We start from the raw sequence: 46,251 nt of genomic DNA on the forward strand, positions 1-46,251 counted from the left end.
CGGCCTTCCGGGAACGTCTCAGCGATGTTGAGGCCTTCAACACAGGCAGTTTCAGCAAGGCTGGTGAATAAATGAACGACGAGCCGCACGGCCCCCAGGTCGGGTAAGCGAAGCGCCACCGACAAAACGACGGCTTCTCCGCTGACCTCACTTCATCCGGTGTTCCCCGTTGAGCAGCGCTTCGCGATCGAAAAAGCGCTGGATCACACCCTCCGCCATAAACGCCGCCCGATCGGACATATGGGCGATGACATCGGCATCGTGGCTGACCAGCAGATAGGTCATGCCGTGCTCCTGTTTCAGGCTATTAAGCAAATTGAGGATTTCCGCCTGCACCGACATATCCAGCGCCGAGGTCGGCTCATCCAGCAGCAGGATCTGCGGACGCAGCAGCAGGGCACGGGCAATGGCCACGCGCTGCCGTTGACCGCCGGAGAGCTGGTGCGGATAGCGGCGTGCGGCGTCGGCGGCCAGACCCACCTGCTCAAGGGCGGTGGTCACCCGCGGGGCAACGTCGCGGATGCCGTGGATCTGCAGCGGCTCCGCCAGGGTGCGCCACAGGGTGTGGTTGGGATGCAGCGAAGCATACGGATCCTGAAATACCATCTGCACATTGCGTCGCAGCTCGCCCTGAAAGCGGGCGCCCGGCGCGATGGCCTGGCCCAGCAGCGCCATGCTGCCGCGCCATTCGCGCTGTAATCCGGCGAGCACGCGCAAAATCGTCGATTTGCCGCAGCCCGAGGCGCCGATCAGGCTGAAGGTTTCCCCGGCGTCGACACGGAAACTGGCGGCGGAAACCGCCGTCTTCGCGCCGAATGTTACCTGTAAATCCTGAAGATTAACGATCGCCATGGGGCGTCTCCGTAAAGTCCTGGGTTCTGTCGAGGGTCGGCAGCATCTGGCCGTAAGTGTGCGCATTCGGCCGGCAGGTCCACAGGGTGCGGGTATAAGGGTGCGTCGCGGTCGGCAGCGCCCGCGCCGGCATCTCATCGACCTGTCTCCCCTGGTACATCACCAGCACGCGATCGCAATGCGCGGCCACCAGCGGTAGATCGTGGCTGATCAGTAACATGGCCATCTGCCGCTGCGCGCACTGCTCCACCAGCAGCTCGAGGATCTGGTTGCGCAGGCGGGCGTCAAGGGCCGAGGTCGGCTCGTCGGCTATCAGCACCCTCGGGTTATTGAGCAGCGCGAGGGCGATCATCACCCGCTGCCCCATCCCGCCGGAGAGCTCGCCGGGATAGCGGCTGAGGACCGGGAGATCCAGACCGACGGCGGCGATGGCGTCTTTGACCGCCTCGGCGCGAGCGCGGCGGCTGAGACGCTGATGCAGGGTTAACGCCTCCTCCAGCTGCGTCTGAATGGACTGCACCGGATTCAGCGCATAGCGCGGATCCTGCAGCACCATGGCGATATCGTTGCCGCGCAGTTCGCGCCAGCCGCGGGCGCTGAGGGTCAGCACATCGCGCCCCAGCACCTCCAGCCGTTCGGCGCTCACCACCCCGGGCTTGCGCACCAGGCCCATCAGCGCCCGGGCGGTCATCGATTTGCCGGAGCCGGATTCCCCCACCAGCGCCAGCCGCTCGTTGCCGAGGGTGAAGCTGACGTTGTCCACCACCCGGGCGGTGGGGTAGTCGACGGCGAGTCCCTGGACGGTCAGTCGGATGTCAGTCATGTTGCGGCTCCAGAATATCGCGCAGGCCATCGCCCAGCAGGTTAAACGCCAGGCTGGCGAGCAGGATCGCCGCGCCGGGGATGGCGGCGATCCACCACTGATCGAAAATCACCTGCATCCCGTCGGCAATCATCGCTCCCCACTCCGCCATCGGCGGGCGGGCGCCCAGGCCGAGAAAGCCGAGCCCGGCGGCGGCGAGGATAATGCCCGCCAGATCGAGCGCCAGCCGGACAATCGCCGACGGCAGACACAGCGGCATAATATGGCCGACCAGCAGCCGCCAGCCGCGGATGCCCAGCATCTCCGCCGCGGCGAGGTAATCGCTATGGCGCAGGCGCTGAATTTCGCTGCGCGCCTGCCGGGCGTAGGCCGGCCAGGTAGTCAGGGCTAACGCCAGCGCGCCGTTGACCAGCCCCGGGCCGAGCATCGCCACGAACGCGAAGGCGAGGATCAGCCGCGGCATCGACATCACCACGTCGGTAAAGCGCATCAGTATCCGCTCCAGCCACCCGCCATAGTAGCCGGAGAGAATACCCACCAGCAGACCGACGGGCAGGGTAATGGCGGTCACCAGCGCGACCAGACCCAGCGCTGGACGGGCGCCGTAGAGCAGGCGCGACAGCAGATCGCGGCCGTAGCTGTCGGTGCCGAGCCAGTGCCCCGCGCCCGGGCCCTGCAGACGGGCGGCGGCATCCTGCCAGTTGGGATCGTGCGGCGCCAGCCACGGGGCGAACAGCGCGGTCAGCACCAGCAGGATCACCAGGGTCAGGCCGCAGAAGGCGGCGGGTGAGCGGCGCAGACGGCGTAAGAACAGATAAGTCGGCATCAGCGCACCCTCGGGTCGGTTAACCGCACCAGCAGGTCGGTCAGGTTATTGATCAGCACAAAACTCACGCCGATCAGCAGCGTGCCGCCCATGATCGCCGTGGTATCTCCGGCGAACAGCGCGGTGGTGAGGTAGCGGCCGATCCCCGGCCATGAGAAGACGGTTTCGGTGAGCACCGCCCCTTCGAGCATTGAGGTCCAGGCGAGGGCGGTCACCGTCAGCAGGGTGCCGCGGATATTGGGCAGAACGTGACGCAGCAGAATCGTCATCTCACCGGCCCCTTTGGCCCGCGCCAGCAGAATGTACTCTTTGTTCATTTCACTGAGACAGGCGGAGCGGGTCAGACGGGTGATGCTCGCCAGCGAGTAATAGGCCAGAACCAGCCCCGGCAGCAGCAGATGGCCGATAGCATTTTTGAAAGCCGCTGTATCGCCGGAGAGCCAGGTGTCGATCAGCGCAAAACCGCTGCGCGGCTCGACGGTGTACTGATAAATATCGTCGAGACGACCCGGGCCCGGCGCCCACTGCAGCCGGGCGTAGAACAGGGCCAGCATCAGCAGGCCGAGCCAGAATATCGGCACCGAGTTGCCCAACAGGGTAAAGGTGCGCACCGCCAGATCCCACGGCGAACCGGCGTAACGGGCGCACAGCACCCCGGCGACGATGCCCAGTACCGCGCCGACGATCAGCGCCAGGGTCGCCAGCTCAAGGGTCGCCGGGAAGACCGCCAGCAGATCGTGGAGCACCGGCTGGCCGGTGGCGCTGGCGATACCGAGATCGCCATGGGCCAGGTTGACCAGGTAGTGCCAGAACTGCACCGGCAGCGGCTGGTCGAGACCCAGCTGATGGCGAACCTGATCATAGGTCGACTGGCTGGCATGGTCGCCGACGATCTGCAGTACGCGGTCGACCGGCGACAGCGCGGAGAGCGAGAAGGTGACCAGCAGTAGCCCGAACAGCGTCAGCAGCAGGGTCAACAGCCCCTGCAGCAGGCGGGTAAGATGAGTGGAAAACGATGGCATGGAAAATGGAAATTCTTGGTATATCAACATGGTTCCCGGCGGCGCGACGTCCACCGGGTCCGGGTGGATAAACGGTCATCCGGGCAGGGCGAGACCGCCGTGCCCGGTAACATAACCCGCTTACTTGGTCACGTTATCGTACCAGACCATGTCGGCGTTCAGCCCCTGCTGATAGCCCTTCACGTTATCGCGCACCACGATCTGGTTTTTCCCCTGGTCAATAAAGACGTATGGCGAATGCTGCAGCAGGGTTTCCTGCATCGTTTTGTACAGGTCGAGGCGTTTCGCCGGGTCCGGCTCCGCCACCGCGGCGAGGGTGGCTTTATTCAGCTCAGGGATCTGCCAGCCGTTGAGCCCGGCCACGGTGCTGGATTTACCATCGTTCCACGCGAAGGCGCTGGCGTTGGAATGGGCATCAAAGTAGTCCGGGATCCACAGGCGGATCGCCGCCTGATGCTGCTTCGCGCGCACCCGGGCATAGACCTGGCTGCCGGCGGCCGGCAGGAGATCCACCTTCACCCCGCCCTGGGCGAAGCTGGCCTGCAGCGACTGGGCGATGGTGATAAACGGCGGTTTGTTCTCCACGTCGAGGGTGAAGTGCGCATCCTTAATGCCCGCTTTATCAAGGATAGCCTTAGCTTTTTGCGGGTCGAAGGCGAATGGATTGGTCTCCAGTGCCCCCGGCAGGCCGGCCGGCAGGAAGCTTTGGTGAATAAAGTACTGGCCTTTCAGCAGATTTTTGGTGATGCCCTCATAATCGACCAGCCAGCGCGCCGCCTCCCAGAAGGCCGGATTATTGAGCAGCGGGTTGGCGCTGTTGGCGGTATTAAACACCAGATAGTTCTGCTCGGCGGACGGGATGCTCAGCACCTTCACGCCGGGTTTATCCTGCAGGGCGGCAATCTGGTCAGCGCCGAGATCGCGGGCCACGTCGGCATCCCCTTGCTGGATCAGCAGGCGGCGGGAAGCCGGGTCGGGGACGTTTTTAATAATGATGCTCTTGATCTTCGGCGCGCCGGTGGGGGAGCTGGCGTTGGCTTCCAGCACGATGGCCTGATGCGGCTGGTAGACGCGCATTTTATAGGCGCCGCTGCCCGCCGAGTGCATCTTCAGCCAGTCGTTGCCGAAGTCGTTATTTTTCGCGTTCGGCGCCACCTGTTTTTCATCAACGATAGAGGCGATGGGAGTGGAGAGAATATTCAGCGCCACCGCCGGGCTGACGTCGGCAGTCCAGTGCAGCGTCAGGGTATGGTCGTCAACCTTTTTCAGCTGGCTGGCGATGTTGTCCGGCTGCCAGCCGAGCACGTTGAGAATAAACGCCGGCGATTTATTCAGCGTCACCGCGCGGGTGTAAGAGAAAATCACATCTTCCGGGCGCAGCGGATTACCGGAGGCGAATTTGGCATCCGGCTTCAGTTTAATGGTCAGGGTTTTCGCCGCCGGGTCGGCCTGCCAGCTTTCGGCGAGGATCGGCACGATTTTTTCAGGGTTGTTGCGGTCCGGCTGTACCAGGCGCTGGTAGAGGCTGGGCACCGTCTGAATGCTGGAGAGTTCGTTCGCTTCCGCCGGGTCGAGGCTGACGATATCGTCGAGACCCTGAGCGACCACCAGCGTGTTGGGCGGCGTGGCGGCATGCGCGGCGGCGGAGAGCGCCGTCAGTACCAGTAAAGGCAACAGTTTCTTGGTCATATGCAATCCCTGAAAAATGGTTATTTTAATTTTTTATGCTTCGCTACGTTAGGCCGCTTGCCAAAAGGCGTAAAGTCAAAATAAGGATATCCTTATGCTAAAAACGCATAATCAAGAACGACAGGTTATTGTCAGGCGTGCAGAAGCGCCTTTCTCGGCTGCTGGCTTCTTGCTATAACGCATTGTCTATTGCGAGGAGGTGGGTGTGCCGGAAATCAATGAGTTTGGCCAGCAGGTGAACGATCTTGTCCCTGGCTGGCAGGGGGCGCGAGTCCTGCGGCGAACGGCGTTAAATGGCCGTTTTTGTCGACTGGAGCCGCTGGACGTTGACCGTCATGCGGCGGATCTGTTTGCCGCCTATGCGCTAGGCGACAACAGCGACTGGACGTGGCTGGCGTCTACGCGGCCGGAGAGCGTGGCGGCGACCGCCCACTGGATCGCGGGCAAGGTGAATGATGATGCTCTGGTGCCCTACGCGGTGATTGACCTGCGTAGCGAGCAGGCGGTGGGTATCGTCAGCTATATGGCGATCGAACGGGAAATGGGCACGGTTGAGATCGGCCATGTCACCTGGTCGCGACGGATGAAAAACACCCCGCTGGGTACCGAAGCGGTCTGGCTGTTGCTGAAGAACGGCTTTGATCATGGCTACCGTCGGCTGGAGTGGAAATGCGATTCGATGAATGTCGCCTCGCGCCGGGCCGCCGAGCGGTTGGGCTTTAGCTGGGAAGGGCGCCTGCGGCAGAGGCTGGTGCGCAAAGGGCGGACGCGCGACAGCGATATGCTGTCCATCATCGATGGCGAGTGGCCTGCGCGCGATGCAGCGCTGCGGGCATGGCTGGCGGTGGAGAACTTTACTGCCGACGGGCAGCAGATCAAACGCCTGGAGGCGTTTCGCTAACATCAGAGGCTGTCCCGACCTTCCGGGAACGCCTCTGCGATTTTGACGCCGCCGATACCGGTGGCGTAAGTGGCTACATTAACCGCTGGCCGCCCGGACCGTAGGCCGGGCAAGGCATAGCCGCCGTCCGGCCTAAACGATCAGCGGCGAACCGGCGCGTCGCCAGCGACATAATACGCCGCGGTGCTGCGCGGCAGCGGCTGGCGGCCGCGAATGGCGTCAGCCATCTTCTCGCCGATCATAATGGTGGTGGCGTTCAGGTTGCCGGTGATGATCTGCGGCATAATTGACGCATCGACCACCCGCACTCCTTCCAGACCGTGGACCCGGCCTTCGCCGTCGACCACCGCCATCTCGTCGTAACCCATCTTACAGGTCCCGCACGGGTGGAACGCGGTCTCGGCGTGGTTGCGCACAAACTCATCCAGCTCGGCATCGCTCTGGCAGTCAATACCCGGGCTGATTTCGCGGCCGCGATACTTATCCAGCGCCGGCTGGTTCATGATCTCCCGGGTGATGCGAATGGCGTCGCGGAACTCCTGCCAGTCCTGCTCATGGGACATATAGTTAAACAGGATCGCCGGATGGGCGTGCGGGTCGCGCGACTTCAGACGCACGTGGCCGCGGCTGGGGGAACGCATCGAGCCGACGTGGCACTGGAAGCCGTGCTCTTTCACCGCGTTGGAGCCATTGTAGTTAATCGCCACCGGCAGGAAATGGTACTGAATGTTCGGCCAGGCGAACTCTGCGCGGCTGCGGATAAAACCGCCCGCTTCGAACTGGTTGCTGGCGCCGATCCCGGTGCCGCCGAACAGCCACTCGGCGCCGATCTTCGGCTGGTTCCACCACTGCAGCGCCGGGTAGAGCGACACCGGCTCTTTGCACTCGTACTGCAGGTACATCTCCAGATGGTCCTGCAGATTCTCACCCACGCCGGGGAGATCGTGGACCACCGGGATATCGAACTGCCTGAGCAGCTCGGGGTTGCCGACGCCGGAGCGCTGCAGGATCTGCGGCGAGGCAATCGCCCCGGCGCACAGCAGCACCTCTTTGTTGGCCGTCGCTTTTGACGGGATAGTGCTTTCCCCCTCCAGCCACTCGACGCCCACCGCGCGCTTGCCGGCAAAAATAATGTGATCGGTCAGCGCATGGGTGCGGATGGTCAGGTTGGGGCGACCGCGCGCCTGGTCGAGATAGCCGCGGGCGGTGCTGGCGCGACGGCCCTGCGGCGTCACGGTGCGGTCCATTGGACCAAAGCCTTCCTGTTGGTAGCCGTTGAGATCGTCGGTGCGCGGATACCCCGCCTGCACCCCGGCTTCAACCATCGCCTCGAAGAGCGGATTATTGCCCGGCTTCGGCGTGGTGACGCTCACCGGGCCATCGCCGCCGTGATAGTCGTTGGGCCCAATATCGCGGGTTTCCGCTTTTCGGTAGTAGGGCAGGCAGTCGAGATAGCTCCAGTGTTCCAGTCCCGGGGCGGCGGCCCAGTTATCGAGGTCCAGAGCGTTGCCGCGAATGTAGCACATGCCGTTAATCAGCGAGGAGCCGCCGAGCCCTTTGCCGCGCCCGCACTCCATGCGGCGGTGGTTCATATAGGGCTCCGGTTCGGTCTCGTAGGCCCAGTTGTAGCGTTTGCCCTGCAGCGGGTAAGCCAGCGCGGCGGGCATCTGGGTGCGGAAGTCGAACCGGTAGTCCGGGCCGCCGGCCTCCAGCAGCAGGACGGTGGTGTTTGGATCTTCAGTCAGTCGTGTCGCCAGAACGTTGCCGGCGGAGCCGGCGCCAATAATGATGTAGTCAAATTGCAAAAAAACCTCCCGGTTAAAATATGGACTGGAATTTACCCATCTCAACCTGGATGGACTTCACCTGGGTGTAACTCTGCAGGGTCATCACGCCGTTCTCGCGGCCAATACCGGAGTGCTTATAGCCGCCGACCGGCATCTCCGCCGGGGATTCCCCCCAGCTGTTGATCCAGCAGATGCCGGCTTCCAGCTGATGAATGGCGCCGTGGGCGCGGTTCAGGTCGGCAGTGACGATACCCGCCGCCAGACCGTAGTCGGTATCGTTGGCGCGGCGGATCGCTTCTTCTTCGGACGCGTAGGTGAGGATGGACATCACCGGGCCGAAGATCTCCTCGCGCACGATGGTCATCTCATCGGTGCAGTCGGTAAACACCGTCGGGGCCACCCATGCGCCGTTGTCAAAGCCTTCGCCCTTCAGCACGTCGCCGCCGCACAGCAGGCGCGCGCCTTCTGCTTTGCCTTTGGCGATGTAGCGCAGCACATTGTCACGGTGCGGGAAGCTGACCAGCGGGCCAAAGTTGGTGGTTTCATCGAACAGATCGCCCGCGCGGATGCGGCCCACGCGCTCAACGATTTTCTGCTCAAACGCCGCCTTAACCTTCGCGGGGACGAACACCCGGGTGCCGTTAGTGCACACCTGGCCGGAGCTGAAGAAGTTGGCCATCATGGCGATGTCGGCCGCAAGATCGAGATCCGCATCGTCGAAAATAATCAGCGGCGATTTACCGCCCAGCTCCATGGTGACCTCTTTCAGCGATGAGGCTGCGGAGTTGGCCATCACCTTTTTGCCGCTGGCGACGCCGCCGGTAAAGGAGACTTTAGCGATGCCCGGATGTTCAGTCAGGTACTGGCCGGTCTCCGCACCCACGCCCGGCAGGACGTTAAACACCCCGTCCGGCAGGCCCGCTTCGCTGTAAATTTCCGCCAGCCTGAGGGCGGTGAGCGGGGTGACTTCGCTCGGTTTGAAAATCATTGCATTGCCGGCGGCCAGCGCTGGCGCCGATTTCCACAGGGCGATCTGGATCGGATAGTTCCACGCGCCGATCCCGGCCACCACACCCAGCGGTTCGCGGCGGGTGTAGACGAACGACGTCTCGCGCAGGGGGATCTGACTGCCTTCCAGCGCCGGGATCAGCCCCGCGTAATACTCCAGCACGTCGGCGCCGGTGACGATGTCCACGGTTGAGGTTTCGGAATACGCTTTACCGGTGTCGAGGGTTTCCAGCTTTGCCAGCTCGTCGTTCCGCTCGCGCAGGATATCGACGGCGCGACGCAGGATGCGCGAGCGTTCCATGGCGGTCATCGCCGCCCAGATTTTTTGCCCGCGCCGCGCGCTCTCAACGGCGCGATCGACATCCTCGCGTCCGGCAGCCTGAACGGTCGCCAGCACCTCGCCAGTGGCAGGGTTGATGGTCTCGAAGGTGCGACCGCTGGTGGCCGATGTATAACCACCATTAATATAAAGCTGCTGTTCTGCCATTCGGGACATAACGCCTCCTCGGTTATGGGTTCGGTAAATGCTGACGAATAAAGTGGCTGGTCAGCGACTGCGCCAGCGTCTTATCCAGCGGTTTGCCGCTGAGCGCCGCCCGCAGCCACAGGCCGTCTATCAGCGCAGCCAGCCCGTAGCCGGCCTCCTGGGCCTGCTCGCGCGGCAGCTCGCGGCGGAACTCGTACACCAGGTTTGACAGCAGGCGGCGGCTGCTCACCTGCTGCAGGCGGTAGAGCATCGGCTGGTGCATGCTGCTGGCCCAGAAGGCCAGCCAGGCCTTCATCGCCGCGCTGCTGATCTGCGTCTCATCAAAGTTGCCGCCGACTATCGCCTGCAGACGCTCTCCGGCGCTGCCGTCCGGCAGGGCGTGCAGACGGTTAAGCACCGCGTCGCGCAGCTGGCTGGTGATGTCGCGCATGGTCGCTTCCAGCAGACCATTTTTGTCTTTGAAATAGTGACTGATGATCCCCGTCGATACGCCCGCCCGCCGGGCGATCTGCGCGATGGTCGCGTCGTGCATTCCGACTTCATTTATTGCGTCCAGCGTGGCGTCGATCAGTTGCCTGCGCCGGATTGGCTGCATCCCCAGTTTGGGCATTTTTGCCACTCCATTCATCAGCGTTGGTTAACTATTAAAGCGGTTTTTGATTGGACGTTCAATATAAAATGTGTCTTAATTGTTACGTTATTGAATTTTAATAGTTACAAAAACAGTGGGGATACTGGATGACAGATCTTTCGCAAAACAGAGAAAAGGACAAAATCAATCCGGTGGTTTTTTATACCTCGGCCGGACTGATTTTGTTGTTTTCCCTGATGACGATCTTTTTTCGCGATTTTTCTGCCGAGTGGATTGGGCGCACCCTGGACTGGGTGTCGAAAACCTTCGGCTGGTACTATCTGCTGGCGGCGACGCTGTATATCGTCTTCGTCGTCTGCATTGCCTGTTCGCGCTTCGGCTCGGTGAAGCTCGGGCCGGAGCAGTCTAAGCCCGAGTTCAGCCTGCTGAGCTGGGCGGCGATGCTGTTCGCCGCCGGGATCGGCATCGACCTGATGTTCTTCTCGGTCGCCGAACCGGTGACGCAATATATGCAGCCGCCGGAAGGGGCGGGGCAGACCATCGAAGCGGCGCGCCAGGCGATGGTGTGGACGCTATTCCACTACGGACTCACCGGCTGGTCGATGTATGCCCTGATGGGCATGGCGCTGGGATACTTTAGCTATCGTTATAATTTGCCGCTCACCATCCGCTCGGCGCTCTATCCTATCTTCGGGAAAAAGATTAATGGCCCCATCGGCCACAGCGTCGATATCGCGGCGGTGATCGGCACCATCTTCGGCATCGCCACCACCCTCGGCATTGGCGTGGTGCAGCTCAACTACGGTCTGAGCGTGCTGTTCGATATTCCTGACTCGCTGGCGGCGAAGGCGGCCCTGATAGCGCTGTCGGTGATCATCGCCACCATCTCGGTCACCTCCGGGGTGGACAAGGGCATCCGCGTGCTCTCCGAGCTGAACGTCGCGCTCGCGCTGGGGCTGATCCTGTTCGTGCTGTTCATGGGCGATACCTCCTTCCTGCTCAATGCGTTAGTGCTGAACGTCGGCGACTACGTCAACCGCTTTATGGGCATGACGCTGAACAGCTTCGCCTTCGACCGCCCGGTGGAGTGGATGAACAACTGGACGCTCTTTTTCTGGGCGTGGTGGGTGGCCTGGTCGCCGTTCGTTGGCCTGTTCCTGGCGCGCATTTCGCGCGGGCGCACCATCCGCCAGTTTGTGATGGGCACCCTGATTATTCCGTTCACCTTTACCCTGCTGTGGCTGTCGGTGTTCGGCAACAGCGCGCTGTATGAGATCATCCACGGCGACGCGGCCTTTGCCGGGGAGGCGATGCTCCACCCGGAGCGCGGCTTCTACAGCCTGCTGGCGCAGTATCCGGCGTTTACCTTTAGCGCGTCGGTGGCGACCATTACCGGTCTGCTGTTCTACGTCACCTCTGCCGACTCCGGCGCGCTGGTGCTGGGAAACTTTACCTCGAAGCTGAAGGACATCAACAGCGACTCCCCGAACTGGCTGCGCATCTTCTGGTCGGTGGCTATCGGTCTGTTGACCCTCGGGATGCTGATGACCAACGGCATCTCGGCGCTGCAGAACACCACGGTGATCATGGGGCTGCCGTTCAGCTTTGTGATTTTCTTCGTGATGGCCGGACTGTATAAATCCCTGAAGGTGGAAGATTACCGCCGGGTCAGCGCCAGCCGCGACACTGCCCCGCGCCCGCTCGGCCTGCAGGATCGGCTGAGCTGGAAGAAGCGCCTGTCGCGGCTGATGAATTACCCGGGCACGCGCTATACCAAACAGATGATGGAGACGGTGTGCTTCCCGGCGATGGAGGAGGTTGCCCAGGAGCTGCGGCTGCGCGGCGCCGCGGTGAAACTGAAGAGCCTGCCGCCGGAAGAGGGCGAGAACCTTGGTCACCTCGATCTGCTGGTGCACATGGGCGACGAGCAGAACTTTATCTACAAGATCTGGCCGCAGCAGTACTCGGTGCCGGGCTTTACCTATCGGGCGCGCAGCGGGAAATCCACCTATTACCGGCTGGAGACCTTCCTGCTGGAGGGCAGCCAGGGTAACGACCTGATGGATTACAGCAAAGAGCAGGTGATCACCGATATTCTCGACCAGTACGAGCGGCACCTGAACTTTATCCATCTGCACAGGGAAGCGCCGGGGAACAGCGTGATGTTCCCGGATGGCTAGTCAGGGGAGCCCCCGTCGGGGAAAGACTGACGGGGGCGACGGGCCGTTACTGGTAGTTAAAAGCGTCCGGATGGTTGTCGAGGCTGCCGCTGAGGGCGGCAAACAGCACGGTTTTGCCATCAATGGACAGGGCGTCGCTGACGTTAAGCCAGGTCAGCTTCTCCTGGTCGGTTTTTTCATCGACCACCGAGTAAACGCCTGACATCTGTTTGGTTTTTTCCGACCAGATCACCGCGATACGCTCATGGCCGCAGTCGTGGGGTTTGCAGGCGCTTAACACCTGCCAGGATTCGCTACCCAGCTTCACCGTCTGCGCCGGCGAACCGGTGCCGCCGGTGGTCACCCAGGCGGGCAGCTGATGGCCTTTGACCATCTGGTTAAACGACGCCCGGGTGGCGGTATCGTGGGCCAGACTGTTCAGCGTAACGTCGCCTTGCGCCATGACGCTGGCGGAGGCGGCTAAGGCGATAATAGCGGTAAGCGTTTTAAACATGTTTCCTCCTGGACTTATTCCGTCCTCATAACAAGCCTCTTTATAGTGAGCGTAGATAATGATTAATGCAAACTATGACATAAATCCCGCGAATGATTAGCAGCGGTGCGCGCATGGACGTTACGCTAAGCGATATGCCATGATGCGGATTGATTAAAATTTTCCAATATATGCCCTTGTGATAAAGCAGTTAGCGAAATGGCATAGTTATTCAGGCGATAAAGCATGGCGTATGTGAATCATCTACTGACGTTTATTGAGAGTAATCCGGCGCTGGCGGTGGGATTTAACCTTATTCTGCTGCTGCTCTCTGGCATATTTGCCCACCTTTTATGCAAGTTCTTGCTGATTAAAGTGGTGCGTAAGGTCTTCTTTGGTAGCCATAAACAGGACGTGCCGCTGGAGAAGGATCGACGCATCGCCGAAAAGCTGTCCAATTTCATTCCGGTTATTATCGTCTATTACGTTCTGCAGTTTATGCCGGCGATGCCGGCATCGTTGGTGACGGCGATTAATACCATCTGCGGGATCTTGTTTTTTATTTTTATGTCGGTGTTTTTCAACGAGATGCTGGATATTGTCAACAGCTCTTATCTGCGAAAAACCAAACGTAAAAATCATTCCATTAAGGGCTATATCCAGATAGGCAAAATCTTAGTCCACATCCTGGCGGCGATTATGATCCTCGCCGTGATGTCGAACAAATCGCCGATCATTATTATCTCCAGTCTCGGGGCGGTGGCGGCGGTGCTGATGATCGTATTCCAGCATACCCTGCTGTCGCTGGTGGCGAACGTTCAGCTGTCGTCCAACGACGTGCTCCAGCTGGGGGACTGGATTGAAATGCCTGACAAGAACCTCAGCGGTGAGGTGACGGATATCGCGCTGCACACCATTACCATCCGTAACTGGGACAATACCATTTCCCGTATTCCCACCAAGAATTTCCTCACCGAGACCTATACCAACTGGCAGGCGATGTTCTCCTCCGGGGCGCGGCGGATCATGCGCAGTATCGCCATCGATCAGCACTCGGTGCGTTTTCTCAACCAGGAGATGCTCTCCTCGATGCTGACTATCCGCGGGGTAAGCGAGCCTCTGACCACGCTGCTTGACGGTCGGGATCCCGGCGGCGTGGCGGACCGCTGGTTTGTCGATAACGGCCTGACCAACCTGACCCTGTTTCGCCACTACCTGATGCACTATCTCGCCGAGCGACCGGATATTATTAAGGAGATGTATATTGTGGCGAGGACGCTGAAACCGTCGCCGTCGGGCATCCCGTTAGAGATTTACTGCTTTACCTCCTCGACGCTGTGGAAAGACTACGAGAATACCCAGTCGGCGATATTTGAGTACATTACCGCGGTGGCCGGGCAATTTTCCCTGCGCCTCTATCAGTATCCCGCCGGGCACGATTTCTGGCGTCTCTCCCAGGAGCACGCCGCCCGGGCGGGCCTGCCGCCGTCGGCGGAAGGCTAAGCGCTGAGCTGCTGGCGCCAGAGGGCGATCTCCTCCTCCAGCCAGGCGATGAACCGGGCGACTTCCGGGCGGTTCTCCGCCTGCGGGGAGACGGTCAGCCAGTAGTGCCAGGGGTAGGGGACGGTGACGGCGGTGAGCTGCACCAGCTCGCCGCGGGCTATCGCCCCCGCCACCAGCGAGCGCCGCTCCAGCGCCACGCCCGCTCCCAGGCGAACCGCCTCCAGCACCAGGTTGGAGTCGTTCAGGCGCAGGCCCGCAGGAATGATTGTCTTTTCCAGCCCCGCCTGGCTGCACCAGGCGTTCCAGGACTCCATGGAAAAAACGATATCGCTGGCGGCGATCGCCTGCGGGGTGGTCGGCAGGTCGCCGCCGCGATAGTGCGGCGCGGCCACCACCAGCTGTTCATCGGCAAACAGATGTCGGCTTTCCATCCCCTCCCAGTCGCCTTGCCCCATGCGAATGGCCAGATCGATACCCTCCTGCTGCAGGTTGACCACCGCCAGGCTGGTCAGCAGGCGCACCGCGATCTGCGGATGCCGCGCCTGAAAGCGCGCCAGCCGCGGCAGCAGCCAGTGGCAGCCAAAGGAGGGGAGCGTCGCCAGGGTCAGTTCCATCGTGCGGGGTTTGATCTGCACCATCCGCGTGGCGTCGGCGATGTGCTGTAACGCCTCGCGGATTTGCAGGGCATAAAGCCGCCCCTCTTCCGTGATGCGCACCCCGCGGCCGTGGCGGACAAACAGTGTGACGCCGACCAGGGCTTCCAGCTGTTTGATATGCTGGCTGACCGCCGAATGGGTCACGCTCATCTCATGGGCGGCCTGCGTCACGCTGCCGAGGCGCGCCACCGCCTCAAAGCTGCGCAGGCTGGCGACTGGGGGAAAATCTGCCATGGTCATCTCTCTTGTCAGGGCGTCAATACGTTAACGTTACTACCGGGTTAGCGGGTTTTAAAGCCGCCGCGATCAGACAGTGGACGGGCTTCAGGCGCTCTCAGTCGGTATAGCACAGGGGAGACAGGCGGACTATCCCGTGGCGCCAATTTGTTAGTTTTTCTAACCTTTTCGGTAAGCATCCCCTGATATTCGCGGGGCGGGTTTTCCAGTAAGGTAAGCCAGCAACCCCTTTATCGCAGGCAGGAGTGACGATGAAACTCATTGGTATGATGGATTCACCTTATGTAAGACGCGTGGCGGTTTCTCTGGCGCTCTATGGCGTGGAATTCGAGAGCCTGCCGCTGTCGGTCTTTAGCGGCATTGATGAATTCTCCCGTATTAATCCGGTGGTCAAGGCGCCGACGGTGGTTCTCGATGACGGGACACAGCTGATGGACTCCACGCTGATCCTCCACTATTTCGAAACGACCCATCCCGCCGGACGCCGGCTGCTTCCCGCGCATCCCGAGGCGCTGGCCCGCGACCTGCACCTGCTGGGGGTGATCCTCGCCGCCAGTGAAAAAGCGGTCCAGCATGTTTATGAGCACCGTCTGCGGCCGGAGGAGAAGCAGCATCAGCCGTGGATAGCCCGGGTGACCGGTCAACTGCTCGCCGCCTGTCGTGAATGGGACGCCCGGCTGGCAGACCGCGTTGCCGCCGCGCAGCCGGACCAGGTATTGGTCACCAGCACGGTGGTCTGGTCCTTTATCCAGTTGATGATCCCGACGGTGGTGCCGGCAACGGCGTTTCCGCATATCCGCGCGCTGGCGGAGAAGGGGGAGGCGCTGCCGGCGTTTCAACAGTATCCGCTGAGTTAACGGCGGGGATGGCGAGGGGCGCCGCAGCGTGGCGCCCTGAAGCAGGAGAGGATCACCAGCAGACAAACCCGCCGTCGACCACCAGGTCTACGCCGGTGCAGAACGAGGCGGCGTCGCTGGCGAGGAACAGCGCCGGGCCGGCCATCTCTTCCACCTTCGCCATCCGCTGCATCGGCGTCTGGCTTTCAAACTCGCGGGTCTGGTGCACCATCTCCGGGCGGGTATTCATCGGCGTGGCGGTATATCCCGGGCTGATGGAATTGACGCGGATCCCTTTGTCCACCCACTCCATCGCCAGGCTTTTCGACAGATGGATCACGCCGGCTTTGGAGCAGTTGTAATGCGCCTGGTCGAGGCCGCGGTTAACGATAATCCCCGACATCGAGGCGATGTTGATAATCGACCCGCCGCCGGACTCCAGCATCAGTTCCGCTTCCGCTTTGCAGGAATTCCACACCCCGGTGAGATTGATATCGATCACCCGCTGCCATTGCTCGCTCTCCATCGCCAGCGCCGGATTGGCGTTGGCGATCCCGGCGGCGTTGACGGCGATGTCGAGGCGGCCAAAGCGGCTTTTGGCCAGCGCGACGGCGGCGCGCAGGTCGGCCAGCTGGCGGACGTCGCCGGTGTAGGCGCAGGCCTGGCCGCCGATAGATTCAATATGACTGACCGTTTCCGCCAGCCCGCCGTCGTCGCGAAGATCAAAACAGACCACCCGCGCGCCGGCGCTGGCGAGACTGCAGGCGATAGTCTGGCCAATGCCGCTGCCGGCGCCGGTAACGAAGGCGACGCGATCCTGCAGGCTAAACAGCTGTTGTGCAAAGTCTTTACCGATCATAATGATTATTCTCTTCAATATAGTGTCGAACGTCGGGAGCCTGACGTCCCGGATAGCGGCGCGTCGCGCCTAATCCGGGCTACCGTGCTCAGGACATAATCAAACCGCCATCGATATTAATGGTCTGTCCGGTGAGATAGCGGGCGTCGTCGGAGGCGAGAAACGCCACCAGGCCGGCGACATCTTCCGGCTTGCCGGCGCGCTTCATTGGAATGCCCTCGACCCACTCCGCCATCAGCTCGCCTTTGCCGTAGCGCTTCTGCTCGGTGCTGAGAATTTCGCCCCACACGCGGTCGTTGTAATCCCACATTTCGCTTTCAATAATGCCCGGGCAGAAGGCGTTGACGGTGATATTCCACGGCGCCAGCTCGTGGGCCAGGCTTTGGGTAATGCCGATCACGCCCATCTTGCTGGCGGCATAGTGCGGGGTGTAGATGAAGCCCTGACGCCCCTGGCCGGATGAGGTGTTGATCAAGCTGCCGTGGTTCTGTTTCACCATATATTTGGCCGCCTCGCGGCAGCATAGCCAGACGCCGGTGGTATTGACCGCCAGCACTTTCTCGAAATCGGCTTTTGGCATCCGATCGTAGTAATCAATGGTGATGACCCCGGCGTTCTGAATCGAGACGTCAATGGTGCCGAAGCGGGCGGCGGCCTGCTCATACAGCCCCTGCACCTGGGCTTCGTCGGTGACATCGACCTGCAGCGATAAAATATCCGCCTGATAGCGCTGACGCAGGGTTTCGGCGGTCTCATGAACGCGCTCGGCGTTGGAGACCATCACCAGGTTTGCGCCGTCGCGGGCGAAGCGCTCGGCAATACCCGCGCCAATGCCGCGGCAGGCGCCGGTGATCACCACCGTTTTGTTCTGGAAATCTCGTTGCATATTTTTTCCCTTTCGCTGAGCCGGGCACCAGGCCCGGCGGAAGATGTGAATCGTTGCCGGTTAGCTGGAGGTGGCGCCGTTGGGGGGGAGGGCGGCCAGTTTCTCCTCATGGCGGCGCATCAGGATGACCTTGCTCTGCAGCTTCTGCTGGAACTGGTCGACGACCACGGCGGTAACGATCACCACGCCTTTGATCACCATCTGCCAGAAGTCGCTGACGCCCATCATCACCATGCCGTCGGCAAGGAAGACGATCACGAAGGCGCCGATAATCGAGCCGGTCACCCGACCACGGCCGCCGGCCAGCGCGGTGCCGCCGAGCACGGTGGCGCCGATGGCGTCCATCTCAAACATGTTGCCGGTCATCGGGTGCGCGGTTTGCAGCTGGGATGCGACGATCAGGCCGACAAAGGCCGCGCACAGGCCGGAGAAGGCATAGACGAATATTTTCGCTTTCACAATCGGCACGCCGGCAAGGCGGGCGGCGGACTCATTGCCGCCGATGGCGTAGATGTAGCGGCCAAGCGGCGTTTTGGTGGTCAGCCAGTAGCCCAGCACCAGGAAGCCGATCATCAGCCAGATGGGAAGATAGACGCCGAGCAGAGTGCCGGAGCCGAGGGTGGCGAAACCGGTGTTGCCCAGCGCTTCCATACCGTTGAGATTCGGGTAGGTGCTCCCGTCGTTAAACAGCAGCGCGGAGCCGCGGGCGACGTACATCATGCCTAAGGTGCAGATAAACGGCGCCACGCCGAAGCGGGTGATCACCGCGCCGTTCACCAGGCCGACCAGTACGCCGAAGATCGCCACGCAGAGGATCACTTCCGGGACGTTAAAGAAGAGGATGTCGCCGTTCCACAGCGGCAGGCCGTTGGTCAGCAGCGCGCCCGCCACCATGCCGCAGATCCCCGCCACCGCGCCGACGGACAAATCAATGCCGCCGGTGAGAATGACCAGCGTCATGCCGATGGCCAGCAGGCCGGTGATTGCCACGTGCTGGGTCATAATCAGCAGGTTAGAGGCGGTCAGGAAGTTGGGTACCATCACGCTGAAGAATGCGATCACCAGCAGCAGGGCGATAAAGGTGCGGGCCTTCAGCAGGTACATATAAATCATATATTTCTGGTTCATGATGGATTCCAGCCTGATTAATCTTGAGGTGTTGAAGCCGCGATTAACTGTTCGCGGGTCACCGCATGACGCGGTAGATCGGCGGTAATGCGGCCATCGGCCATCACCAGGATGCGGTCGGCCAGGGCCATCACCTCATCCAGCTCTGAAGATGAAAACATCACCGCCAGCCCCTGCTGGGCCATTTTGCCGATCAGGTGATAGACGTCGGTTTTCGCGCCGACGTCGATGCCGCGCGTCGGTTCGTCGAGGAACACCACCTGCGGCTGGGTCATCAGCGCTTTACCCAGCACCACTTTTTGTTGATTACCGCCGCTCAGCGAGGTGATGGGCAAATTGGCGTCGCTGACCTTGATCGCCAGCTGCTGGATCATCGTTTTCACGCAGGTCTCTTCTTTTTGCGGATTCAACCAGCGCCAGGCGCGGCGAAACCCCTGCAGGCTGAAATCAGAGAGCGTCATGTTGGCCTGAATCGACATCATCTGCACCACGCCTTCGCCCTGGCGGTCCTCCGGCACCAGCGCCAGCCCCTTTTTCAGACGCTGCTGAAAGCGTGATTTGCCGATGCTTTCGCCGTTGAGATGCACCTCGCCGCGCTGGCAGGGCATCAGCCCCACCAGACCTTTAAACAGCTCGGTGCGTCCGGCCCCCAGCAGGCCGTAAATGCCGATCACTTCGCCTTTGCTAAGAGTGAAGGTAACGTCATTGAGCTTGTAGCCGCCGCTGGGATGCAGCGCGGTCAGCCCCTTGACGTCAAGCACCGCGTTGCCTTTTGGCGCCGGTTGATAATCAAAGTGTTTTTTCTTATCGCCGACCATCTGCTCAATGATCCACGGCACGCTGGCGTCGCTGACGTGACGCTCGCTGATAAAGCGACCGTCGCGGAAAATGGTGATGTTGTCGCCGATCTCCATCAGCTCTTCGAGGCGATGAGAGATATAGATAATGGTCACCCCGCGGCGCTTAAGCTGCGCGATCACCTTGAACAGCACTTTCACCTCAGACTGGCTGAGCGCCGAGGTGGGTTCGTCCATGATCAGCACCCGGGTGTCTTTCGACAGCGCGCGGGCAATCTCGACTAACTGCTGGTGGCCGATACCGAGTTCGCCCAGCGGGGTGTAGGGATCGACATCCAGCTCCAGTCGCTCCAGCAGCGATTTGGCCAGCGCGTACTGGTATTTTTCGTTGATGCGTCCTTTCTGAAAGAATTCATTTGCCATGAAGATGTTGTCCATCACATTCATATTGGGAAATAAATTCAGCTCCTGGAAAATAATGCTGATGCCGAGTTTTTCTGCCTGATGAGTCGAATGTAATGAAACCGCTTCGCCATCGAGAATAATTTGCCCGGAGGAGGGCGTTTCCACACCGGCAAGCATTTTCATCATGGTGGATTTACCCGCACCATTTTCTCCGATCAGCACGTTGACCTTATTTCGATAGACCCGGTAATTGACATTATCCAGGGCGGTCACGCCGGGATAGACGCGAGACAGGCCGCGGGTTTCGATAATCACTTCGGACTCAGCGGGCTGGGGAGCGACGAGTTCTTGCGGCGCCATATTATTGCCCCCCCGCGTGAACGATTTTCGCCGGGGTAATTTCCGGGAGAGTTGGCGGAATATCCCAGGCCGAGAAGACGCCGTAGACCTCCACGCTGTCGCCGGTTTTGAGGTTGGCGGTCTGAATCATTTTGACCGCCTGGCTGTTGATATTCTTGCTGTACTCGCCGAACAGCACCTGGTCATTAAAGTCCTGATAGCTGGCGCCGCTGTAGCCGTCGCGCAGCTGGGTGCCGCGCAGGGTGGGGCCAATCTGCACCGTCACCTTGCCGACGCTGGGGTCGGACAGGGTCATCTTGCCGCTGCGCGAGGCGGTATCGAGTTTGCTGACGGTTCCTGAAACCTTGACGTAGAAGATGCAGGGGTTTTCGTCCTGCGCGCGGTAGCCGAGGGTTTTGCAGGCGCTATCAATGTCTTTTGCCGCCTTGAGCGCGCTCATCAATTCCGCCGCCGGGCGCGCTTTCGTCACCACCTGCGGTACGATGCTCTGCTGCCAGGTTTTATCCATATTTGCCATATGCGGGTTGGGCGGCGATTTCAGGTCTGCCAGCTCCTGCTGCGAGACGATGCGACAGCCCCCAAGCGCCAGCACGGCCAGCGTCAGACAGGTTTTCTTAAACATAATGCTCTCCTCTGCGCCCCCGCAGGGGCGCAACCACCCGAACTCAGGACTTAATGTTGAAATCCTGGACTTTATCGGCGTTATCCTGAGTAATCAGGATGCCGCGGAACATCACGCGCTGTTTAGCCGGCTTTTCGCCTTTTTGCAGGTAATTATCCAGATCGGTGACGCCCTGAGCGGCGATGGCCTGCGCCTGCAGCATCACGGTCGCCTGCAGGGTGCCGGCCTTCACGGCGTCGCGCTCATCGTTGCTGCCGTCGATGCCGACGACGATCACATCGCTGCGGTTGGCCGCCTTCAGCGCCGCAATCGCGCCGAGGGCCACCGGCCCGTTGCCGCAGATCACGCCTTTCACGTCCGGGTGAGCCTGCAGAATGCTGTCCATGATGCGCTTGCCGTCGATCAGGGTCCCTTTGGCATCCTGTTTGGCTACGCTGACCATATCCGGATACTGGTCAATGACCTGATGGAAAGATTTAGAACGGGTGACGCAGTTATTATCGGCGAGGTTGCAGGTCAGCTCGGCGTATTTGCCTTTCTCCGCCATCTTCTCGACGAAGACGTTGGCGACCTCGGAGCCGGCCTGGAAGTTATTGTGGGTAATTTGTTCCAGCGCCACATCATCAACCGGAATTTCACGGTTAATTAAGACCACCGGAATGCCGGCTTTTTTGGCCTTTTCAATGGCGGCGACGCTGGCGGTGGAGTCGGCGTTATCAAGAATAATGCCCTGCACCTTTTTACCAATGGCGGTGTCGATAAGTTCATTCTGCTTTTTGACATCTTCGCCATGGGACAGCACGGTGGTTTTATAGCCGAGAGCTTGCGCTTTTTCACTGGCGCCTTTGGCTTCCGAGGCGTAATACGGGTTATCCAGCGAGTTGACCATGATCATAATGGTGCCTTTCTCCGCGGCGTGCGCGGCAAAGGATAAGGCGGTCAGGGTAGCAGCGGTTAAAAGGGTTTTACGTAATTTCATGACTCTGTTCCTGTATTTTTATATTCGAACAAATGAGCCCCTGAGCGGGCAGGCTTTTACGGTCTGAAATTTCCCCTGAATACATTCAGGGATAGCGATATCGTTATGGGCCGGGTTTCTCCTGTAATAAGTGAATGCATGTCGTCGCGCAGTCTGGCGGTCAGGCTGGCGAGTCCGGTTTCCATAATGTTCGGTCGACCGCATGGCGCCACTCCTGCCAGCGCGTTTGCAAGCGCTGGTGGCGGGCCATATCGGGCTGAAAGGTGCTGTGTTCGGTTAAGAAGGCCTGCAGGTCGGCGGTCGACCCCGGATGGAGCGCTTTGCGCGCCAGCAACGCCGCGCCGATGGCGGACAGCTCCGGTACGTCGCTGCGCATCACCGGGCAGCCGAGCAGATCGGCCTGGTATTGCATCAGCCAGTCATTGTTGGTCGGCCCGCCGTCCACCATCAGCGCCGTCAGAGTGAACTCTTCATGTTGCCGCATCGCCACCACCACGTCGGCAATCTGATAGGTGATGGATTCCAGCGCCGCGCGGATCAGATGCGCGCGTTTCACCCCGCGACTCAGGCCGCAGATCACGCCGCGGGCGCTGTCGTCCCACCAGGGGGCGCCGAGGCCGGTCAGCGCCGGCACGAAGTACACCCCGAGGGTCGAATCAACGGAGGCGGGAAGGGTGTTCAGCTCATGGGCCAGCTCGGCGGCAGAGAGCTCGCTCAGGCCAGTGCTGTCCGCCATCCAGGCGACGGCATCGCCGGTGTGGGGAATATTACCTTCCAGACCCCACACCAGCTGGTCGCCATCGTGCCAGGCGACAGTGGTCGCCAGCGCCTCGATATCGCACTGCGCCGATTTGACTGGCGCCATCACCGATGAACCGGTGCCGTAGGTGGCTTTCACGCAGCCCGCTTCGCCGAGCGCGTGGCCGAACAGCGCCGCGTGGGAGTCGCCGATCATCGCCATAATGGGAATACCGTCCGGAATGGCGGCCAGCCCTTTGGTATGGCCGAAGAGGCCGCTCGACGGTTTAATTTCTGGTAACGTCGCGCGCGGAATGCCGAACAGCGCCAGCATCTCGTCGTCCCACTCGCCGCGGTGCAGATTCAACAACTGGGTGCGGGCGGCATTGGAGTAGTCGCAGCAGAAGGCGTCTCCGGCGGTCAGATTCCACAGCAGCCAGCTGTCGATGGTGCCGAGGCAAATCTCGCCGCGTTCGGCGCGCAGGTGGCCATCGGCAGTCGCATCCAGCAGCCAGCGCATTTTGGAGGCCGAGAACAGCGGGGCGATCGGCAGGCCAGTGGCCTGTTTAATCCGCTGTTCCTGACGATCGTGACGCAGCGTGTCGCAGAACGCGGCGCTGCGGGTGCATTGCCAGGTGATGGCCGCGTTAATCGGTTCGCCGCTGTCGCGATACCAGCCGATGGCGGTTTCCCGCTGGTTGCTGATGGCCAGCGCGGCGACGTTTTCCGCGCCGACGTGGGCTATCGCACTGGCGATCACCGCCAGCGAGGCGGCCACCAGCGCCTCGCCCGACTGCTCCACCCAGCCGTCGCGCGGCGTTTGGATCGCCAGCGGCTGCGAGAATTTGACGATAACCTTACCCCGGCTATCCAGCACCACCGCTTTGGCGTTGGTGGTGCCTTCATCCAGGGCAATGATGAACTCTTTTGCTGTCGCCTGCATCGTGCTCTCCTCGGTCACCCGGTGTCCTGGAACAGCGGAGACGGGATCTTTTCCACCGTCTCATGCGTCTACGCAGTCCATGATGTGACATTTCGTTATCATCTTTTTAATCACTGAATATATATTCGATAGTGATTATTTATTTGATACCTTAAGCCACAAACCCGGTGACGGGCTACCGGAAAAATCATCAATTGTGCTGGCAATCACATTTCGCCGATCGGCAAAAGCGGCGGCAGGCGGCTGGGTTGGTTGAATAAATTATTGAATTTAAATGTATTAACAGAGCCAGCCCTGAGGTTAAAAAAGCACGTCAGGGCGGCAGAGAGGAAAAACAGCGCGGCAGGTTAGTCGCTGACCAGCATGCGGGCGGTAGGATAATCGGTGATTAAAACGTCAATGTAGCCGCCGGTAAGGGCGCCTTTGATGGCCGCGACTTTGTCAGTGCCACCGGCCAGCGCGACGACGTTCGGGCATTTTTTGACCTTTTCCAGCGCCATGCCGATCACCGGATCTTCATCATCGCGTAACACCGGATGGCCGTTTTTGTCGTAGTAGTGCAGGCAGATATCGCCCACCGCGCCGCGCGCCGCCAGCACCTGCAGCATATCTTCGTGATAGTAGTTCCCGGAGGTTTTCAGCAGCTGGGAGGGTTCGAGAATGCCGATGCCGACGATGGCGATATCCACCTCGTCAAAGCGCGACACCACGTCCGCGACGTCCTTGCTGGCCAGCAGCCGGTTGCGCTCCTCCATGGATCCCTCAATGCTCTGCGACGGCAGCAGCCAGGCGTCGCAGTTCAGGCGCTGGGCGAGGGTCTGGGTAAGAATCGTCGCCTGCACGTTACCGTTGGGCCCGACGCCGCCGAGCAGCTGGATCACGCCGCTGGCCTTCAGGTTCTGCGCATGAACTTCATCGACCATCGCGCGAATGGTTGAGCTCCAGGAGGAGACGCCAATCAGATCTTTTGGCCGCAGACGGGTTTCCAGATAGTGGGCGGCGGCGGAGCCAATCGCCCGCTTAATGGTGTGATCGCTGGCCTCTTCTTCGGTATCCACCACCACCGCCTGCTTAAGACCGTAGCGATCCTCAAGCCCTTTTTCGAGCTTCAGAAAAATGTTTGACGGCTGTACGACGCTGATTTTGACGACGCCCTCTTTCTGGCAGCGGGTGATGGCGCGGGAGACAAATGACTGTGAGAGCGAGAGAAGTTGGGCGATATCAGACTGCTTTCGTCCTTCCAGGTAGTAAAGCGTGGCAATCTTAACCAATAGCCGTTGTTCATCCTGCTTAGCCATATTAATCCTCGAAAATCATTTATCGCCTGTGTTCAGGCGCTTAGCGGCAGCCATTTTATTTAGGGTATAGAGGCTTCTATCATACGCGAAAAAAAATCACACTTAAGTGTGACAGGCGTCTAACTTTTGCCAATCCTCAAAATCGACTATGGACAAAAACAAAACAGCCAGGTCATAATCGAATAAAGAATCATTATTGAATATATATTCAAGGCGATTTCAAGTCAATGTGTTTCTCCGGGCTAAGTCCGGAGCGGGAGGCAGAATGTTCCTGAGTAGGGCGCTGTGGCAGAAGGCTTACCACCCGGCATAGGGATATCTGGTTTTTTTAGTCCTTGCTGGAATAAATATTCCATGCTGAAAATAAATTCAGAGGTGTGAAATGAATCCCTACAGATTTGATATTCAGACGCTGGAGCGTAAAGCCCGCGCGGTGCGGCGCCACATTGTGCGCTTAAACGCCAATAGTCCGGCCGGCGGCCACACCGGGGCCGACCTTTCGCAGGTCGAACTGTTAACCGCGCTCTATTTCCGGGTCCTCAACGTGGCGGCGGATCGGCTCGACGACCCGCAGCGCGATATCTACATCCAGTCGAAAGGCCACGCAGTGGGCTGCTACTACTGCGTCCTGGCGGAAGCCGGCTTCTTCCCGGTGGAGTGGCTGGAGACTTACCAGCATGCCAATTCCCATCTCCCTGGCCACCCGGTGCGGCAGAAAACGCCGGGTATTGAGCTGAACACAGGTGCGCTGGGCCACGGTTTGCCTGTTGCGGTGGGGCTGGCGCTGGCCGCGAAGAAAAGCAACAGCACCCGCCGCATTTTTTTGATCACCGGCGATGGCGAACTGGCGGAAGGCAGTAACTGGGAAGCCGCCCTGGCGGCGGCGCACTACGGGCTGGATAACCTGGTCATTATTAATGATAAGAACAACCTCCAGCTGGCCGGGCCGACGCGCGAAATCATGAATACCGATCCGCTGGCCGACAAATGGCGCGCCTTCGGCATGGAGGTCAGCGAATGCCAGGGTAACGATATGGCCTCGGTGGTCGCGGCCATCGAGGGGCTGCAGCAGAAGGGTAAACCAAACGTCATTATTGCCAACACCACGAAAGGCGCGGGGATCTCCTTTATCCAGGGGCGCCCGGAGTGGCACCACCGGGTGCCGAAAGGTGAAGAGATCGCTCTGGCGCTGGAGGAACTGAAAGATGAGTAATGCAGAACACCTGGCTAACGTCATGGTCGAGGCCTTTATCGCCGCCGTGGAAAGCGGTGTCGATCTGGTGCCGGTGGTGGCCGACTCCACGTCGACGGCCAAAATCGCCCCCTTTATTAAGCAATTTCCCGGCCGGCTGGTGAACGTCGGCATCGCTGAGCAGAGTATGGTCGGCACCGCCGCCGGTCTGGCGCTGGGCGGCAAAGTGGCGGTGACCTGTAACGCCGCGCCGTTTCTTATTTCGCGGGCCAATGAGCAAATCAAAGTGGATGTCTGTTACAACAACACCAACGTGAAGCTGTTTGGCCTTAACGCCGGGGCCAGCTACGGTCCGCTGGCCAGCACCCACCATGCGATTGACGATCTGGCGGTGATGCGCGGCTTCGGCAATATCCAGATCTTCGCCCCCTCCACGCCGCGCGAATGTCGGCAGATTATCGACTATGCCCTTGCTTATCAGGGGCCGGTCTATATTCGCCTCGATGGCAAGGCGCTGCCGGAGCTGCTTGACGAGTCGTATTGCTTTGTACCCGGCGCCGTGCTGACTCTGCGCGAAGGCGAGGACGTCGCACTGGTGGCCACCGGTTCGACAGTGCATGAGGTAGTGGAGGCGGCGCAGCAGCTTGCCGACCTCGGCGTTCAGGCGAAAGTGGTCAGCGTGCCGTCGATCCGCCCCTGCGATACCGCCGCGCTGCTGGCGGCGCTGAAGCCGTGCAAAGCGGTGATCACCGTCGAAGAGCATAACGTCAACGGCGGGCTGGGCAGCCTGGTGGCCGAGGTGCTGGCGGAAGCGGGCGTGGGCATTGCCCTGCAGCGGTTGGGGATCCCGGACGGGGAGTACGCCGCCGCCGCCGATCGCGGCTGGATGCGCCAACAGCACGGGTTTGATGCCGCCGCCATCGTCGCCCGGGTGCAAAACAGGGGCTGATGGTCTGAACGCCCGTCGCGTGTAGCGCGGGCGTTTACTGCTGCAATGCGCAAAACGTGACGACCTGCTCCTCCGACGCTGTCCAGTACAGCGGATAGCGTTGCCCCGCAAACCGAAGCGCTAAGGTGCTTGCCGTTATTTCCACGATCTGAAAATCGGTGAACCCCAGCGCGCGCTGGCCTGCCGTCGGCGTCGCCTTAAACCCACTCTCTTTCGCCGAAAAGGCCAGCGTCAGCGCCAGCGGGAAGGGCAGGCCGCTGTGCAATAGCACCTTTTTTTCCGCCTCGTTGATAATGCTGCTCTCCAGCTCCGCCGCCAGCTGTGGAGTAAACCGGCGCTCGATGTCGACGCCCACCGGCCGGTCAGCGACCACCGCCAGCGTGCGCTGGCCGCAGTGGCTGATACTACCGAACCAGGGCGCGGGCCACAGCGGCTGGCGCCGATCGCCAATCGCGGGAGGCTGTTTTTCTCCCACCTCGCGCAGGGCGTACACCGCGGCGATGCGCCCGGCCAGGTGCTCCGCCTGCCGCTTGCGGCTCCAGCCGCTCAGGCTGGCGTGATAGGGCAACCACAACAGATCGGCAGCCTGAAAAGTCGCCGGGTCGAAGTCGATGTGCTGCAAGCGATAGCCGGCCAGCGGCAGGGTGGAGTGAAGAATGCGCATAAGGCAAGTATACCGCGGTTGTCCCCGCCCTTTATCCTGCAAGGGCGGGGGAGGGAGAACCCGCTATCAGAAGTGGGTGTTGACGCTCATATACCAGGTGCGGCCCGATTCGTTGTAGGTCTCGGCGCCGGCGCCGTACATCGTGCCGGTGGCGCCCCCGGTGGTCTGGGCGTTGCCCGCGCGCCAGTGGCGCTTGTCGAAGACGTTATCCACGCCGCCGGTCAGACTAACGTATTTGGTCACGTCCCAGGTCGCGCTCAGGCCGAGGATGCTGTAGGGGCTGACCTCGTTCTTCTCGCTGCCGGTGACCGGTTGACCCTTATAGTTGTACTTCTTCGGCTCCTGTTTGCCGTACCAGGTAAAGGTCGACTGCAGCGAAACGTCATCGCGTACTTGCCAGCTCAGCGTGGAGTTCAGCGTGTATTCCGGGATAATCGACAGCCGATCGCCGGTCTCTTTATTCTTACTCTGCAGCATGTAGGTGATGTTGTTGGTCCAGTTCACGGTCTCGCTCACCGGGACGTTCAGCGTACCTTCCAGGCCTTCCACCACCGCTTTTGGCACGTTTTCCCACTGGTAGAGATCGGTACCTTTACCGTTTTGATAGACCGGAGCATAGCCAGCTTCTATCTTGTTGCGGTAATCGTTGCGGAACCAGGTCACGCCCGCCAGCCAGCCGTCGCGTTTAAACTCGAGGCCAATCTCTTTGTTGATGCTGGTCTCGGCTTTTAAATCTTCATTCCCCTGCAGATAGCAGCCGTCTTTACTGGCGTAGCAGCCCTGGCCTTTGCTGTAGAGAATGTAGTTCGGGTTGGTCTGATACAGGCTCGGCGCTTTATAGGCGCGGGCGATACCCATCTTCAGCGTGAAGTCGTCCCACAGGCCCTGCGACAGATTGAGGGACGGGCTCCAGTTGTTGCCGACGATGCTGTGATGATCGAAACGCAGCGCCGGGGTCAGCATGGTGGTGTCGGTCAGCTCCATGTTGTTCTCAGCGAACAGGGAGAAGATCTCCGCCTTCGAGTAGGGGCTGCGGCCGGTGCTGTCGTAGCCCGGAATTTCTCCCCCCGACAGCGCCTGGGTGTTGGAGGCCTTATCCTTCATGCGCTGCTGGTTCCACTCGCTGCCCAGCGTCAGGTTCTGATTAACCAGATAGTCGAACGGGATGCTGACTTCGCTGTGCAGCATCACATCCGCCAGATCGATATCCGTGAACTGGTTGCTGTTGAAGATCCCCTCCGTCCCCCCGGCCAGGCCTTCGCCTTTGCGTGAGTTGCGGGTACGTTCGTACTGCGCCCAGTTGCTGGTGGTCACCCCGTTGTCCCAGGCGCCGTTCCAGGTGACCGAGTAGGTGTTGCGGTACAGACGGTTGGTCTCTTTGCCGTAGTTCTCTTTTACCAGGTCGTTGGAGTTGGTGTTCTGGGTGTCGCCTGCGTAGAGGTTGCCCTGGCGGCTGTAGCCTGCCTCAAACTCCAGCGACTGCATCGGCGCGAATTCCCAGCGCACCAGACCATCGATGTTTTTATTTTTTACCCCTTCGCGCCCGGCCGGCAGGGTGTCGGCATAGATCCCGGTACGTTCGGACTGATGGCCCTGGTTGATGTCCCAGGCGTCGGCCTGGGTTTTGTCGAGGTTACCGAACAGGCGGAAGCTGAAATCACCGCCCAGCGGGCCGCTGAGGCTGAAGTTGGTGCGCTTGGTGGAGCCTTCGTCTTTGTGCTCCGGGGCGTTCATATAGGTGTTCCAGGAGCCGTGCCACTCATCGCCGGTTTTTTTAGTGATGATATTCACCACGCCGCCGGCGGCGCCGTTGCCGTAGCGGGCGGCGGCCGGGCCGCGAATCACTTCGATGCGTTCGATCATCTCCGGCGGCACCCAGCTGGTGTCGCCGCGGGTGTCGCGCTCGCCGCGCCAGCCGAGACGCACGGAGTTGCGGCTGGTGACCGGCTTGCCGTCGATCAGGATCAGGGTGTTTTCCGGGCCCATGCCGCGGATATCAATCTGGCGGTTATTCCCGCGCTGGCCGCTGGTGGAGTTGCCGGTCAGGTTGACCCCCGGCATGGTGCGAATGATCTCCGAGACGTCGCGCGCCGGCGGACGTTTGCGGATCTCATCGGCGGTGATGGTGGAGACGCCCGGCGCCTGCAGGTTCTGCTCGGCGGCGGTGACCACCATGGTCTCTTCCGCGGCGCTGTTTTTATCGTCGGTGGCGGTTTCCGCTGCGCTTAACGGAAAAGCAACCCCGTAAATTCCCAGATTGACCAGCAAGGCCAGGGATTTGATCCTGTTATTCATTGTTATTCCTGCTTTTTTGTCGCCACGTTCCCCAAACGCCCCTTCCCACCGGGAGGGGAGGCGGCATAAATGTTGCCGGAAGAGGGCAAAGGCACTCCGTCGCTAGCTGAATAAGCTCTCTTCGACATGTGTTGTGAAAGACGCGCTTCCCACGGCGCGCTAATACGCTATTGCAAATGCAAATAGTTATCAATAATATTATCAATAAAGAATGACAATTAATTAAAAAAGTCACGCGATACATAGGGTTAATGACTGAATGTTAACGACAGGAAGCGAGGAGTGGTGGCGAACTCTGCAGGGACCGCAGTCCCGGGCGGTGGATGACGCCATCGAGGTGACGTTCTGGTGGCGGGATCCGGCGGGGGATGAAACGCGTTCTCCGCGCCGTCGGGTATGGCTCTATATCACCGGCGTGACCGACCACCATCAGAATGCGCGGCCGCAATCCCTGACGCGTCTGCCCGGGACCGACGCCTGGTGCTGGCGAACCACGCTGTCGCCGACCTGGCGCGGCAGCTACTGCTTTATTCCCTCCGACCGTGACGATGATTTTTCCCCTGAGGTGTTCAGCGCCGATAAGCCGGACCGCGCGCTGCTGCGCGAAGGCTGGCGCAAACTGCTGCCGCGGGCGATAGCCGATCCGCTGAACCCGCACAGCTGGCGGGGCGGACGCGGCCATGGCGTCTCCGCCCTGGAGATGCCGCAGGCGCCGGCGCAACCCGGCTGGGATCTGCTTAATGAGGCGCATCCTCCCGCCCGTTGCCTTGAGTGGCGCAGCGCGCGTCTGGGCAACCATCGCCGGGTCTGGATCTACACCCCCGGCGAGGCCGTCGACCCGCAAACGCGGCCCCTGGCGATCCTGCTTGACGGCCAGTTCTGGGCCGAAAGCATGCCGGTGTGGTCGCCGCTGGCCGCGCTGACCCGCGAGGGGAGGCTGCCGCCGGCGGTCTACCTGCTGATCGACGCGATCGACAACCAGCACCGCGGGGTTGAGCTGCCCTGTCATCGCGATTTCTGGCTGGCGGTGCAGGAGGAACTCCTGCCGCTGGTCCGCGGTCACGTCCCGTTCAGCGACCGCCCGGAGCGGACGGTGGTGGCCGGGCAAAGCTTCGGCGGCCTGGCGGCAATGTTCGCCGCCCTCAACTGGCCGCAGCGCTTTGGCTGCGTGCTCAGCCAGTCAGGCTCCTACTGGTGGCCGCATCGCGATGGCAGCGGGACGGGCTTTATCGGCGAACGTCTCCGCCAGGGCGAGGCGTCCGCGGCCGGGCTGCGCATCTGGCTGGAAGCGGGCCAGCGTGAACCGATTATTTTTCGCGCCAACCAGGCGCTGCTGGCGCAACTTACCACAACGCAGCAGACGATTTTCTGGCGTCAGGTTGACGGCGGGCATGATGCGCTTTGCTGGCGCGGCGGGCTGACGGCGGGGCTGATCCAGCTCTGGCAGCCTCTGCTGTCGCCCCCTTAGCACAGCGCTTTACGACAGGAGTTTGATATGCAATTCAGTAACCCCTTCGACAATCCGCAAGGGCAGTTTTACATTCTGCGCAATGACCAGCGGCAGTTCAGCCTGTGGCCGGGGCATTGCGCGCTGCCTGCCGGCTGGACGGTGGTGTGCCCTCCGCAGTCGGTCGAGGCGTGCAACGCCTGGCTGGCGGCCAACTGGCCGACACTGACCCCCGCCCATCATGCGGCATAAGGAGCTGACCATGACCACTCGTTTACCGCTGGTTGCCGCGCAGCCGGGGATCTGGATGGCCGAGCGCCTCTCCACTCTGCCTGGCGCCTGGAGCGTGGCCCACTATGTTGAACTGCGCGGCGCGCTCGACCCGGCGCTGCTGGGTAAGGCGATTGTCGCCGGGCTGCAGCAGGCGGATACCCTCAGCCTGCGCTTTGAGGAAGAGGAAGGGGAAGTCTGGCAGTGGCTGGCGGCGGAACGCACCTTTGGCGAACCGCCGATCGTTGACCTGCGTACGGCGCCGGATCCGCACCGCGCCGCCACGGAGCGGATGCAGGCGGATCTGGCGCAGGATCTGCGCGTCGACGGCGGCAACCCGCTGGTGTGCCATCAGCTGCTGCGCGTCGGCGACGACCGCTGGTACTGGTATCAGCGCTATCACCACTTGCTGGTGGATGGCTTCAGTTTCCCGGTGATTACCCGGCAGATCGCCGCCATTTACCGCGCCTGGCAGCGTGGAGAAGCCACCCCGGAATCGCCTTTCACCCCCTTTGCCGAGGTGGTGGACGAGTACCAGCGCTACGCCGGCAGCGAGGCCTGGCAGCGGGATAAAGCCTTCTGGCAGGCCCAGCGCCAGGCGTTACCGGCTCCCGCCTCGCTCTCTGCCGCCCCGCTGGGCGGGCGCGCCGCCGGGAGCGATATCTGGCGGATGAAGCTGGCGATGAACGCCGACGCCTTCCGCCGCCTGGCCGGCCATGCGCCGCAGTGTCAGCCCGCTGACCTGGCGCTGGCGCTCACCACGCTGTGGCTGGGCCGCCTGTGCAACCGGATGGACTACGCGGCGGGCTTTATCTTTATGCGCCGGATGGGCTCAGCGGCGCTGACCTCGACGGGGCCGGTGCTCAACGTCCTGCCTCTGGCGGTGCATATTGACGCCCAGGAGACGCTGGCGGACCTGGCGATGCGCCTCGCCGCGCAGCTGAAAAAGATGCGCCGCCATCAGCGCTATGACGCCGAGCAGATCGTCCGCGACAGCGGCAAAGCGGCCGGGGACGAACCGCTGTTCGGCCCGGTGCTAAACGTCAAAGTTTTTGATTACCGGGTGGATATCGACGGCGTCGAGGCGGTGACTCACACCCTCGCCACCGGCCCGGTCAACGACCTCGAGCTGGCGCTGTTCCCGGATGAGACCGGCGGGCTGTCGCTGGAGATCCTCGCTAACAAGGCCCGGTACGATGAAGCCGAGCTGCGTCGCCACATGGCGCGACTGACCGCGCTGCTGGCGCAGTTTGCCGCCGATCCGACGCTACGCTGCGGCGAAGCGGAGATGCTCTCCGCCGACGAGCAGGCCCGGCTGGCGGCGGTCAACGATACCGCTATGCCGCTGCCCGCCACCACCCTCAGCGCGCTGGTGGCCGACCAGGCGCGGAAGACCCCGGATGCTCCGGCGCTGGCGGATGCTAACTGGCAGTTCAGCTATCGTGAGATGCGTCAGCAGGTGGTGGCGCTCGCGCAGCTGCTGCGTCAGCGCGGCGTGAAGCCGGGCGACAGCGTGGCGGTGGCCCTGCCGCGCTCGGTGTTCCTGACCCTGGCGCTGCACGGCATTGTCGAAGCGGGAGCCGCCTGGCTGCCGCTGGACACTGGCTACCCGGACGACCGCCTGCGGATGATGCTGGAAGACGCCCGGCCGTCGCTGCTGATCGCCACGGAGGATCAGCTGGCCCGCTTCAGCGATATCCCCGGGCTGGAGAGCCTCTGCTACCAGCAGCCGCTGGCCGTTGCGGATGACGCGCCGCTGGCGCTGTCAAAACCGGAGCATACCGCCTATATCATCTTTACCTCTGGCTCCACCGGGCGGCCAAAAGGGGTGATGGTCGGCCAGACCGCCATCGTCAACCGCCTGCTGTGGATGCAGGATCGTTATCCGTTATCTGCCGACGACGTGGTGGCGCAGAAAACGCCGTGCAGTTTTGACGTGTCGGTGTGGGAGTTCTGGTGGCCGTTTATCGCCGGCGCGCAGCTGGTGATGGCCGAGCCGGAGGCGCACCGCGACCCGCAGGCGATGCAGCAGTTCTTCGCCCACTACGGCGTGACCACCACCCACTTTGTGCCGTCGATGCTGGCGGCGTTTGTCGCCTCGCTGGATGCCGACAGCGTGGCCGCCTGCCGCACGCTGCGGCGGGTATTCTGCAGCGGCGAAGCGCTGCCGACGGAATTGTGCCGCGAATGGGAGCGCTTGACCGGCGCGCCGCTGCATAACCTGTACGGCCCGACGGAAGCGGCGGTGGACGTCAGCTGGTATCCGGCCTGCGGGCCTGAGCTGGCGGCGGTGACCGGCAGCAGCGTACCGATTGGCTGGCCGGTATGGAACACCGGGCTGCGCATTCTTGATGCCGCGATGCGCCCGGTGCCGCCGGGGGTGGCCGGGGATCTCTATCTCACCGGCATTCAGCTGGCGCAGGGCTATCTGGGGCGCCCGGACCTCACCGCCAGCCGCTTTATCGCCGACCCGTTTGCCCCCGGCGAGCGGATGTATCGCACCGGCGACGTGGCGCGCTGGCTGGCGAACGGCGCGGTGGAGTATCTTGGCCGCAGCGACGATCAGCTGAAGATCCGCGGGCAGCGCATCGAGCTTGGCGAGATTGACCGGGTGATGTCGGCCCTGCCGGACGTGGCGCAGGCGGTGAGTCACGCCTGCGTCTTCAACCAGGCGGCGGCGACCGGCGGCGATGCCCGGCAGCTGGTGGGCTATCTGGTCTCTGACTCCGGCCTGCCGCTGGATACCGCGGCGCTGAAAGCGCGGCTGGCGGAACAGCTGCCGCCGCATATGGTCCCGGTGGTGCTGATGCAGCTCCCCGACCTGCCGCTCAGCGCCAATGGCAAACTGGACCGCAAAGCGCTGCCGCTGCCGACCCTCGGCGGCGAGCGCAGCGGCCGGCCGCCGGAGCCCGGGATGGAAACCGTTGTCGCCGCCGCCTTCAGTCAGTTGCTGGGCTGCGAGGTGAATGATATCGACGCTGATTTCTTCGCCCTCGGCGGCCATTCGCTGCTGGCGATGCGCCTGGCGGCGCAGCTCAGCCGCCAGCTGGCGCGGCAGGTGACCCCGGGGCAGGTGATGGTGGCCTCGACGGTGGGCAAACTGAGCGCGCTGCTGGCCGCCGATCTCAGCGATGAGCAGGCTCAGCGCCTGGGGCTGGGTGCGCTTCTGCCGCTGCGCGAGAGCGACGGCCCAACGCTGTTCTGTTTCCATCCGGCCTCCGGCTTCGCCTGGCAGTTCAGCGTGCTCGCGCGCTATCTCAGCCCGCGCTGGTCGATTACCGGTATTCAGTCGCCGCGCCCGCAGGGGCCGATGGCCGGCGCCGCCAGCCTCGACGAGGTGTGCGAGCATCATCTGCAAACGCTGTTGGCGCAGCAGCCGCACGGTCCTTATTATCTGTTCGGTTATTCGCTCGGCGGCACCTTAGCCCAGGGCATTGCCGCCCGCTTGCGCCAGCGCGGCGAAGCGGTGGCCTTCCTCGGCCTACTGGATACCTGGCCGCCGGAGACGCAAAACTGGGCGGAGAAAGAGGCGAACGGGCTGGATCCGGCGGTGCTGGCGGAAATTGCCCGCGAGCGCGAAGCGTTCCTCGCCGCCCAGCAGGGGCAAGCCTCCGGCGAGCTGTTCAGCGCCATCGAAGGCAACTATGCCGACGCGGTGCGGCTGTTAACCACCGCGCACAGCGCGAAGTTTGACGGCAAGGCGACGCTGTTCGTGGCGGAGAAGACGCGGCAGGCGGGGATGGATCCGCAGGTCGTATGGGGCCCGTGGGTGGGCGAGCTGGAGGTGTTCAGCCAGAACTGCGCCCACGTCGACATTATCTCCCCGCAGGCCTTTGAAGCCATCGGCCCGGTGGTCAGGGAGATTCTGGGATAACGGTTGAGTTCGGGCTACAGCAGGTAGCCCGGCTCAGCGTCGCGCAAGCCGGGGAAAGGGGAAATTACCGGCGGCCCAGCGGCACCACCAGCGGCGTATGCGCCACCGGATCCTCAATGATCGTGCAGCGCAGACCGTAAATCCGTTCAATCAGATCCGCCGTGACGATCTCCTTCGGCGCCCCCTCGGCGACGATCTTACCGTCGCGCAGGGCGATCAGGTGGGTGGCGTAGCGGCAGGCCTGGTTCAGATCGTGCAGCACCGCCGCCAGGGTATAGCCCTTCTCGCGATTCAGCTCGCTCAACAGCTCCAGCAGGTCGATCTGATGGCTGATGTCCAGCCAGGTGGTCGGCTCATCCAGCAGCATAATCGCCGTCTCCTGGGCCAGCACCATCGCAATCCACGCCCGCTGCCGCTGGCCGCCGGAAAGCGTATCGACGCTCTGCAGTGCCAGGTCGCTGATCCCGGTGGCCCGCATCGCATTATTCACCGCCGCTTCATCTTCTTTGCGCCAGCGGGTGAACAGCGGCTGGTGCGGGTAGCGCCCGCGGGCCACCAGCTCCTGCACCGTAATATCGCCAGGAGTGGTGGCATTTTGCGCCAGCAAGCCGATGCGGCGGGCGACCTCTTTACTGGCGTACTGCTGGATCTGCGCGCCGTCGAGCCAGACATGGCCGCTGGCCGGCGTCATCAGACGGCTGAGGGTGCGCAGCAGCGTCGACTTGCCGCAGCCGTTGGGGCCGATAATGGCGGTGAAGTGGCCGTCAGGGATGGTCACGTTCAGCGACTCGGCGATGGTCTTGTTCCCGTAGGCCAGGGTTAACTGCTCGCCGCGCAAACGGGAGGGGACAGCACTCATTTTTTGCGGGACTCCTGAATCAATAATGCAATAAGGTAAATACCGCCGAGGCTGACGGTTAGCACGCCCACCGGCAGCTGCCAGGGCATAAACAGCCGCTGGGCGCCGTAATCGGCCAGCGCCAGCAGCAGCGCGCCGCACAGGGCCGACTGGCTCAATCCCCAGCGGGCCGTGCCGCTCAGGCGGCGGGCGATGTGCGGCGCCACCAGCGCGATAAATGAGATGGGCCCGGCCAGCGCCGTCGAGGCGGCGGTGAGCACCACCGCCACCAGCATCAGCAGCAGGCGCGAACGCTCAACCTGCACGCCCAGCGCGCAGGCGGTATCGTCGCCCATCTCCAGCAGCCGCATCCGACGAACCAGCAGGGCGCTGCCCACCAGCATCAGCAGGATCAGCGGCGCCGACGGCCAGGTTTTACCCCAGGTCAGGCCGTTAAGCGATCCGGCGTTCCACAGGCCCGCAGAAAGGGCGGTCTCCAGCGAGGCGCGCAGCAGCAGCCAGGTGTTGAAGGCCACCAGCATGGCGCGTACGCCGATGCCGATAATAATCAGGCGAAAGGTCTCGATGCCGTTGCGCCAGGCCAGCAGCCAGACCACCAGCGAGGTGAGTACCCCGCCGGCCATCGCCGCCAGGGCAATCGCCGTCAGGTTCTGGCCGAAGAGAACCATCGCCACCAGCACGCCGCTCCAGGCGCCGGTGTTAAAGCCCATCACGTCCGGGCTGCCGAGCGGGTTACGGGTCAGCGACTGGAAAATGGCGCCGCTGACGCCGAGCGCGGCGCCGATGAGCAGCGCCATTAACACCCGCGGCAGCCGCCATTCGTTCACCACCATCGCGACGTTGCGCGGCGCGTCGCCGAACAGGGCGGAGAAGACCTGGTCAATCGTTAGCGGCACCGGGCCTTGCGCCAGCCCGAGCAGGGAAATCAACAGGCTGGCGGCCATCAGCAGCAGACAGCTGGCTATCAGGCGGCGGGACGGGGCAATCACAGGCCACCTCCGCGCGGCTGGCGTCGCACCAGCCAGATCAGCACCGGCGCGCCGAGAAAGGCGCTCACCACCGATACCCGCAGTTCGCCGGGCACCAGCAGGCGGCCAATCACGTCGGCAAACAGCAGCAGGGCCGGGGTGGCCAGCAGGGTGACCGGCAGCGACCAGCGATGATCGGCCCCCACCAGCCAGCGGGCCATATGCGGCATCATCAGGCCGATAAAGGCGATCGGGCCGACCACGGCGGTAGCGCTGCCGCACAGGACGGTAATCACAATCAGGCCGATCAGCTGGGTGCGGGCGACGCGGCTGCCGAGGGCGGTGGCGGTATCGTTGCCGAGGCTCAGGCTGTTAAGCGCCCGGCTCAGCAGCAGGGCGGCGATCCCCGCCATCGCCACCGGCAGCAGGACAATTTTCAGGGTTTGCAGGGTGCGGATATCCAGCGAACCGGCCTGCCAGAAGCGCAGCTGATCGTAGACGTCCGGGTTGAGCAGGGCGATGCCGTTGGACAGCCCCTCCAGTACCGCCGCGAGGGCGACCCCGGCGAGGGTGAGGCGCACCGGGCTCAGCTGGCCGCCGCCTTGACTGCCGGTGAAGGCCACCAGCAGCGAGGCGCAGAGCGCACCGCAAAACGCCAGCAGCAGCTGTTCCTGCGGGGAGGTGATCCCGAACAGCGCCGCGCCGAGGACGATGGCGAAGCTGGCGCCGGAGTTGACCCCCAGCAGGCCGGGGTCGGCCAGCGGGTTACGGGTGAGCGTTTGCATCAGCGCGCCGGCGAGGCCGAGGGCGACGCCGGCCAGCAGACCGGCCAGGGTGCGCGGCAGGCGCGCGTCCAGCACGATGGTGCAGTCGGCGCTTTGACAGGTTCCGCTAAAGGCGGTGAATACCGTGCCGATCGGCAACGATTTGGCGCCGATGGTCAGGCTAAGCGCGGCGGCTAAGGCGAGTAACAGCAACAATCCGGGCACGGCGACAGAGCGTACCGCGGTCGTAGAAAACGACATAACTGACATCCCTGATATGATAATGATAGTAATTATCGTTATCGATTTTATTCAGCTATGGTAGCATGACCCACAGTAAAAAGGGTATTAAAAATAACGACAAGGCGCTGTAATGAACCGACAATCCTGGCTGCTCAACCTCAGCCTGCTGAAAACTCACCCGGCGTTTCGCGCCGTTTTTATCGCTCGCTTTATCTCTATTCTGTCGCTTGGCCTGCTGGGCGTGGCCATCCCGGTGCAGATCCAGATGATGACCCATTCGACCTGGCAGGTCGGGTTGTCGGTGACGCTGACCGGCGCGTCGATGTTTATTGGCCTGATGGTGGGGGGCGTACTGGCCGACCGCTATGAGCGCAAACGCCTGATCCTGCTGGCGCGCGGCACCTGCGGCGTGGGCTTTGTCGGCCTGTGTCTGAACGCCCTGCTGCCGGAGCCGTCGCTGGCGGCGATCTACCTGCTGGGGATCTGGGATGGGTTCTTCGCTTCGTTGGGGGTGACCGCGCTGCTGGCGGCGACGCCGGCGCTGGTGGGGCGGGAAAATCTGATGCAGGCCGGGGCCATCACTATGCTCACGGTGCGCCTGGGCTCGGTGATTTCGCCGATGATTGGCGGCCTGCTGCTGGCCTCCGGCGGCGTGGCCTGGAATTTCGGCCTGGCGGCGGCGGGGACCTTTATCACCACCTTAACCCTGCTGCGTCTGCCACAGCTACCGCCGCCTCCGCAGCCGCGCGAGCATCCGCTGCGTTCCCTGCTGGCGGGGCTGACCTTCCTCTGCCAGAGTCCGCTTATCGGCGGGATTGCGCTGCTAGGCGGCCTGCTGACCATGGCCAGCGCGGTGCGGGTCCTCTATCCGGCGCTGGCCGGGAGCTGGCAGATGTCGGCCGGGCAGATTGGCCTGCTGTACGCCGCGATTCCGCTCGGCGCGGCGCTGGGGGCGTTGACCAGCGGCCAGCTGGCCCAGACCGTGCGGCCGGGTGCGCTGATGCTGGCGACGACGGTGTGCTCCTTTGTCGCCATTGCGCTGTTCAGCCTGATGCCGCACTGGGCGTTGGGCGCGCTGTGCCTGGCGCTGTTTGGCTGGCTGAGCGCTATTAGCTCGCTGCTGCAGTACACCCTGATCCAGACCCAGACGCCGGAACATATGCTCGGGCGAATTAACGGTCTGTGGACCGCGCAGAACGTTACCGGCGACGCCATCGGCGCGGCGCTGCTCGGCGGGTTAGGGGCGGTGATGACGCCGGTCGCTTCCGCCAGCGCCAGCGGCTGGGCGCTGGCCCTCGTCGGCGTGCTGCTGGTGGGGCTGCTACGCGAGCTGCGCCGTTTCCAGCGCCCGGAAATAGTCAACGAAAGCTGAGTACGGTGCGATTGCCCGGTGGCGGCTACGCCTTACCGGGCCTACGGTACCGGGGCCTCGGGCGTTGTAGGCCGGGCAAGCGTAGCGCCGCCCGGCAAAGCGTTCCGACCGCATACTCGTCATGATGCCCGGTGGCGGCTGCGCCTTACCGGGCCTGGGGTCTGGCCTGGAGGGCGCAAGCGTTGTAGGCCGGGCAAGCGCCGCGCCGCCCGGCAAGGTGTTCAGGCCGCGCCGCCCGGCAAAAGCGTTCAGGCCGCGTACCCGTCCCGATGGCACGGCCCGCGTTAGCCGAACAGGCTGGAGAGACGCTGGAGCACCAGCAGGGCGCTGTAGTAGTCAAGACGGAAGGTCTCGGTGCCCAGCGGGTAAACGCGTTTGCCTTCGACCGCCGGGAGATGCGCCAGCAGCGGGTTGGCGTAAATGGCATCGACATCTTTCTGGTCGCCAGCGAACAGGAACAGGCTCTGGCCGTTCAGACCGGCGGCCAGGTTCTCCCCGCCCAGCTGCACGATATCGTGGCGTTTGCCCTGACTATGGCTGGCGGGCAGGCCGCCCGGCAGCGTCGCCAGGCTAAAGCCCAGCTGTTCGAGCATCTGCCCCTGGGCCGATTCCGGCGTCCAGATATTGGCGCTGTGCGCGGCGGCGGTATAGACGAGGGCGGTGACCGGCTGCGGCGGCAGCTTCATTTTTTCTTTTAACGAAACGAGCTGTTTATTGAAGTCGGCGATGCGCGCGCTGGCCTGCTGCTCATGGCCGGTGATCTGCCCCAACTGGTTAAGCAGCGTTTGCCAGCTTTTATCGTCATAGTTGATGACCAGCGTCGGGGCGATCGTTTTGAGCTGATCGTACAGCGGCAGGGCGGAGTCGCCGCCGGTGGCGCTCACCAGGATCAGATCCGGCATCTGGGCGGCCACTGCTTCCGCGCTCGGTTCGCCGATGTACAGCCGCGCCAGCTTGCGGGATTTGGCGACCTCACTCCACTGGCGCAGAAAGCCCTGGCTATCGGCCACGCGGTTGTTCGGGGTGGTGGCGCCGCTGGCGACCACCGGGGCGTCGATCGCCAGCAGCGAGCCGGTGAGGGTCACGCTGGTGGAGACAATGCGCAGCGGCTGGCTCGGCAGGGTGTGCGTTCCGTAGCTGTCGGTGACCTGGCGCGGCCAGTCCGCCGCCTGGGCTGAGGTAATTCCTAAAAACAACAGCATGCCGGCCAGCGCGCCGCGGCGGTAAAAAGAAGAGAAGTTCACGTCATCGCATCCTGATTCGAAGGGTAATAAATGCGTCTCATTTTCAACTTTGCGCCGACAGGATGCAAGCCAAAGTGGCGGCGCGATGACGTAACGCGGTTGACATGACGGGCAATACCTTTTAGGTTAGCCAACCAAAATACAAATGATAATTATTCGTAATATATTTATCGTTTTTGGAGGATGATATGGAAACGTCACTGGCTGAGGATGTACAGAAATCTACCCGGACCTTGTCGCCGGACAGCTTCTTCTTTATGTCGCCGTACCGCAGTTTTAGCACCTCAGGCTGCTTCCGCCGCTTCTCAGCGCCCGCCGACGGCGGCGATGCGCTGAATGGCGAGTTCCAGCAGCAGATGGCCGCCGCCTTTGCCGAGGCCCGGGCGGCGGGGATCCGCAAGCCGGTGATGGTTGGGGCCATCCCGTTCGACACCTGTCAGCCTTCCGAGCTCTATATCCCGGAGCGCTGGGAAGCGTTCTCGCGCCCGGAAAAACAGCGTTCCGCCCGCTATGCCGCGCCGCTGGAGGCGATGGAGGTGGTGGAACGTAGGGAGATCCCGGAACAGGATGCGTTTTTAGCCATGGTGGAACGCGCCGCCGCGCTGACCGCCACGCCGGAAGTGGACAAAGTGGTGCTATCACGACTTATCGATATCACCACCCGCGATCCTGTCGATAGCGGCGCCCTGATGGAGCGACTGATCGCCCAGAACCCCGCCAGCTTCAACTTCCATGTGCCGCTCTCCGACGGCGGCGTGCTGCTGGGCGCCAGCCCGGAGCTGCTGCTGCGTAAAGAAGGACCGCACTTCAGCTCGCTGCCGCTGGCCGGCTCCGCCCGCCGCCAGCCGGACGATGTGCTGGACCGCGAAGCGGGCAACAGGCTGCTGGCGTCCGGCAAAGATCGCCACGAGCACGAACTGGTGACCCAGGCGATGAAGAGCGTGCTGGGCCCGCGCAGCAGCCAGCTGTCGCTGCCGGCATCGCCGCAGCTGATCACCACCCCGACGCTCTGGCATCTGGCGACGCCGATCGAGGGCACGGCGCTGGCGGAAGAAAACGCCATGTCGCTGGCCTGCCTGCTGCACCCGACTCCGGCGCTGAGCGGCTTCCCGCACCAGGCGGCGAAGCGCCTGATTGCCGACCTGGAACCCTTCGACCGCCAGCTGTTCGGCGGCATCGTCGGCTGGTGTGACGATGAAGGCAACGGCGAATGGGTGGTGACCATCCGCTGCGCGCGTCTGCAGCAGCGTACGCTGCGCCTGTTTGCCGGCGCGGGCATCGTTCCGGCCTCCTCGCCGCTGGGCGAATGGCGCGAAACCGGCGTCAAACTGACCACCATGCTTAACGTATTTGGCTTGAATTAAGAGGCAAGGATGATTGCATTTACCCGTTGGCCGGATGAGTTCGCGGCCCGCTATCGCCAAAAAGGCTACTGGCAGGATCTGCCATTAACCAATCTGATCACCCGTCACGCGGAAAACGACGCCGTGGCGATTATCGATGGCGATCGACACATTAGCTACCGCCAGTTTAACCAGCGGGTGGACAACCTTGCCTGCTCTCTGCAGCGTCAGGGACTGAAGCGCGGGGAAACCGCGCTGGTGCAGCTGGGCAACGTCGCCGAGTTTTACATCACCTTCTTCGCGCTGCTGCGTATCGGCGTCGCGCCGGTGAACGCGTTGTTCAGCCACCAGCGCAGCGAGCTTAACGCCTACGCCGCGCAGATTAAACCGGCGCTGCTGATCGCCGACCGCGAGCACGCGCTGTTTGCCGACGATAGCTTTCTTCACGCGTTTATCGCTGAACATCCTTCCCTGCGCGTGGCGCTGCTGCGTAACGACGGCGGCGAGCGCGAGCTGGCGACGGAGATTAACCGCCCGGCGGATAACTTTATCGCTAACCCAACCCCTGCCGACGAAGTGGCCTTTTTCCAGCTCTCCGGCGGCAGCACCGGGACGCCGAAGCTGATCCCGCGTACCCATAACGATTACGACTACAGTATCCGCCGCAGCAACGAGATCTGCGGGATTAACGCTGAGACGCGTTACCTCAACGCGCTGCCGGCGGCGCATAACTATGCGATGAGCTCCCCGGGGTCGCTGGGCGTCTTCCTCGCCGGCGGGCGGGTGATCCTCGCCGCCGACCCCAGCGCCACCCTCTGTTTCCCGCTGATTGAAAAACATCAGATCAACGTCGCCTCGCTGGTGCCGCCGGCGGTCAGCCTGTGGCTGCAGGCGATCCATGAATGGGGCGGCAATGCCCAGCTGCAGTCGCTGCAGCTGCTGCAGGTCGGCGGCGCGCGCCTGTCGGCGACCCTTGCCGCGCGCATCCCGGCGGAAATTGGCTGCCAGCTGCAGCAGGTGTTCGGCATGGCGGAGGGGCTGGTGAATTACACCCGCCTTAACGACAGCCCTGAGCGGATTATTCATACCCAGGGCTGCCCGATGTGCCCGGACGATGAAGTGTGGGTGGCGGATGCCGACGGCAACCCGCTGCCGCGCGGCGAAGTGGGCCGCCTGATGACCCGCGGGCCGTACACCTTCCGCGGCTACTACAACAGCCCGCAGCATAACGCGGAAGCCTTTGACGCCGACGGGTTTTACTGTTCCGGCGATCTGATATCGATCGATGAAGACGGGTATATCACCGTCCAGGGCCGGGAAAAAGACCAGATCAACCGCGGCGGCGAGAAGATCGCCGCCGAAGAGATCGAAAACCTGCTGCTGCGCCATGAGGCGGTGATCCACGCCGCGTTGGTCAGCATTGAAGACAACCTGCTGGGCGAGAAGAGCTGCGCTTACCTGGTGGCGACCTCGCCGCTGCGCGCCGTCGCGGTGCGCCGCTTCCTGCGCGAGCAGGGGGTGGCTGAATTTAAACTGCCGGACCGCGTGGAGTGCGTTGCCGCGCTGCCGCTGACGCCGGTGGGCAAAGTCGATAAGAAACAATTACGTCAGTGGCTGGCCGAAGGCAAGCTGGGCTGAAGGAGAACAGAAAATGGCAATCCCTAAATTACAGGCTTACGCGCTGCCGGAAGCCAGCGATATCCCGGCGAACAAAGTCAGCTGGGCCTTTGAGCCCTCCCGCGCCGCGCTGCTGATCCACGATATGCAGGAGTATTTCCTCAATTTCTGGGGCGAAAACAGCGCGATGATGGAGAAAGTGGTGGCCAATATCGCCGCCCTGCGCGACTTCTGCAAACAGAACGGCATTCCGGTGTACTACACCGCCCAGCCGAAAGAGCAGAGCGATGAAGATCGCGCGCTGCTGAATGATATGTGGGGGCCGGGGCTGACCCGTTCGCCGGAGCAGCAGCAGGTGATTGCCGCCCTGGCGCCGGATGAAGACGACACCGTGCTGGTGAAATGGCGCTACAGCGCGTTTCATCGCTCGCCGTTGGAGGCGATGCTGAAGGAGAGCGGCCGCGACCAGCTGATCATCACCGGCGTGTATGCCCATATCGGCTGCATGACCACCGCCACCGACGCCTTTATGCGCGATATCAAACCGTTCTTTGTCGCCGACGCGCTGGCGGACTTCAGCCGCGAAGAGCACCTGATGGCGCTGAAATACGTCGCCGGCCGCTCCGGCCGCGTGGTGATGACCGAAGCGCTGTTGCCGCTGCCGGCCTCCAAAGCGGCGCTGCGCGCGCTGATCCTGCCGCTGCTCGACGAATCCGACGAACCGCTGGATGATGAAAACCTGATCGACTACGGTCTGGATTCGGTGCGGATGATGGCCCTGGCCGCCCGCTGGCGCAAAGTGCACGGCGATATCGACTTCGTGATGCTGGCGAAAAACCCGACCATCGACGCCTGGTGGGCGCTGCTTTCCCGCGAGGTACGATAATGGCGGCGCTGGATTTTCGCGGTCAGACCGTGTGGGTGACCGGCGCAGGTAAAGGGATCGGTTATGCCACCGCGCTGGCTTTTGTGGAGGCCGGCGCCAACGTCACCGGTTTCGACCTCGCCTTTGACGGCGAACGCTACCCGTTTGCGACCGAAACGCTGGACGTCGCCGATGCCGACCGGGTGCGCGAGGTGTGCAGCCGCCTGTTGGCGAACACCGAGCGGTTAGACGTGCTGGTGAACGCCGCCGGGATCCTGCGCATGGGCGCCACCGACCAGCTAAGCGCGGAAGACTGGCAGCAGACCTTCGCGGTCAACGTCGGCGGGGCGTTCAACCTGTTTCAGCAGACGATGGCCCAGTTCCGTCGCCAGCGGGGCGGGGCCATCGTCACCGTCGCCTCCGATGCCGCGCACACGCCGCGCATCGGCATGAGCGCCTATGGCGCCTCGAAGGCGGCGCTGAAAAGCCTGGCGCTGACCGTCGGCCTTGAGCTGGCGGGCAGCGGGGTGCGCTGTAATCTGGTCTCGCCGGGCTCTACCGATACCGATATGCAGCGCACGCTGTGGGTCAGCGACGATGCGGAGCAGCAGCGGATCCGCGGTTTCGGCGAGCAGTTTAAGCTCGGCATCCCGCTGGGTAAGATTGCCCGCCCGCAGGAGATTGCGAATACCATTCTGTTCCTCGCCTCTGCTCATGCCAGCCATATCACCCTGCAGGATATCGTGGTGGACGGCGGCTCGACGCTGGGGGCGTAAATGGCCTGGAAACGAGCGCTCACGCTGGCGGCGCTGAACGCCAGCAGCGAAAACACCCTGGTGGCGCATCTGGGGATCGTCTACACCCGGCTGGAGGCGGGGCTGCTGGAGGCGGAGATGCCGGTGGATGCCCGCACCCATCAGCCGTTTGGCCTGCTGCACGGCGGCGCTTCAGCGGCGCTGGCGGAGACGCTGGGGTCGATGGCCGGCTGGCTGATGACCGACGAGGGGCAGTGCGTGGTCGGCACCGAGCTGAACGCCACCCATCACCGGGCGGTCTCCAGCGGGAAAGTGCGCGGCGAGTGCCGCCCGCTGCATCTTGGCCGGCAGAGCCAGAGCTGGGAGATTGTGGTGTATGACGAGAAGGGGCTGCGCTGCTGCACCTGTCGTCTGGGCACCGCGGTGCTGGGCTAAGTAGCCACGCTTTCCCCGGCTTGCGCTGCGCTGAGCCGGGCTACGTATCGGCGCAATGGGTAGCCCGGATAAGGCGCAGCGCGCCGCCATCCGGGAATATCCCTGCTCGCGCTGCGCTTAGCAGGGCTACGGTTTCTGGGCCAGGAAGCCGCTGTTTCCCCGGCTTGCGCTGCGCTGAGCCGGGCTACGTATCGGCGCAATGGGTAGCC

General features: G+C 62.4%; 39 protein-coding genes and 1 pseudogene. 16 read left to right on the forward strand and 24 right to left on the reverse strand.

Features of this window, described 5'->3' with window-relative positions; all coding sequences use genetic code 11:
• Positions 1-147: 147 nt before the first annotated feature.
• From ABLV52_RS22835 to ABLV52_RS22855, 5 genes are all read right to left on the reverse strand, one after another.
• Positions 148-852 (reverse strand): ABC transporter ATP-binding protein, encoded by a 705-nt coding sequence (locus ABLV52_RS22835; RefSeq protein ID WP_348890957.1) that lies wholly within the window; start codon positions 850-852, stop codon positions 148-150.
• Positions 839-1,675 (reverse strand): ABC transporter ATP-binding protein, encoded by an 837-nt coding sequence (locus ABLV52_RS22840; RefSeq protein ID WP_348890958.1) that lies wholly within the window; start codon positions 1,673-1,675, stop codon positions 839-841. Before ABLV52_RS22840 ends, ABLV52_RS22835 begins: the two co-directional genes overlap by 14 nt.
• Entirely contained in the window at positions 1,668-2,501 is an 834-nt protein-coding gene (locus tag ABLV52_RS22845) for an ABC transporter permease (protein WP_348890959.1), read from the reverse strand. Before ABLV52_RS22845 ends, ABLV52_RS22840 begins: the two co-directional genes overlap by 8 nt.
• The gene (locus ABLV52_RS22850; RefSeq protein ID WP_044521521.1) at positions 2,501-3,523 is read right to left on the reverse strand and encodes an ABC transporter permease; all 1,023 of its coding nucleotides are present in this window, start codon (positions 3,521-3,523) and stop codon (positions 2,501-2,503) included. Before ABLV52_RS22850 ends, ABLV52_RS22845 begins: the two co-directional genes overlap by 1 nt.
• Before the next feature lie 120 nt (positions 3,524-3,643).
• Positions 3,644-5,212, reverse strand: coding sequence for an ABC transporter substrate-binding protein (locus tag ABLV52_RS22855; RefSeq protein ID WP_348890960.1), 1,569 nt, complete (start codon positions 5,210-5,212; stop codon positions 3,644-3,646).
• A gap of 205 nt (positions 5,213-5,417) precedes the next feature.
• On the opposite strand from ABLV52_RS22855, the gene ABLV52_RS22860 reads away from it, so the two are divergent.
• Entirely contained in the window at positions 5,418-6,113 is a 696-nt protein-coding gene (locus ABLV52_RS22860; protein WP_032455045.1) for a GNAT family protein, read from the forward strand.
• 140 nt (positions 6,114-6,253) lie between these two features.
• Here ABLV52_RS22860 and betA read toward each other — a convergent pair whose 3' ends face one another.
• The 3 genes from betA to betI are packed head-to-tail and all read right to left on the reverse strand — an operon-like array spanning position 6,254 to position 10,005.
• Positions 6,254-7,918 (reverse strand): choline dehydrogenase, encoded by a 1,665-nt coding sequence (gene betA, locus ABLV52_RS22865; RefSeq protein WP_182948022.1) that lies wholly within the window; start codon positions 7,916-7,918, stop codon positions 6,254-6,256.
• Positions 7,919-7,931: 13 nt separating this feature from the next.
• Entirely contained in the window at positions 7,932-9,404 is a 1,473-nt protein-coding gene (gene betB / locus ABLV52_RS22870) for a betaine-aldehyde dehydrogenase (RefSeq protein ID WP_132134088.1), read from the reverse strand.
• Positions 9,405-9,417: 13 nt separating this feature from the next.
• Positions 9,418-10,005, reverse strand: coding sequence for a transcriptional regulator BetI (gene betI / locus ABLV52_RS22875; RefSeq protein ID WP_023288759.1), 588 nt, complete (start codon positions 10,003-10,005; stop codon positions 9,418-9,420).
• 128 nt (positions 10,006-10,133) lie between these two features.
• On the opposite strand from betI, the gene betT reads away from it, so the two are divergent.
• Positions 10,134-12,167: a choline BCCT transporter BetT gene (gene betT / locus ABLV52_RS22880; protein WP_348890961.1), complete on the forward strand. Its 2,034-nt coding sequence runs from the start codon at positions 10,134-10,136 to the stop codon at positions 12,165-12,167.
• A gap of 46 nt (positions 12,168-12,213) precedes the next feature.
• Here the strand turns inward: betT and ivy are convergent, their stop codons facing one another.
• On the reverse strand, positions 12,214-12,660 hold the full coding sequence (gene ivy / locus ABLV52_RS22885; RefSeq protein WP_023288761.1) for an Ivy family C-type lysozyme inhibitor: 447 nt from the start codon (positions 12,658-12,660) through the stop codon (positions 12,214-12,216).
• Between the two features lie 225 nt (positions 12,661-12,885).
• On the opposite strand from ivy, the pseudogene ABLV52_RS22890 reads away from it, so the two are divergent.
• Positions 12,886-13,306 (forward strand): annotated as a pseudogene (locus tag ABLV52_RS22890) (hypothetical protein).
• Between the two features lie 107 nt (positions 13,307-13,413).
• The gene (locus tag ABLV52_RS22895) at positions 13,414-14,142 is read left to right on the forward strand and encodes a mechanosensitive ion channel domain-containing protein (RefSeq protein WP_322938080.1); all 729 of its coding nucleotides are present in this window, start codon (positions 13,414-13,416) and stop codon (positions 14,140-14,142) included.
• Here ABLV52_RS22895 and ABLV52_RS22900 read toward each other — a convergent pair.
• Positions 14,139-15,032, reverse strand: a complete 894-nt coding sequence (locus tag ABLV52_RS22900) for a LysR substrate-binding domain-containing protein (RefSeq protein WP_023288763.1) — start codon at positions 15,030-15,032, stop codon at positions 14,139-14,141. The genes ABLV52_RS22895 and ABLV52_RS22900 overlap by 4 nt on opposite strands.
• A 254-nt stretch (positions 15,033-15,286) precedes the next feature.
• On the opposite strand from ABLV52_RS22900, the gene ABLV52_RS22905 reads away from it, so the two are divergent.
• Positions 15,287-15,892 carry a glutathione S-transferase family protein gene (locus ABLV52_RS22905; protein ID WP_348890962.1) on the forward strand — a complete coding sequence of 202 codons (606 nt, stop codon included), beginning with the start codon at positions 15,287-15,289 and terminating at the stop codon, positions 15,890-15,892.
• A gap of 52 nt (positions 15,893-15,944) precedes the next feature.
• Here ABLV52_RS22905 and ABLV52_RS22910 read toward each other — a convergent pair whose 3' ends face one another.
• From ABLV52_RS22910 to ABLV52_RS22945, 8 genes are all read right to left on the reverse strand, one after another.
• A complete protein-coding gene (locus ABLV52_RS22910; RefSeq protein ID WP_023288765.1) occupies positions 15,945-16,730 on the reverse strand; it encodes an SDR family oxidoreductase in 786 nt (261 codons plus the stop codon).
• Between the two features lie 88 nt (positions 16,731-16,818).
• On the reverse strand, positions 16,819-17,616 hold the full coding sequence (locus ABLV52_RS22915; RefSeq protein ID WP_002893589.1) for an SDR family oxidoreductase: 798 nt from the start codon (positions 17,614-17,616) through the stop codon (positions 16,819-16,821).
• 60 nt (positions 17,617-17,676) lie between these two features.
• Positions 17,677-18,744: an ABC transporter permease gene (locus ABLV52_RS22920; RefSeq protein WP_023288766.1), complete on the reverse strand. Its 1,068-nt coding sequence runs from the start codon at positions 18,742-18,744 to the stop codon at positions 17,677-17,679.
• A gap of 17 nt (positions 18,745-18,761) precedes the next feature.
• Positions 18,762-20,306, reverse strand: a complete 1,545-nt coding sequence (locus ABLV52_RS22925) for a sugar ABC transporter ATP-binding protein (RefSeq protein ID WP_023288767.1) — start codon at positions 20,304-20,306, stop codon at positions 18,762-18,764.
• Between the two features lies 1 nt (position 20,307).
• Entirely contained in the window at positions 20,308-20,928 is a 621-nt protein-coding gene (locus ABLV52_RS22930) for a DUF2291 domain-containing protein (protein ID WP_032455053.1), read from the reverse strand.
• Positions 20,929-20,971: 43 nt separating this feature from the next.
• The gene (locus ABLV52_RS22935) at positions 20,972-21,907 is read right to left on the reverse strand and encodes a D-ribose ABC transporter substrate-binding protein (RefSeq protein WP_023288769.1); all 936 of its coding nucleotides are present in this window, start codon (positions 21,905-21,907) and stop codon (positions 20,972-20,974) included.
• A 160-nt stretch (positions 21,908-22,067) separates the two neighbouring features.
• The gene (locus ABLV52_RS22940) at positions 22,068-23,588 is read right to left on the reverse strand and encodes an FGGY-family carbohydrate kinase (RefSeq protein ID WP_348890963.1); all 1,521 of its coding nucleotides are present in this window, start codon (positions 23,586-23,588) and stop codon (positions 22,068-22,070) included.
• 347 nt (positions 23,589-23,935) lie between these two features.
• Positions 23,936-24,886, reverse strand: a complete 951-nt coding sequence (locus ABLV52_RS22945) for a sugar-binding transcriptional regulator (RefSeq protein ID WP_002893602.1) — start codon at positions 24,884-24,886, stop codon at positions 23,936-23,938.
• A 382-nt stretch (positions 24,887-25,268) separates the two neighbouring features.
• Here ABLV52_RS22945 and ABLV52_RS22950 point away from each other — a divergent pair, with 382 nt between their 5' ends.
• Together ABLV52_RS22950 and ABLV52_RS22955 are read left to right on the forward strand one after the other, a co-directional pair.
• Positions 25,269-26,099, forward strand: coding sequence for a transketolase (locus tag ABLV52_RS22950; protein ID WP_032455056.1), 831 nt, complete (start codon positions 25,269-25,271; stop codon positions 26,097-26,099).
• A complete protein-coding gene (locus ABLV52_RS22955) occupies positions 26,092-27,027 on the forward strand; it encodes a transketolase C-terminal domain-containing protein (protein WP_348890964.1) in 936 nt (311 codons plus the stop codon). Before ABLV52_RS22950 ends, ABLV52_RS22955 begins: the two co-directional genes overlap by 8 nt.
• A 34-nt stretch (positions 27,028-27,061) precedes the next feature.
• Here the strand turns inward: ABLV52_RS22955 and entD are convergent, their stop codons facing one another.
• Positions 27,062-27,691 (reverse strand): enterobactin synthase subunit EntD, encoded by a 630-nt coding sequence (gene entD, locus ABLV52_RS22960; protein ID WP_348890965.1) that lies wholly within the window; start codon positions 27,689-27,691, stop codon positions 27,062-27,064.
• 66 nt (positions 27,692-27,757) lie between these two features.
• The gene (gene fepA / locus ABLV52_RS22965; RefSeq protein ID WP_048296999.1) at positions 27,758-29,986 is read right to left on the reverse strand and encodes a siderophore enterobactin receptor FepA; all 2,229 of its coding nucleotides are present in this window, start codon (positions 29,984-29,986) and stop codon (positions 27,758-27,760) included.
• A 259-nt stretch (positions 29,987-30,245) separates the two neighbouring features.
• On the opposite strand from fepA, the gene fes reads away from it, so the two are divergent.
• Genes fes through entF form a run of 3 tightly spaced genes read left to right on the forward strand, consistent with a single transcriptional unit; the run spans position 30,246 to position 35,577 of the window.
• Positions 30,246-31,454 (forward strand): enterochelin esterase, encoded by a 1,209-nt coding sequence (gene fes, locus ABLV52_RS22970; RefSeq protein ID WP_348890966.1) that lies wholly within the window; start codon positions 30,246-30,248, stop codon positions 31,452-31,454.
• 27 nt (positions 31,455-31,481) lie between these two features.
• A complete protein-coding gene (locus tag ABLV52_RS22975; RefSeq protein ID WP_032455062.1) occupies positions 31,482-31,685 on the forward strand; it encodes an MbtH family NRPS accessory protein in 204 nt (67 codons plus the stop codon).
• Positions 31,686-31,695: 10 nt separating this feature from the next.
• Complete coding sequence (gene entF / locus ABLV52_RS22980; protein ID WP_348890967.1) at positions 31,696-35,577, forward strand: enterobactin non-ribosomal peptide synthetase EntF; 3,882 nt, start codon at positions 31,696-31,698, stop codon at positions 35,575-35,577.
• Positions 35,578-35,641: 64 nt separating this feature from the next.
• Here the strand turns inward: entF and fepC are convergent, their stop codons facing one another.
• Genes fepC through fepD form a run of 3 tightly spaced genes read right to left on the reverse strand, consistent with a single transcriptional unit; the run spans position 35,642 to position 38,429 of the window.
• Complete coding sequence (gene fepC, locus ABLV52_RS22985; RefSeq protein WP_032455067.1) at positions 35,642-36,436, reverse strand: iron-enterobactin ABC transporter ATP-binding protein; 795 nt, start codon at positions 36,434-36,436, stop codon at positions 35,642-35,644.
• Positions 36,433-37,425: an iron-enterobactin ABC transporter permease gene (gene fepG, locus ABLV52_RS22990; protein WP_348890968.1), complete on the reverse strand. Its 993-nt coding sequence runs from the start codon at positions 37,423-37,425 to the stop codon at positions 36,433-36,435. Before fepG ends, fepC begins: the two co-directional genes overlap by 4 nt.
• A complete protein-coding gene (gene fepD, locus ABLV52_RS22995) occupies positions 37,422-38,429 on the reverse strand; it encodes a Fe(3+)-siderophore ABC transporter permease (RefSeq protein ID WP_023288781.1) in 1,008 nt (335 codons plus the stop codon). Before fepD ends, fepG begins: the two co-directional genes overlap by 4 nt.
• Before the next feature lie 112 nt (positions 38,430-38,541).
• Between fepD and entS the strand changes: the two genes are divergently transcribed.
• On the forward strand, positions 38,542-39,783 hold the full coding sequence (entS, locus tag ABLV52_RS23000; RefSeq protein WP_048334354.1) for an enterobactin transporter EntS: 1,242 nt from the start codon (positions 38,542-38,544) through the stop codon (positions 39,781-39,783).
• Between the two features lie 284 nt (positions 39,784-40,067).
• On the opposite strand, the gene fepB is transcribed toward entS, so the two are convergent.
• Entirely contained in the window at positions 40,068-41,027 is a 960-nt protein-coding gene (gene fepB, locus ABLV52_RS23005; RefSeq protein ID WP_348890969.1) for a Fe2+-enterobactin ABC transporter substrate-binding protein, read from the reverse strand.
• Positions 41,028-41,215: 188 nt separating this feature from the next.
• Between fepB and entC the strand changes: the two genes are divergently transcribed.
• From entC to entH, 5 genes are read left to right on the forward strand one after another with little or no spacing between them, the layout of a single operon-like run.
• On the forward strand, positions 41,216-42,391 hold the full coding sequence (gene entC / locus ABLV52_RS23010; RefSeq protein ID WP_048334357.1) for an isochorismate synthase EntC: 1,176 nt from the start codon (positions 41,216-41,218) through the stop codon (positions 42,389-42,391).
• 9 nt (positions 42,392-42,400) lie between these two features.
• Entirely contained in the window at positions 42,401-44,008 is a 1,608-nt protein-coding gene (entE, locus tag ABLV52_RS23015) for a (2,3-dihydroxybenzoyl)adenylate synthase EntE (protein WP_348890970.1), read from the forward strand.
• A gap of 13 nt (positions 44,009-44,021) precedes the next feature.
• Complete coding sequence (gene entB, locus ABLV52_RS23020; protein WP_048334361.1) at positions 44,022-44,873, forward strand: enterobactin biosynthesis bifunctional isochorismatase/aryl carrier protein EntB; 852 nt, start codon at positions 44,022-44,024, stop codon at positions 44,871-44,873.
• Positions 44,874-44,881: 8 nt separating this feature from the next.
• Positions 44,882-45,628: a 2,3-dihydro-2,3-dihydroxybenzoate dehydrogenase EntA gene (gene entA, locus ABLV52_RS23025; RefSeq protein ID WP_087672169.1), complete on the forward strand. Its 747-nt coding sequence runs from the start codon at positions 44,882-44,884 to the stop codon at positions 45,626-45,628.
• The gene (entH, locus tag ABLV52_RS23030; protein ID WP_348890971.1) at positions 45,629-46,042 is read left to right on the forward strand and encodes a proofreading thioesterase EntH; all 414 of its coding nucleotides are present in this window, start codon (positions 45,629-45,631) and stop codon (positions 46,040-46,042) included.
• The last annotated feature ends 209 nt before the right edge of the window (positions 46,043-46,251 follow it).

The organism is Klebsiella sp. GB_Kp056 (genome assembly GCF_040064755.1).
Taxonomy (GTDB): Bacteria; Pseudomonadota; Gammaproteobacteria; order Enterobacterales; family Enterobacteriaceae; genus Klebsiella; species Klebsiella quasipneumoniae.

What these genes read in the sequence shown, in the direction of transcription:
- ABLV52_RS22835 (WP_348890957.1), bottom strand. Translation starts at nt 852, where the DNA reads ATGGCGATCGTTAATCTTCAGGATTTACAGGTAACATTCGGCGCGAAG.
- ABLV52_RS22840 (WP_348890958.1), bottom strand. Translation starts at nt 1,675, where the DNA reads ATGACTGACATCCGACTGACCGTCCAGGGACTCGCCGTCGACTACCCC.
- ABLV52_RS22845 (WP_348890959.1), bottom strand. Translation starts at nt 2,501, where the DNA reads ATGCCGACTTATCTGTTCTTACGCCGTCTGCGCCGCTCACCCGCCGCC.
- ABLV52_RS22850 (WP_044521521.1), bottom strand. Translation starts at nt 3,523, where the DNA reads ATGCCATCGTTTTCCACTCATCTTACCCGCCTGCTGCAGGGGCTGTTG.
- ABLV52_RS22855 (WP_348890960.1), bottom strand. Translation starts at nt 5,212, where the DNA reads ATGACCAAGAAACTGTTGCCTTTACTGGTACTGACGGCGCTCTCCGCC.
- betB (WP_132134088.1), bottom strand. Translation starts at nt 9,404, where the DNA reads ATGTCCCGAATGGCAGAACAGCAGCTTTATATTAATGGTGGTTATACA.
- betI (WP_023288759.1), bottom strand. Translation starts at nt 10,005, where the DNA reads ATGCCCAAACTGGGGATGCAGCCAATCCGGCGCAGGCAACTGATCGAC.
- betT (WP_348890961.1), top strand. Translation starts at nt 10,134, where the DNA reads ATGACAGATCTTTCGCAAAACAGAGAAAAGGACAAAATCAATCCGGTG.
- ivy (WP_023288761.1), bottom strand. Translation starts at nt 12,660, where the DNA reads ATGTTTAAAACGCTTACCGCTATTATCGCCTTAGCCGCCTCCGCCAGC.
- ABLV52_RS22895 (WP_322938080.1), top strand. Translation starts at nt 13,414, where the DNA reads ATGATCGTATTCCAGCATACCCTGCTGTCGCTGGTGGCGAACGTTCAG.
- ABLV52_RS22900 (WP_023288763.1), bottom strand. Translation starts at nt 15,032, where the DNA reads ATGGCAGATTTTCCCCCAGTCGCCAGCCTGCGCAGCTTTGAGGCGGTG.
- ABLV52_RS22905 (WP_348890962.1), top strand. Translation starts at nt 15,287, where the DNA reads ATGAAACTCATTGGTATGATGGATTCACCTTATGTAAGACGCGTGGCG.
- ABLV52_RS22910 (WP_023288765.1), bottom strand. Translation starts at nt 16,730, where the DNA reads ATGATCGGTAAAGACTTTGCACAACAGCTGTTTAGCCTGCAGGATCGC.
- ABLV52_RS22915 (WP_002893589.1), bottom strand. Translation starts at nt 17,616, where the DNA reads ATGCAACGAGATTTCCAGAACAAAACGGTGGTGATCACCGGCGCCTGC.
- ABLV52_RS22920 (WP_023288766.1), bottom strand. Translation starts at nt 18,744, where the DNA reads ATGAACCAGAAATATATGATTTATATGTACCTGCTGAAGGCCCGCACC.
- ABLV52_RS22925 (WP_023288767.1), bottom strand. Translation starts at nt 20,306, where the DNA reads ATGGCGCCGCAAGAACTCGTCGCTCCCCAGCCCGCTGAGTCCGAAGTG.
- ABLV52_RS22930 (WP_032455053.1), bottom strand. Translation starts at nt 20,928, where the DNA reads ATGTTTAAGAAAACCTGTCTGACGCTGGCCGTGCTGGCGCTTGGGGGC.
- ABLV52_RS22935 (WP_023288769.1), bottom strand. Translation starts at nt 21,907, where the DNA reads ATGAAATTACGTAAAACCCTTTTAACCGCTGCTACCCTGACCGCCTTA.
- ABLV52_RS22940 (WP_348890963.1), bottom strand. Translation starts at nt 23,588, where the DNA reads ATGCAGGCGACAGCAAAAGAGTTCATCATTGCCCTGGATGAAGGCACC.
- ABLV52_RS22945 (WP_002893602.1), bottom strand. Translation starts at nt 24,886, where the DNA reads ATGGCTAAGCAGGATGAACAACGGCTATTGGTTAAGATTGCCACGCTT.
- ABLV52_RS22950 (WP_032455056.1), top strand. Translation starts at nt 25,269, where the DNA reads ATGAATCCCTACAGATTTGATATTCAGACGCTGGAGCGTAAAGCCCGC.
- ABLV52_RS22955 (WP_348890964.1), top strand. Translation starts at nt 26,092, where the DNA reads ATGAGTAATGCAGAACACCTGGCTAACGTCATGGTCGAGGCCTTTATC.
- entD (WP_348890965.1), bottom strand. Translation starts at nt 27,691, where the DNA reads ATGCGCATTCTTCACTCCACCCTGCCGCTGGCCGGCTATCGCTTGCAG.
- fepA (WP_048296999.1), bottom strand. Translation starts at nt 29,986, where the DNA reads ATGAATAACAGGATCAAATCCCTGGCCTTGCTGGTCAATCTGGGAATT.
- fes (WP_348890966.1), top strand. Translation starts at nt 30,246, where the DNA reads ATGTTAACGACAGGAAGCGAGGAGTGGTGGCGAACTCTGCAGGGACCG.
- ABLV52_RS22975 (WP_032455062.1), top strand. Translation starts at nt 31,482, where the DNA reads ATGCAATTCAGTAACCCCTTCGACAATCCGCAAGGGCAGTTTTACATT.
- entF (WP_348890967.1), top strand. Translation starts at nt 31,696, where the DNA reads ATGACCACTCGTTTACCGCTGGTTGCCGCGCAGCCGGGGATCTGGATG.
- fepC (WP_032455067.1), bottom strand. Translation starts at nt 36,436, where the DNA reads ATGAGTGCTGTCCCCTCCCGTTTGCGCGGCGAGCAGTTAACCCTGGCC.
- fepD (WP_023288781.1), bottom strand. Translation starts at nt 38,429, where the DNA reads ATGTCGTTTTCTACGACCGCGGTACGCTCTGTCGCCGTGCCCGGATTG.
- entS (WP_048334354.1), top strand. Translation starts at nt 38,542, where the DNA reads ATGAACCGACAATCCTGGCTGCTCAACCTCAGCCTGCTGAAAACTCAC.
- entC (WP_048334357.1), top strand. Translation starts at nt 41,216, where the DNA reads ATGGAAACGTCACTGGCTGAGGATGTACAGAAATCTACCCGGACCTTG.
- entE (WP_348890970.1), top strand. Translation starts at nt 42,401, where the DNA reads ATGATTGCATTTACCCGTTGGCCGGATGAGTTCGCGGCCCGCTATCGC.
- entB (WP_048334361.1), top strand. Translation starts at nt 44,022, where the DNA reads ATGGCAATCCCTAAATTACAGGCTTACGCGCTGCCGGAAGCCAGCGAT.
- entH (WP_348890971.1), top strand. Translation starts at nt 45,629, where the DNA reads ATGGCCTGGAAACGAGCGCTCACGCTGGCGGCGCTGAACGCCAGCAGC.